Below are 57,671 nucleotides of genomic sequence, written 5' to 3'. Positions count from 1 at the left end.
TGCTATTGCTCCAGGTAAAGTTTTATGTATTGTTGAAGCAATGAAGCTATTCAACGAAATCGAATCAGAAGTTTCTGGAAAAATTGTAAAAATCTTAGTGGACGACGCTAGTCCAGTTGAGTACGATCAACCATTATTCTTAGTTGATCCAGCTTAATCAATTACATCTAAAAAATTATGTTTAAAAAGATATTAATCGCTAATAGAGGTGAAATTGCAATGCGTATTATACGTACTGCAAAAGAAATGGGAATCAAAACGGTTGCCGTTTACTCTAAAGCAGACGAGACTTCATTACACGTACGTTTCGCTGACGAAGCTGTGTGTATTGGTCCTGCTCCAAGTAAAGATTCGTACCTAAAAATGGCTAACATCATCGCGGCTGCAGAAATTACTGACGCGGATGCTATTCACCCAGGTTACGGGTTTTTATCTGAAAACTCAACTTTTTCTAAAATCTGTGCTTCTAACGGAATCAAATTCATCGGTGCTTCTGCAGAAAATATCGAGCGTATGGGAGATAAAGCCAATGCGAAAGCTACTATGAAAGAAGCTGGTGTTCCTGTAGTACCAGGTTCTGATGGTTTATTAGAAAGCTATGAGCAAGCCTTAGAAGTTGCGCGCGAAATTAAATACCCAGTTATGATGAAAGCTACTGCCGGTGGTGGTGGTAAAGGTATGCGTGCAATTTGGAAAGAAGAAGATTTATTACACGCATGGGAATCTGCTCGTACAGAAGCTGCTGCAGCTTTTGGTAACGACGGAATGTATATGGAAAAATTAATCGAAGAACCACGTCATATCGAGATTCAAGTTGCAAGTGACCAAAACGGTAAAGCTTGTCACTTATCAGAACGTGACTGTTCTATTCAACGTCGTAATCAAAAATTAGCAGAAGAAACCCCTTCTCCAATCATGACAGACGAATTACGTCAACGTATGGGAGATGCAGCAGTTAAAGCTTGTGAATATATAGGTTATGAAGGTGTTGGCACAATTGAATTCTTAGTTGACAAACACGGAGATTTCTACTTTATGGAAATGAATACTCGTATCCAAGTAGAGCATCCAATTACTGAGCAAGTAACAGGTTTCGATTTAATTCGTGAACAAATTATGTTAGCGGATGGTGAGCCAATCTCTGGTCAAAACTATTATCCAAACGGACATTCTATCGAGTGTCGTATCAATGCAGAAGATCCTTATAACGACTTCCGCCCTTCTCCAGGGAAAATTTCAAATATTAATATTCCTGGTGGTAACGGTGTTCGTGTTGATACACACGTTTATGCTGGATATACAATTCCACCAAATTACGATTCTATGATTGCAAAAATCATTGTTACTGCACAAACGCGTGAAGAAGCAATAGCAAAAATGAAACGTGCGTTAGGGGAATTTTATATCGAAGGTATCAAAACAACGATTCCTTTCCACTTACAGTTGATGGATAATCCAGATTTTATCGCGGGTAATTACACAACTAAATTTATGGAGGATTTTGTTTTTGACGAATCTTACGCAAATTACGGAGAATTATAAGAAATTAAATTTTCGAAATATTGAAAATCCAGAACGTATATTCTGGATTTTTTTATGTCATTGTGTCAGCAAAAATCAAATGGCTTAATTGTTGAAAATATCACCTCAGAAAAGTAGTAAATAATCAATTCAATCATTCCATCTAAAATCAAAATATCAAGTATTTGATAAGATTCCATCCGAATTGTTAATTTATAGTGAATGAATTGATTGTAATATTACTTTTTACTATTAAAAATCATTAATAATTTATACATTTGCACTCCAAATTTAAGGTAGATGAATATTACTAAAAATACAACAGACAAATTAAACGCAGTATTAACTGTAACTGTTGATAAGGCAGATTATCAAGAAAAAGTAGTTGATGTATTAAACCAATACAGAAAAACAGCTAACATCAAAGGTTTCCGTAAAGGACAAGTTCCAATGAGTTTTGTAAAAAAACAATACGAACAAGCTGTTATTTTTGATACAGTTAACGAAATTTTACAAAAAAGTGTATCTGAATACATCAACACAGAAAAATTATCAATCTTAGGAAATCCAGTTCCAGTAATGAAAGATGTTGATTGGGATGCTGATCAATTATCATTTGATTTCGAATTAGGATTAGCACCAGAATTTGATGTTGATTTATCTAAAGTAGAAGTTGAAAGCTACAAAGTAAAAGTTGCTGACGACGAAATCCAAAAATATGTAGATAATTTCGCTGCTCGTTTTGGATCATTAAAATCTTTAACTGAAGCTGAAGCTGAAGCTGTTTTGAAAGTAGAAGCTTCTGTAGAAGGACAAGAAACTAAACAAACATTTATCCGTTTAGAAGAATTGAAAGATGCTTCTGCATTTATCGGTAAAAAAGCTGGTGATGTTGTAGAAGTAAATTCTAACGATATTTTTGACACTGCTGAAGAAGCTGCACAACAATTGAACACAGAAGTTTCTGAAGAAGGAACTAACGTTACGTATACAATCAAAGAAATTAACAAAGCTGAAAAAGCTGAAGTTAACCAAGAATTATTTGATAAAGTTTATGGAGAAGGAGCTGTAGATTCAGAAGAAGCTTTCCGTAACAAAATCAAAGAAGAGTCAGAAAACATGTACAACAAAGAATCTGACAAACAAATTATCAATGATGTTGTAGCTAAATTATTAGATACAGTTCAATTTGATTTACCAACAGAATTTTTAACAAAATGGTTAATCACTTCTAACGAAAATGTAACTTCTGAAGAGCAAGCTAAAGAAGAGTTGGTAAAAATGGACAAAGGTTTACGTTACCAATTAATCGAAGCTAAAATTGCTGAAGTTAACAATGTAGAAGTAAATGCTGAGGAAGTAAAAGAAGCTGCTTTTGCTGCAATCAAAGATCAATTAAAAATGTACGGTCAAACTTCTATTCCAGAAGAAACATTACAACAAATTGCAATGTCTGCTTTACAGAATCAAGAAGAATACAACCGTTTATCATACCAAGTGTTTACAGACAAAATGTTAGACATCTTCAAAAACAATGTAAAATTGAACGAGAAAGAAGTAACATTTGACGAGTTTGTTGACATTATTACAGAAAAAAATAAAGAATTAGCAGAAGCTTAATCACTTCTAAAAAATTCTTTATACCTTTCATTTAAAATCTAAATTTAATAATGAAAAACGTAGGAGAAGAATTTAAAAAATATGCGCTGTTAGACAAAGGAATTAGCTCTTTACATATGGAGAGTTACATCCAAAATACAACGCCTTACATCGTTGAAGAAAGAAAATTGAACGTTGCACAAATGGACGTTTTCTCTCGTTTGATGATGGACAGAATCATCTTTTTAGGAACAGGTATCGATGATCAAATTGCCAATATTATTCAAGCGCAATTATTGTTCTTAGAAAGTGTGGATGCAACAAAAGACATTCAGATTTATGTTAACTCACCAGGTGGTGGTGTTTATGCAGGATTAGGAATTTACGACACAATGCAGTTAGTAAAACCAGACGTTGCAACAATTTGTACAGGAATGGCAGCTTCTATGGGAGCAGTTTTATTATGTGCAGGTGCAGCAGGAAAACGTTCGGCTCTTAAACATTCTCGCGTGATGATTCACCAACCTTTAGGAGGTGCTCAAGGACAAGCTACTGATATGGAAATTACATTAAAGGAAATCTTGAAATTGAAGAAAGAATTATACGATATTCTTGCAACTCATTCTGGTCAAACTTTCGAGCAAATCGAAAAAGATGGTGAACGTGATTACTGGATGACTTCACAAGAAGCAAAAGAATATGGAATGATTGACGAAGTTTTATTGCCTCGTAAATAATTTTAAATTCAATAAAAATACAAAAAAAGGATACTCAAAATTTTGAGTATCCTTTTTTTCGTTTACAAATACTTAAAATTTTGTAAAACAATAAGAATGAAATAAAAAAAAACAATAATCTAAATAAGGACAAAAATATCCACTTTTTTGATTTAATTTACATTTATAGAAATTAACAAATAATTTATTTTCTATCTAGAAGAAAATAAATACCTTTGCATCTTAATTAGTATAAAAAATTGGAAGAAAATAAGTGCTCTTTTTGCGGAAAAAGCAGAAACGAAGTAAATATTTTAGTGTCTGGAATCGACGGTAATATTTGTGATAATTGCATAGAACAAGCGCATGGTATAGTTTTAGAAGAATCGAAATTTAACGAAAATAACGATTTGATAAAACCATTAACGCTAAAATCTCCGAAAGAAATTAAAGAGTTTTTAGATGATTATGTGATAGGTCAAGATCAAGCAAAAAAAATATTATCTGTTGCAGTTTATAATCACTACAAAAGAATATTATTAGACAAAGAAAATGATGTTGAGATTGACAAATCGAACGTTATTTTAGTTGGAGAAACAGGAAGCGGAAAAACATTATTAGCAAAAACAATTGCTAAGTTATTAAATGTTCCATTTGCAATCGTTGATGCAACTGTACTTACAGAAGCTGGATATGTAGGAGAAGATGTAGAAAGTATTTTGACGCGTCTTTTACAATCTGCTGATTACAATGTAGAGCTTGCCGAAAAAGGAATCGTATTTATTGATGAAGTAGATAAAATTGCACGTAAAAGTGACAATCCATCTATTACACGTGACGTTTCTGGAGAAGGTGTACAACAAGCTTTGCTTAAAATTTTGGAAGGAACTATTGTTAACGTGCCACCAAAAGGAGGACGTAAGCATCCTGATCAAAAATTTATAGAAGTTAATACAAAAGATATTTTGTTTGTGGCTGGTGGAGCTTTTTCTGGAATAGAAAAACACATTGCAGATCGTTTGAAAAAACACGTAATTGGTTTCAAAAACGAAGATCATAAAGAAATTGAAAATCTTTTGGATGAAGTAAATGCACAAGATTTGAAAAACTTTGGTATCATTCCAGAATTAATTGGACGTTTACCAATTATTACGTATCTTAAAGCATTAGATAAAGAAGCAATGAGAGCTATTTTGACAGAACCAAAAAACTCTCTAATGAAACAATATACAAAGCTTTTCGCCTTAGACGGAAAAGAGCTTGTAGTGACGGACGAAACCCTAAATAAAATTGTAGACCGTGCCAATGAACTGGGTTTAGGAGCTCGAGGATTGCGAGCAGTTACGGAGGAAATCTTTACTGATTTGATGTATAATATTAAAGATTTACCTGAAAAAGTTATAATATAATCTATTGTATAGTAACTTTTTAATAAATATTTTTATATTTGTAATGAAATTATTTTATAATTTTAAAAAGAAACCTACCAAAATAATATAATTTATGAAAAAGAATCTACTTGCTTTATTCGCACTTGGTGCGATATATAGCGCTTCTGCGCAAACTACATACGTAAAAGATCAAGCTGTTGTTGCCGTAAAGCCTAACACACTTTTGTACATGGGTAATGGATTAGAAATTTCTTCATCTAAAGCTAATACAATTATAAACGAAGGTAATATACAGATAAAACTATCTAATTTACAACCTGGTACTGGCTCTTCTATTTTGGGACCATCGACAGATACTAAGTACTATTTTAAAAATTATGATACAGATGGCTCTACAATTAACGATGGTAGTAATTTTGTAAATACATATACCGATGCTACTCATTATGGGCAAGTTATGTTTATGGTTACCACAGGAAACTCAGATGCTCGCCATGGTACTTATGATCGTATTCAAGGTAAGTTGACAATGCAACAAAAATATGCTAACCCAGCAAATTATAATTGGTTACCTATATCTTTTCCATTCACTAATGATAAAGTAGATAATTTATATCAAAACACATTTGGATTAACTCCAATACATCATGCAGATACAGACAAATATAGATATAATGACTCTTATCTTGGTTGGGATTCAGGGGATTCATATTACAAAACTGAAACAGCTAACCCTGCTTTAATATCAGGTAACACACATGGTCATTTATACATATTAAATTTAGTTAATGATCCTATAAAAACCACATTTTCAACTAATAGTTTAGATACAAATGCTCGTATAAACTATAAAGGTATACCATGGTCAAATATTTCCATTAATGCTATTCTAAATAAATCTGGTGTTAGCGGTAACTCTACTTGGTCTACTTCAGGAGCTAAATATACTTCAACTGATCCTTGGAGTGTATGGTCTGAACGTAAAGCTCCTTCTGGTGAGCGATACAGAACATTTATTGGGGACAGTTTTGATTCGTATACAACAAATAGCACAACTTTTGGAAAATACTTGATAAATTATGGAAATCCCTTTACTCATAATTTAGATTTAAACAAAGTATTTTCTAAGTATTACTCTCAAAAAGCTGATTTACAAGCAATACAAAAAGTAGGTTCTCAAGTAAAATGGGTACATGGAACTGGTAATACCACTCCTACCCAAGGTACATTGAAAGTTGCTAAAGCAAGTGTTGATGGTTCTGGAAATATATTATGGACAGGAGATGCAGCTGCATTAATTCTAAAACCATTTGAGATTGTTACAATCAAATTGAATAAAGAAAGTGATAAATCTCATCAGTTTTACTTTACAGATAATGATACAAGTAGTAACGGGGATTACAAAACCTTTGCCATGACAGCAAATGGAGCAAGTGTTAACGGTACAGTACAATCTAGACAAAGCGTCAATGATGTATCATTTACAACTAATCAAAATGATAAATCTGATGATTTCTCTAATCCTTCGCTATATCAATTAGGTTTACAAATATCTAGTAAAGATGGTAATACAACAAATAATGTATACTTTACAGCTGTAAACGAAAATGTGACTGGTAATCGTGAACAATTTGAATTAGATTTCAATGATTTTGGTACAAACTCTGGTTTTTGGTTAAATCAAGAAGCTGCAGACGGTACTTACGATAATGGATCTTATTTGTATATTAATGGATTTAATATGAATGATTATGTTGCAAAACCATTACGTATAACATTTTATAAAAATCCAAAAGATACAAACACTACTTTTACTTTAGGTGCTAATTTAGCCGAAGGATCTACATTAAATGATGGACTTGAAAGATTAAGTAATGGTAATAAATTTTATTTTGTTGATACAAAAGAGAATAAATCTATTGAAATTACAAAAGATTTTACTTATACTTTCGAAGCAGCTGAAATGACAAGTGATCGTTTTGTAGTATACTGGAACGCTTTACCTAAAACATTAGGTACTGGAGAGGCTGAAGTAAATAAAAATAAAACTTTTATTTATAAAAATAACGATTCTTCAAACTCTATTCGTTTTTCTAAAAAGAATTTGATAGCTAATATTAGTATATATAATATGTCTGGTCAATTAGTACTATCTAAAGAAAATGTAACAACATCAGTAGATTATAGCATCAATAATTTAGAAAACGGAATGTATATTGTAAATATCCAATATTCTGATAATACAGTTGAAACGTTAAAATCTATTTTTAAGAAATAAAACCTAACCTATAAAACTTATCATTATGTTGAAAAAATATATAAGTGCTTTAATATTATTTACACTTTCAATCGCTTATGCTCAACCACCTACACCAGGAACACCAGGAGGTGGTCCATGGACATCAGGTGCTCTTGATGAACCAACTACACCAATAGATGAATACACTATTTATTTAATTGGTTTAGCAGTCTTAATCGGAGTTGCTTACTTCGCTGTTAAGAAATACAAAAAATCTTTGATTTAATTAATAATAATCATACTTTTAAACCTCAATCAAATAGATTGAGGTTTTTTTATTATATCAAACAAACTATGAAAAATAAATTTATACTACCGCTTGTTGTTTTAGGAAGCTCTGTTTTTGCACAGTTTAACGTTTCTGGGCAAATAGAAAATTATGCTAACAAACCTGTTTTGGTTAAAATTTTCGAGAATGCTGAAATGAAATTAATCAACAATGCGATTACTGACAACAATGGAAATTTCTCTGTTAAAGTTCCAAAAGCATACAATGGTTTTGTACGTATTGATTTGCCAACTGGAGAAAATCTTTCGTTATTAACTGATAACAAAAATCTAAAATTCAAAACGGTAAGTGGACAAGAAATGTCTACTAAACTTGAAATTTTAGAAGGAAATACTCAAAAAGAATACAATAAAGTTTTAGCACTTCAACCATTAAATGAAATTCAGAATCAAGTTTTTCCTTATTTAATGCAAATGTATAAGCCGACTGACGAGTTTTATACAGCAATGGTAAAAGAAGATAAGCGTATAAAAGAGTTGAAACGTAACGAAAATTTCTCACCATTAATTACCTATATTAATGAGTTGAATGATTTGAAACAAAAAGCTCAAACAAATAAAGATACTGAAACCCTAAATGAAATTGTGAATCATTTTGTAAAAGATGATGTACGATTGGAGCAATCTGGAACATTTAATGATTTAATTTTTGCATATATTAATGGAAAATTAGCTGCTGCTAACAATCAAGATGTAGAAGGAAATTTAATTGCTGCTACAGACGAAATTTTGGCTAAAACAGATATCAAAACAACAAGAGGTCAAAATGTATTGACGACTATCTTAAACTTTGTTCCTGAAAAAGAATATGCAAATTTTCATAAAAAATACGTAGATAAAGTAAAAGGTTTGACTTCTAACGTAACAGATCAATTGAAAAAGAAAGTAGGACAAAGCGCTTCTATGCAAGCAGGAAGTAAAGTTCCAAATATCACTTTTCCTCAACCTATTAACGGAAAAAAATCGTTGTATGATATCAAAGCAGATCAAAAATTAATTGTTTTCTGGGCTTCTTGGTGTCCTGCTTGTCAACAAGAGATCCCGCATATTAAAGAGTTTTACAAGAACTTTAAATCAAAAGGCGGAGAAATTGTTGCCATTTCTTTAGACTACGATCAAACAGCGTTTAATAGCGCTACAAAAGATTTACCTTGGTACAATTATACTGATCTTTTGAGATGGGATTCACCAATCGCAGCTGAGTTTGGAATAGAGTCTACTCCTACTCTAATTTTGGTTGATAAAGACAACAAATTAATTAAGAAAGTTCATCATATTTCTGAGTTAGAAGTATCGAAATAATAACGAAAAAGCTACATTGATTTTCAATGTAGCTTTTTTATTTTATTGAATTATTTTCTAAATAAATCCTTGACTGTTCTTGTAATGAATGATTAGGAAAATTCCGATCAGAATAGTGAATCCCCACAACGAACTTCCTCCATAACTAAAGAATGGTAGCGGAATACCAACTGTTGGGAAAAGCCCAATTACCATTGCAATATTGATAAAGAAATGGAAAAATAAAATAGAGGCGACTGCATATCCATAAAATCGTGCAAATCTATTTTTTTGATGTTCGGCTAAGAAAAATAATCGTCCAACAAAAATTGCGTAGACAATTACCAAAGCTGTACTTCCTATGAAACCCCACTCCTCTCCAACTGCTGTAAAAATGTAATCGGTTTGTTGTTCTGGTACAAATCTTCCTTTTTTAATAGTTCCTTGATTGTAACCTTTTCCATATAATTCGCCCGAACCAATCGCTGTTTTCGCATACAATAAATTATATCCCGAAGTATCACGATACTTTGCTTCTCCTTCGTACAAAACCATCACACGCTCTTTTTGGTGTTTGGGTAATTTCTCAAAAATGATCGGAGAAATAAAACTAACCGTGCTTGCAAATAATAACAACACAATAGACGCAATAATACTAAAATTCAGAACATTTGCAGCTAATCCAGATTGTGTTTTGAATGGCGAATCATTAATTTCTTTTTGTTCGGTTAATTTTAAAATTAAAACTGGAATAATTGATATAAAGAATCCTATCAATCCAAAGAAAGTTGTATTAAAAAATATTGGTTCTGAGAAAAATAAGGAACGCATTGGAAATAAATGTCCGAAAGATTCGCGTGTTTCCTCAGATAAATCTTCAACCAAATAACAAATTCCAATCAATAATAAAAAGAAAATTGATAAACCGATTAAAACGCCGTGCATTGCATCAACTACATTCTGATTATAATTGAAAGCTAAGATTAATAACGCAATTGTCAGAATTATAAATCCAAAAACTAATAAAACATAAAAAGGAATTTGTACAATCGAAATCAAGAAAATGATTAATAATATGATTGGCGCTAAAATTATCCACGGATTAAGTCCTTCTCTGTACAAAGCAATACTTAATGAACAGAAAATAATTACTGATCCTAAATCGGGTTGAAGAAGGATTAAAACTACTGGTATTGCGATAATCAACAATATTTTTCCTATAAAACCTAAGTCTTTTAGATTTGCATTTGAATGATTGATAAAATTAGCAATCAACAAAGCTGTACCAATCTTAGCAAATTCGGCTGGTTGCAAACTCAGAGGACCAAAACGATACCACGCTTTTGCACCATTAATTTCCTTTCCAACAATCAAAACTCCAACGAGTAAAACGAGGGAAATAATGTAAAAAACTGGACTATAAATTTCGAAGAAATTACGATTGTTTCCGCTCGTAATTATCAAAATCAATATCATCACCATTCCAAGTCCAAACCAAATTAGCTGTTTTACACCTAAATCTGGATTGACACTATACACATTCATAATCCCGAAAGTTACTATCAGAAACCCTAGGATCAGTACGGCCCAATCAATTCCTTTTAGTAATCTGCTTTGGCTCATGTTTTAGTTTTGTTGAATCTTTTTTTAATTTTAAACTATCTATTTTATTTCCGATAGAATCCTTTTTTACAGGTTCTACGTATAATCCTTTTCTTTTTAGATAATCTATCCATTGACGACGATATTCGCCTTGTAGATTACCATTTTTCATACGTTGCACTAACGCAGGACGTTTTATTGTATCTGTTACATACAATTCAGCAATCAAACTCGCCATTGGTCCAGCATAAGTTGTACCCCAAGAACCATTTTCTACAATTGCAGCAATCGCAATTTTTGGTTTATCTGCTGGAGCAAACAATACAAATAATGAGTGATCTTGTCCATGAGAGTTCTGAGAAGTTCCAGTTTTACCAAATTGTACAAAAGAACTTGTATCAAAACTACGAGCTGTACCCATTGTAAATACATTACGCATTCCGCGTTGAATGATGTCAAAATGTTTTGGATCAACCAATGTATTTTTTTTCACCATATAAGTAGAATCCGTCAATGGTTTTCCATCAATACTATGTACAATATGCGGTGTATAGAAAAATCCTTTGTTGGCAATAATTGCTGTATAATTTGCCATTTGCAGCGGAGTTGTATTGATATCTCCTTGTCCCATACCATTAAAAATAATACGATAAGGATTCCAAACACCTTCTCCAAAACGATTATCGTAAAACTCAGCTGTCGGAATAAGACCTTTGCTACCAACAGGTAAATCTGTTCCCATAAATTTTCCTAATCCGAAACTATTCAAAATGGAAGCCCATTCGTTAATTCCGACACTATAATCATTTGGGTCTTTACGAACAATATCACGATAAGCTTCAGAAAAATAATTATTACATGATTTTCCAATTGCATGTTCTAAACCTTGCGGCGTATAATACATTCCACAGTGACAACCAATATGCATACGTCCATAACGGAAACCATGTTTACAAACATATGTTGTTTTTTCTGTCATCGTTCCCATTTGTAAACCAGCCAAAGCCGTTACCATTTTGAATGTAGAACCAGGAGGATAAGTTCCTTGTAAAGCTCTATCATAAGTTGGACGAGCAATAGAATCGTTGATTAATGCACTTCTCAACTTTGTATTCAAATAATCGTTTGGATTAATTGTAGGTGCGGATGCTAAAGCCAAAATTTCACCATTATTAGGATCAAGCGCGACAATTGCCCCACGTTTATTTTGAAGCATTTGTTCTGCTAATTCTTGCAATCTATAATCAATTGTCAAATGAACTGTTTTCCCACTTTTTACAGGTCGATCATAGTCACCATTTTTATATGGACCAACAACATTCATTGTTCGATCTACAATCCAGTTTTTTACACCTTTTACTCCACGCAAATCTTTTTCATACGATTTCTCAACTCCAGCAATTCCTACTAAATCTCCAGGTTGATAATAGGTAGAATCTGTTTTGATATATGCTTGATTGGCCTCATTTATATAGCCCAATATATTCCCGGCAGAATTTACCATGTATTTACGCTCAGGACGTTTGATGATACTAAACGCTGGATACAGATACAATTGCTCTTGCATACGAGCAAAATTTTCGCGCGAAATATTCTTTAAAAAAGGATATGGAGATAATTTTTTGTAATCTTTTGCAGTAACAATTTTATCTAAAATAGAATCAAATTGTTGTGTAGAAATTCCAATCATTTTAGAGAATTTAGGCTTATCAAAACCATTCATATATTCTCCATAACTGTCAATTAATTTTCCTGGAATAACATCTAATTCGTACGAATAGGTATTACTCACCAACAATTTTCCGTTTCGATCAAGAATATCACCACGATTGGGATAAATGATTTCTTGTTTGATCGACGTATTAAATGCATTTAACGTATAACGATCTGTAAATAATTGCAAATACGCCAAACGTCCTATAAATAGAAACACTATAAACAGGATGAGTGCATAAACAACCATCAACTTTTTCATACTCCAACTTTATTTTTAAATAAAATTTTATAAATAAAGACAAACACAAAAGTTATTCCCGAATTGATTAATGCTTTCAGCATCAAAAGTCCAATTCCTGATGGTTTAAAATTCTCAAGAAGTAATAAAATAATATGATGTGCAAGAATTAGAATAATCAAATAAAATAACCATTGCGCAAAACTGAACGAATTGAAAGAGAAAAATTCCATTTCGTAATCTTGTTTTCCTGCCAAAAGTTTGATAATTGGATTTCTAAGAAATGCGATAAGTGTTAATGCGAAAGCATGAATTCCACCTGTATATTCGAAAATATCTATCATTAATCCTAACATAAATGATAAAATTAATAACGCATATTTATTTTGATAAGGCGGATAAAATAATACAAATACAATATAGATATATGGTTGATAACTTCCTAAAAAGTTGATGTGATTGAACACAAAAACTTGTAGCAAAGCTAAAACGATAATCTTGATAATATTGATTAAAAAATCTTTATTGAACATTCTTTGGACTTGTTATTGTATCTGATTTTTCTACTTGTTGAATTTCAACTTTATTAAGGTTTGTAACCACATAAGCTTGTGCCAAATTGGCGAAATCTTGTTTCAATCTTACTTGAACTTTCATTTCTCCCGTTTCATCAATTCCTTTGCTTACAACTTTACCTATAATAATTCCTTCTGGGAAAACTGGCGATTTACCATCTGTTTCGATGATATCACCTTTTTTCACTTCGATGTATTTCGGAATTTCATATAACTGGACAAAACGAGGATCTTTTCCATCCCATTTCACTGTCCCGAAATATTGATTTCCTTTGATACGTGCATTGATATTGATATCCTTGTTTAACAACGAAATTGCACGAGAATAATTTTTCCCTGCAAAAGTTACAATACCAATTACACCATTATTTGTAATGATTCCGTCACCTTTTTCTATTCCGTCATTTGTTCCTTTATCAATCGTCAAAAGGTTTTGCGTTTTGATAATCGAGTTATTAACAATCTCAGCAGGTACAAAAGAATACGTTTGATGATAACCTAAGGTATCCGATTTGTAAAACTTTTTAGTTTTCGCATCTTTAATCCCCAAATGCACCAATTGCTCACGCAAAAAGGCATTTTCGTCCATCAAATCTTTGTTGGTACTCGGTAAATTAATAAAGTTTGTCACCTTTGCAATTTTATCATCCACATAACCTGTAAACGAAGTGCTTGCAGAGGCAAGAATAGTTTCGTGATAAATATTTTTCTTAAAGACAAGAAACAACGCAATTAACTCTAAAAAGACAAAAATTAATAGCATTCCATTTCTTCTAATGGCATTCAGAATATATTGCATTGCTCTTTACTCTTCTATTTCATTAAGAAAGTGAATTTATCAATATTTTTAAGTGCAATACCTGTTCCACGAACAACAGCACGTAAAGGATCATCAGCCAAGAAAACTGGTAAACCTGTTTTTTTAGAAATACGTTGATCCAAACCTCTCAACATAGCTCCACCACCAGCCATATAGATACCAGTGTTGTAAATATCTGCAGCTAATTCTGGAGGAGTTTGAGATAACGTTTCCATTACACCATCTTCGATACGTAAAATTGATTTATCTAACGCACGTGCAATTTCGCGGTAGTTTACAGTAATTTCTTTTGGTTTTCCTGTAATCAAATCACGTCCTTGTACTGGCATATCATCTGGTGCATGCTCTAATTCTTCTACAGCAGCTCCAACTTCAATTTTAACACGCTCGGCAGTTCTTTCTCCGATATATAAATTATGATGGGTTCTTAAGTAATATGCAATATCATTTGTAAAAACATCACCTGCAATTTTCACAGATTTGTCACAAACAATACCACCTAATGCAACAACAGCAATTTCAGTTGTACCACCACCTATATCAATAATCATGTTACCCTTAGGTTGAGTGATATCAATTCCAACTCCTATCGCAGCAGCCATTGGTTCGTAAATAAGACGAACATCTTTAGCATTAACACGTGCACAAGAATCTTTTACGGCACGTTTTTCAACTTCTGTAATTCCAGAAGGAATACAAATCACCATTCGCAATGAAGGTGAAAATAATTTTCCTTGAATTCCAGGAATTTTCTTGATGAACTCTGTCAACATGAATTCTGAAGCTTCAAAATCTGCAATTACTCCGTCTTTCAAAGGACGAATTGTTTTTATATCATCATGCGTTTTACCTTGCATGTGTTTTGCTTGTTCTCCAACAGCAATAACTTTATTTGTTCTTCTATGTATAGCGACGATAGATGGACTATCTACTACAACTTTATTATTGTGGATAATTAAAGTGTTAGCAGTCCCCAAGTCAATCGCAATTTCTTGCGTGAAAAAATCAAATAATCCCATCGTTGATTATGTCTCAGTATTATTAAAAATGAATGTACAAAAGTATAATAAATTTAGATGATTATAAAAGAGAATTTAATTTTATTATCAACTAAATATTTTTACTAAAATAGTAAGATTTTAACAATAAAAAAGGGTTAAAAATATTTTAACCCTTTTTTATGATTTTTATTGAATTTGAATATCGTAAGGTAGCCTAACTTGAACACCTTTTTGCTCATTCATCATCTTTATTTCTTTGTAAATTCGGATTCCGTCCGAACCTAATTCTTTTGCAATTGCTGCCTCAGTATTTTTTCCTTGAAGATTATCCATAAATTCTTCAAAAGAATCTTTTCTTTTTGGATAATTTTCTGTCGAATATTTTTCTATTTTAGCCAATTTAGCTGCTTCTTTTATTGCTGTATCTAAACTTCCGAAATCATCTACCAAACCAATTTGTTTTGCACGAGTTCCAGACCAAACACGTCCTTCACCTATTTTATCAACTTGCTCGTATGTTAATTTTCTATTTGTAGCAACGTGATTTACGAATTTTCCATAAATCAATACAATTGATTTTTGCATCGTATTTTTTGCTGTTGGTGATAATGGTGTCGTCAAAGACTTTAACTGATCTGCATTTGCATTCGTTTTTACTTCATCAAAATCTAATCCGAAATTATTGAATAATTTTTGCGCATTTGGTATCATTCCAAAAACACCAATAGACCCAGTTATTGTATTTGGTTGCGCATAAATTTTGTCCGAAGCTTGTGCGATATAATATCCACCAGACGCCGCGACATCACCAAAAGAAACTACGATTGGCATTTTTGTTTTCAATTGCATCAATTCATATAAAATTTCTTCTGATGCATTTGCACTCCCTCCTGGAGAATTTACACGTAAAACTAAAGCTTTGATTTTATCATTTTGACTGATTTTGCGAATCGCATCCACATAAGTTTTCGATTGAATACCATCAAAACCATCTCCTTCTGTAATTGTTCCAGATGCGTATAAGACTGCAATTTTATCTTTTTCAGATTTTTCTGATAAAGTTTCGAAATAATCTTCCACTTTTATCGTATGTTTATCAAGAACTTCAAAATCAGTTTTTGATTTTTCTTCTTTCAAACCAAGTTTTGTGAATAACATTTTTTGATATTCATTTTCTTGAGCCAATACATCATAAATCTTGTTTTCTTTTCCTGTTTCTGGAATGAAAGCATACAAACTATCTGTTACTGTAGTGAATTGTTCAGGAGAAATTTTACGTGATTTTGTAATCGAAGTTGAAACATTACCCCAAACATCATTCAATAATTCCGATAATTGCAAACGATTCTCATCAGACATATTTGTTCTCATATAAGGCTCTACAGCACTCTTAAATTGTCCGTGACGAATCACCTGAAAATCTACACCATATTTATCTCCTGCATTTTTGAAGAACATAATATTAGAACTCAAACCTTGTAATAAAGTTCCACCCAAAGGATTTTGATAAATTTTATCAGATACACTACTTATATAATATGACAACTGACTTCCTGAATTAGAATATGAATACACAAATTTTCCAGATTTTTTAAAATCTTCTAACGCATTACGAATATCAGTCGCTTGCGTAGCTCCACCAGAAAATTTATCCAATTTCAGACTAATTCCTTTTATTTTATCATCATTCTTCGCTTCTTCAATTGAATGAATAATATCTTGTAAAAAAACATTTGGACTTTCTGACATATCAAAAATAGAAACGGAACGATCCATATCACTTTCCATAATTGGATCTTCCAACGAAATTTCTAAAACAGAACCATCTTTCACACTTTTTGTTGGAGCAGATAATGCTGAAACAAATATCAACACGAAAAGTAGTATGACAAATACACTAATCGTTAATAGATTTCCTATGATTGTTGAGAATACTCTCCCGAAAAAGTTTTTCATTTTTAATTTATTATTACTTTTGCTCTATATGTCGCAAAATATAGTCATTTTGTTACTTGGTACAAACTTAGGTGACAAAAAAAATAATTTAGAAATAGCTAAAAACCTTATAAACAAAGAGGTAGGTAATATAAAAAAAGAATCTAATATTCTTGAAAATAAGGCTGAAGGATTTACAACGGATCATTTATTCTTAAATCAGAAAATAGAAATTAATACAAGTTATTCTCCATTTGAGGTTTTGAAAAAAATTAAAAATATTGAACAAAAAATGGGAAGAATCTATTTTAAACCCAAAGAAAATGAGAGTTACGTTGATCGTTTAATAGATATTGATATATTATTCTATAATAAAGTTTTAGTTAATTGCAATTATTTGAAAATTCCTCATCCTCAAATTTACTCAAGAGAATTTATCAAAAGTTTATCTTTTTATTAAGATATTAACTATTAATTCATTAGTTTTGTAAAATTATATTAAGATATGCTTTATATTAGTTATAAAAATAATTCTAACCTATGAAAAAACTTTTATCTTTATTAATCTTAGGTGCTGCGGTATGTGCTAGTGCGCAGACCAAGTACGATGAAAAACCATTCAACAATAGTAAAAAAGAATTCAACGATTGGTCTGTTTCTGCTTTTGGTGGATTGAATGCATTACAAAATACTGACTTAGTCTCTTGGATGGGAAAATATTTCACTCCAGGATATGATGTTCAATTACAAGTTAATAAACAAATCTCTCATGCTTTTGGTCTTAGTTTACAATATGAATTTGGTAAAACTAGACAAAAAGGTAATATTGATGATTCTGCTTTAAGTGGATATCATGGATATGCGTATGGTAAAACTAAATACCAAGCAATTGGAGTTTTAGCTGATTTAAATGCTTCAAATTTACTAAGAAGAGTTGATAACAGAACTGAATTTAAATGGGCTATGCATTTATATGCTGGAGTAGGAATACATGGCTATAAAGCTTATAGAAATAATTATGCTCCTCAAGGAGATCCTAACTTTACATTAATAACTGATCAAGATATCTCTGATAAATCTATTTATTCTCAAGTTGGTGCTGGTTTACGTTACAAATTGAATGACAAATTTGATTTAGAGTTACGTGGAATGTACTATATGTCTGGTGATGAAGAATTTGATGGATCAGGAAAACCAATGCCTTATCACAACTCAGGTGGTATGACTGCCGCTGATACTGAAGAAGGTCGTGATGACAATATGATAACATTCTCTTTGGGATTACACTATAAAATTGGTAAACACAAAGATGCATTACAATGGGTATCTCCTTTAGCTTACAAAGCTCCTGTAGAACAAACTCCATTCGAATGTATTGACGAAGACCGTGACGGTGTTTGTGACCAATGGGATAAATGTCTTGGAACTCCAGAAGGTATTCGCGTAGACGGATCAGGATGTTCTTTAGATTCTGATGGAGATGGTATTCCAGATAGTGAAGATAAATGTCCTACAATTCCTGGACCTCCTACAAACGGTGGTTGTCCTGAGAAAGTAATCAGAATTTCTGGTGAAGATGTTGCAACAACAATTAATGCATACTTAGAGGGTATCGAATTCGATTACAACTCTGATCGTATCAGAGAGCAATCTTATGAAAAATTAAATCATGCTTCTGAGGTATTGTTAGCAAATCCAGATTTCAAATTCGTAGTAGAAGGTCATACAGATGCTGCTGGTGGTGTTGATTATAACCAAAAATTATCTGAAAGACGTGCTGCTTCTGTTGTTCGTTACTTAGCTAACAAAGGTGTTGACACAACTAAATTGTCGTCTGTAGGAAAAGGTAAATCTGATTTGAAATGGCCAGAATGTAATCCTGTTACAAACTGTCCTGCTTGGAAAAACTTAGAAAACAGACGTGTAATTTTCAAAGAAATTAAATAGTCTAAATTTAATCATACAAAAAAGCTCAGTTAAAATTAACTGAGCTTTTTTATTGTTTAATATTTTTATTCGTTCGTTGGCTAAATATTATTCGAATTAATTATTCAATAATAACAATTTGATTAGGATTAGAAGAAACTTTATATAAAAAATATTTGAGCATATTTTTTATTTCCTCTGTTTCTTGAATCGGAATTAAGATATTATGAATCTTCTCTAACGTTTTTATTTGATGATGATATTCATAATAACCATATCCTTTGAACTCTCCATTCTCAACTAAATAAAACGATTTTTCAATTCCTTTTCGTCCTTTATCAATGATTAAAAAAGTTTCTGAAGGATATTCAGTTGTTTTAATAAAATTTTGAATTCTCTCATTGTAAACTTCCTTAGATTCCTCTTTAATACAAGCTCCATTGCATTTGTTCACTTTATATTGAAAACACGAATCATCCGATTTTATTCCAACATTTACTTGTTGACAAAGGTTATAATCATTCACAATTTTCTCTAAAACCTCTTTTGCACGTTCCTTAGTTTTAAATTTCAAAACAGGTTGTACTTTTCTAACTTTCCCTATTTCTAATCTCGAATAACCACGTTTAGATTCCAAATAATATAATCCAAAAGGATAAACTTTATTCTCAATCAACTTTACATTATACATTGGTTGATTATTCAAAACCTCGTTATTCTCCTTAATTGCAGCAAGAAAACCACTTCCAGTTTCTTCAAATTTTATAGAACGTGTATAACGCTTTAGCTTATTTGCTTTTAAAGTCTTTGATGTGAAAATTTGATTAATAGATCTCGCAATATTATTGCTTCGACTAATATAAATAAGTTGTTTTCGACTATTGTATAAATAATAAACTCCTATAGAATTAGGTAAACCTTCAAGCAGTTTTTGATATTTCGAATGTGCTTTTTTAGGTTGTTTTAAACCTGTTTTCTTCGTAATTATTTTCTCCGAATCTTTATCTAACAATAATTTGAACAAAGAAATTGTCGCTCTTGCATCTCCAGAAGCTCTATGTCTATCTGTCACTACAATTCCAAGCGATTCGCATAATTTTCCCAAAGAATATGAAGGTAATCCTGGAATCAATTTTTCGCTATATTCGAACGTATCAATCCATTCTTTTTCGTAATTATAACCCAAACGATCGAATTCTTGTTTTAGCATTCTATAATCAAACATTACATTATGTCCAACTAAAATACAATCATCTGTAATCTCAACAATACGTTTTGCTATTTCATGAAATTTAGGCGCTGTCAACACCATTTTATCTGAAATATGCGTTAACCTTTGTACATATTGATCAATCTTTTTTTCGGGATTAACTAATGATATAAACTGATCGACAATTTCTTTTCCATCATATTTATACACCGCAATCTCTATGATTGACTCTTCCCCCACTTTTCCGCCAGTCGCTTCTATATCTAAAATCGCGTACACGTGCTTATTTTTTTCCTTTTAAAAAATTAGTTAACATTTTCATTCCAAAATCCATCAATTTTCGAGTTGCAGTACGACTTACATCACGCACAACAGGATTATCTGTCCAATTTTTTTCTTTAGGAATACTTCTTGTTGAAGTTGCTTTTGGAACAGGTTTCTCTATATTTTTTTGTTGTTCTAATTTTTGTGATAAAATTTCATTTGCAGATTCACGATCAATATCTGTCGCATATTTTGTCACTAAATCTGAGTTTGAGGTAATCGTATCGATTTCATTTGAAGTCAAGATATCCATTCTCGAATTTGGCGCTCGCATATATGTATAAGCCAAAGGAGTTGGAATACCTTTTTCGTCTAAAGCAGTCACAAAAGCCTCTCCAATCCCTAATTGAGTGATTACTTCACTTGCTTTATAATAGGTAGTTGTCGGATAATTCTCAATTGCTTTTGTTATTTCTTTTCGATCTTTCGCAGTAAAACCTCTTAACGCATGTTGAACTTTAAGACCTAATTGACTCAAAACTGCATCAGGAACATCTCCAGGAACTTGCGTTACAAAATATAATCCCACACCTTTTGATCGAATTAATTTTACCATTGTTTCAATTTGATTCAACAAAGCTTTCGTAGCTTCCTTAAAAATCAAATGTGCTTCATCAATAAAAATCACCAATTTCGGTTTATCAGAATCTCCAGATTCAGGGAATTGAGAATAAATTTTATTCAATAAACTCAACATAAAAGTTGAAAATAAATTAGGTTGATTTTGAATATCAATCAAACGAATAATATTTACAATTCCTTTTCCGTCTTTCGTTTTCAATAAATCCTGAACATCAAAACTTGGTTCTCCAAAAAACTTTGTTGCACCTTGCTGTTCTAATGCAACAATTTTGCGCAAAATAGCTCCCAAAGAAGCTGGCGCAATTGTTCCATAATTCGAATTTAATTCAGATTTTCCTTCATCAGAATCTGTCACATATTGCAAAACACGTCGAATATCCTCCAAATCAATCAAAGGTAAATTACGATCTTGACAATATTTGAATATAATTGAAATAATACTTTCTTGTGTTTCATTCAGTTCCAAAATTTTACTGAATAAAATTGGACCAAAATCACTTACAGTTGCACGAAGTTTTGCACCTGGTTCATCAGAAATAGACAAAAACTCGACAGGAGAAGCTTGCGGATCAAAAGGTAAATTAAGCGCCTCCATTCTTTCTTGCGCATTTTTATCTTCCGAATTTGCAGCAGCTCCAATTCCAGATAAGTCTCCTTTGATATCCATCAACAAAGTTGGAACACCTTTCAGAGAAAGTTGCTCGGCGATAATCTGCAAAGATTTTGTTTTCCCTGTTCCAGTTGCTCCACCAATCAATCCGTGACGATTCATTGTTTTTAATGCTACTGAAATTTCAACTTCTTCTACAATTTCGCCATCTAATTTGGCTTTGCCTAAAATTATTTTATCGTTTTTAAAAGAATAACGACTTTGTATCTCTTGAATAAAGCTTTCTTTCTGGTTCATTTTGATTGATTATTGAATAAATATAGAAAAAATTTATTCTGAAATTTTATATTTTACAGCTACTGGATAATGATCCGAGAATTTTTTTCGAATAACATGTGCCTCAATAGGTTTAAATAATTTAGAATGAAATAAATAATCAATTCTAATTGGAAATTTAAATCCATGAAAAGTTGTCGCATTTCCTTTTCCAACTTCTATATAAGAATCGTGAAGATATTTTTTTAACTTCTCATATTCGTACGAAACTGGAGTCGAATTAAGATCCGTTCCCAAAATAACTGGATAACGTGAAGATGTGATATATGGAATAATCGCTTCTAACTGTTTTTGATGTTTTTGCATTCCTTGCACCAATTTTAACTCAACTTTTCGACTCGAAATTTCGGCAGTTCTCGAATCATCGGATTGAATAATTTCTTTTACCATCGCTTTATCAATGTACATTGGTTCAAGATAAACATTAATTACACGAATCGTATCATTCCCTAAATCGATATCTGCATATGCGGCAAGACCATTCAATTCATCATTATCATCAGGCGTTATTTTTTTGGTTTGAATAATAGGATATTTACTATAAATTGTCAATAAACCATAAAATTCTGAATAGTAATTTTTGAATTCTTTATTTTTTAGACTTTTCTGTTGACCTTCATACGCTTCTTGAAGCAGCATAATATCTGCCTTATTCTTAATCAAAAGTTCTTTTGTTCCTTCTTCTTTAAAACCATGTACATTATATGTCAATACAGATAAATCAGCTTTTTTATCTTTAACTTTATTGAATTGTACAATTGGATATGAAAGATAAATTGGGTAAAATAATCCGGCTGAAAGAACTAAAATTAACAAAAAGTGTCGCCAGCTAAACAGTAACCAATACAGTAAAAACATTGCTCCAAATGCAAATAATATTGGAAAACCAATCGAAATAAAGTTAAAATATGGAATTTCTGTAGGCGTAAAAATTTTATTTAAATAGACACAATAAGCCACTAACAAAAAAACGATATTAATTGTTAGTACTAAACGATTGAAATAATTTAGTTTAAACTTACTGATTATACTCATTTTACCTACCTTCTCTAAACAGAAAGTCTTTTTCTTCTTTGGACAAACTCTCGTAACCTGAACGAGAAATCTTATCTAAAATTACATCAATTTTCTTTTGTTTTTCAACTTTTTGATGATTAAAATCGTAATCATCTTTCGGAACATTTGATCGCGAAGAAGTTGAAGAAATATTTTTATATGTTTTGAAAGTTGATTTCTCTTTTTTCTTAAATAACTCCTCTATTTTGAAAATAAAATTGCCTAAAAAATCATTTCCTCTCTCAAATTGTTTCATATAAAGATAACCAAAAATAGCACCTCCCAAATGTGAAATACTACCACCCGCGTTTTGATTAGCTATAATATTATACACATCAAAAGCGATAAATACATAACCAACATACAATAATGGAAATGAAGTAGGAATCAACAACAAACGAACAGGCATTTTCGGATTATACGAAATCATAGCAAAAAAAACTGCGTAAACCGCTGCCGAAGCACCAACTAATAAATGTGAATAATTGAAAACGTTCTGAAACAATAAAAAGAAAATTCCGCCAGCGATCCCTCCAAAAATATAGAATGTAACTAAATTTCGGTTTTGAAATTGTTGCAAAAACATTTGTCCAACAAAATACAACAAAACCATATTCATTATCAAATGAAAAAGATTGCCATGTAACCAAGAATATGTTAGGATTTGCCAAGGTCTCACAATTAAATCATTGAAAGATGACAACGCAAACAAACCAGTTGTTGTAATCGTAGAATTTGCTACCGTTCGAAGAACAAAATCAACAATTAACAATGTAAAAAACACCACAACGTTAACGTAAATTAATTTTGTTGCGCTATTTCCTGATGAATATTTTAATTTTAAATCGTCTAAGATATTATTTGCCATTTCTTAATTCCATCTATATAAATTCTTTTTCCAATGTCTTGTTAACAAGAAGCCAATCAATCCACCTCCTAAATGTGCAAAGTGAGCTACATTTCCAATGTTTTGATATCCCATATAAAACTCAATTAATACCATAATTGGAATAAAATATTTTGCTTTTACAGGAACTGGGAAAAAGATTAACATTAATTTTTCGTCTGGATATAAAACCGCGAAAGCCAATAACAAACCATAAATAGCACCAGAAGCACCAACCATTGGTGTTACATAATTTGTCAAAAGTTCTGACGCAGCTTGGTTATTTTGAATAATTGAATTCGTATGATATCCACCTTGCATATTTAATTTTGCAGCTTCATAAATTTGACTAAAACCTATTCCTTGCGTTTGAACAGCATCTTTTAACTGCTCTATTTGAAAGTAATTAACTGCATTAAACAATATAAAACCTCCTAAACCAGCTAACAAATAAAGCGTCAAGAATTTTTTTGGTCCAAAAGTTTGTTCAACCACAGAACCAAACATCCACAATGCAAACATGTTAAACAAAATATGTGAAAAATCGGCATGCATAAACATATGCGTCAAAATTTGCCAAAATTTGAAGTTGGGAGATTCTGGATAAAAAGCACCTAAAATCACTCTCAAATCGATTCCTTTTGTGCTAAAAACAAAAGTCGCTAGAAAGAACAAACCGTTTATAATAAGTAAATTCTTTGTAATCGGTGGTATAGATTGTCTCATTCGTTTATTGTAATGTTTTTTTGATATCAGCCGTATTCATCTGCACAAAAATTGAACGTCCATACGGCGTATAATTTGGATTTGGTAACCTTAGCAATTCTTCTACCAAAGTTTGCATTTGCTCAGATTTTAACGAAATTCCTTTCTTAACAGCTGCATTTTTTGCTAAAATTTTTGCAAACGTATTTTCTAATTCAATTGATTCTTGATATTCTAATTCTTCTATAAAATCCATAAAGATAGAGACAACATCTTCTTGTTGTACATCTACAGGAATTGCATTTATCTGAATTATTTCTTCATCTAACGAAATATCAAAACCAAAACTTAGCAATTGATGCTCTACGTTAATTAATTTTTGACGATCATTCGGAGAAAGTTCTAATTCTATTGGGAAAAGCATTTGTTGCACCAAAGCACTTCCATTATTTGAATGTATAAATTTTTCGAATAATATTTTTTGATGCGCGCGATGCTGATCAATAATTAACAATTCGCCACGATACTCAACTACCAAATATTGATTCATCCATTGAATAACTTCAAAACTATCTTGAACTTCAGATTCAAATAATTGATGTGCATGATTATTTTCAATTTCTAACTCAACAGCATCTTTATAAAAATCCATATTCGCACGAATATCAGACGGTTTCGGCGCTCTTGTTTGTTGATGCTCAAAAGGATTGAAACTTGAATCTACCGTAATTTCCGGCATTTTAATTTCTGTATCTTCTGTCGCTGACGGAATAAAAGCCCAGTTTGGATCTTGTTCAAAATCTAACGAAGGAATTACATTAAATTGTCCCAAAGCGTGTTTTACAGCCGCTCTAAGAATCGTGAAAATCAACGCTTCATCCTCAAATTTGATTTCTGTTTTGGTTGGATGAATGTTTATATCAATTTTTGAAGGATCAATTTCTAGATACAAAAAGTAAGAAGGACTATATCCTGTTGGCAACAAACTCTCGAAAGCGTCTACGATTGCATTATGCAAATATCCACTACGAATAAAGCGATTATTCACAAAGAAAAATTGTTCGCCACGAGATTTTTTTGCTGCATCTGGTTTTCCAACAAAACCTTTTACTTTTACAATTTCTGTATCTTCTTCAACCGAAATAATTTGCGAACTTAATTTCTTTCCAAAAATTTGAGCAATTCGTTGCTTCAAATTTCCAGCTTTCAGATGATAAACCTCTGCATCATTATGATGTAAAAAGAAACTAATATTTTCGTGCGCCATCGAAACACGTTGAAACTCATCTTGAATATGACGAAATTCAACTTGATTTGATTTTAAGAAATTACGACGAGCAGGCACATTATAGAAAAGATTTTTTACCGAAATAGACGTTCCGACTGGACAAACAACAGGATCTTGGTTGCGAACTTCTCCGCCTTCTATCACCAATTGAGAACCAACCTCATCATCTTCTCGACGCGTTTTCGTTTCTACTTGCGCAACCGCAGCAATCGATGCCAAAGCCTCTCCACGAAAACCTTTTGTATGAATATTATAAATATCCTCTGTCTTTCTGATTTTTGAAGTCGCGTGACGTTCAAAAGCCATTCGGACATCTGTAACACTCATTCCCGAACCATTATCAATCACTTGAATCAAGCTTCTTCCAGCATCTTTTACAATCACCTGAATAGAAGTTGCGCCAGAATCCACCGCATTTTCAATCAATTCTTTTATCACAGAAGCTGGTCGTTGTACAACTTCTCCTGCGGCAATTTGATTGGCTACATGATCTGGCAGTAATTGAATAATATCGTTCATCTTTTCGTATAAATTGATTTAATTTTGACTAATTTTTTAATCAAACTTTACAAATATACAAACAAATCTCTCTTTTGACCTTATTCTCTACAAGTGAAACTTATCAACAATTGTTGATGTTTTAAGTTTTAACTTTTGAATAATAAATTGATAATTTTCAGCAATAAAAAAGGTAGACATTTGTCTACCTTTTTTATTTATATTTTATTGATATTGTTCTAATTCATCTTTTAAATCTTTAGCGAATTCTTCTAAACTGACGACAAAACCTGTTTTATCTGTAGGAAAAACATTTAGCAATAAATTATTTTCATCAATATAATCGAAAAGAGTTTCTTCAAAATCATCAAAAGTTAATTCAATAATATTACAACTTTCCCAACCATCTGTTTTAGATAATTCAGCAAATTCTTTCGCAGACCAAATTGGAAATAGTTTTTTATCATCAATTTTAGAAATAGCGTAATTTCCATCAGGAAAAATCAATGTATAAGCAATTTCCCAGTCAGCAATTTTTCGAATAAAATATTGATAACGATCAAAAGGATTTAGCTTTAATATATTTTCTATTTCTTTTGGATGCATTAATTTTCTTTCAAAACAGCTTTCATTTCCTCAAATTCTTTATCAATCTCTTGATTCGGTTTTTGAGTTAATAATGAAACCACATAAATTGCAATAACTGAAGAAATAAACCCTGGAATCATTTCGTACCAATCTTTGTAATCATGATTGGTATAAACCCAAGTTAACACCACAATTCCACCTGTCAACATTCCTGCTAATGCACCTTGCCAAGAAGTTTTTTTCCAAAAAAGTGAAAAAACAATCACTGGTCCAAATGCTGATCCAAATCCTGCCCAAGCGTTTCCAACTAAATTTAGAATAGAATCTTTTGGTGTTAAGGATAATAAAACTGCGATAACTGCTACAATTAAAACCGATAAACGGCTTGCTGTTAATAACTGTTTCGATGTTGCTTTTTTGTTCAAAAATGCTTTATAAATATCTTCTGTTAACGAACTTGATGTTACTAATAATTGTGAAGAAATTGTACTCATTACAGCTGCTAAAATTGCTGATAATAAGAATCCTCCAACTAATGGATGAAATAAAACACGCGAAAAATAAATAAAAATTGTTTCTGCTTCTGTTTTAGAACCATCAAATTTCAACATTGTTGTTTGATCAAATTTCATCATATATGCAATTCCAACCAATCCAACTAAAAGTGCTCCACCAACTGTAAAAATCATCCAAGTAATCCCAATATTTCTTGCTTTCGCTAAATCTTTCGGATTTCCAATTGCCATAAAACGAACCAAAATATGCGGTTGTCCACAATATCCCAATCCCCAAGCCATCAAGGATAAAATACTAATAGTTGTTGTACCTTTAAATAAATCCAAATATTTATCGCCTTTATCATTAATCAACGAAAATGTTTCTCCTACTCCACCAATTTCAGAAATCGCCACAATAGGAACAATAACCAAAGCCAAAACCATAATCGTTCCTTGCACGAAATCTGTTAAACTAACTGCCAAAAAACCTCCTAAGAAAGTATACAATACAACCACAAAACTTGTCATCCAAAGTCCAGTCATATAATCTAATCCAAAAGCAGATTCAAATAATTTCCCTCCAGAAACCATTCCAGCAGAAGTGTATAATGTAAAAAATACTAAGATTAATATCGATGAAACAATTCTTAATAATCGAGATTTATCTTTGAAACGATTTTCAAAAAATACTGGTAAAGTAATCGAATTTTGAGCAATTTCTGTATAAATTCGTAATCGCGGTGCGACAAAAATATAGTTCAAAAAACATCCTGTTGTCAATCCAATTGCAATCCAAGCACTCGACAAACCTGTAAAATACATTGCTCCAGGAACACCCATTAACAACCAACCACTCATATCAGCAGCACCAGCAGAAAGCGCCGTTACAGCCGCTCCCATCTTCCTTCCTCCAATCAAAAAATCTTCGGAATTACTTGTTGATTTTCGGTAGGAATAAATCCCGATTCCAATCATCAGAGCCATGTATGCGCCAATAGAAATGTATTCGTAAATGTTCATGTGTTTTAATTTTTGTCGAAAATATAATTTTTCATCCACAAAAATTGTACGAACTTTAAATTTCTAAACAAGAATCATGAATTTTCAACAAAATAATCTAAAATCAGCGACAAGTCCATATTTGAAACAACACGAAAACAATCCTGTTTGGTGGCAAAGTTGGAGTGACGAAGTTTTGAATCATGCAAAAAAAGTCAACAAACCTTTGCTTATTTCAATTGGATATTCTGCTTGTCACTGGTGTCATGTGATGGAACATCAATCTTTTGAAGACGATGAAGTCGCAAAAGTGATGAATGAGAATTTTGTTTGCATTAAAATTGATCGCGAAGAACGTCCTGATTTAGATGCTTTGTATATGAATGTCTCACAATTAATTCATCAATCTGGCGGTTGGCCACTCAATGTTTTTGCTTTGCCTGATGGTCGCCCTTTTTATGGCGGAACTTATTTTCCGAAAGTTCAATGGATTGAATTGTTAGAAAACATTAATCATTTATATCATCACAATCAAGCTAAAACAATGGAATATGTCAACTCTATTGCAGATGGTTTAAATAAAATGGAAACAATTGAACTGAAATCTTCTTCAACTTTTTCAACAGATAAAATAGATGAAACTTTCGAATTTTGGCAACAACAATTTGATGATGAATGGGGAGGTTTTAATCGTGCACCAAAATTTATGTTACCAAATGCTTGGGAAACTATTTTGCGATATGGAATTCAAACTAACAACGAACATTGTTTGATTCAGACCAAAATTACATTGGACAGAATGGCTTTTGGCGGAATTTGCGATCAACTAAAAGGCGGTTTTTCACGCTATTCTGTTGATCCGTATTGGAAAGTTCCTCATTTCGAAAAAATGCTATATGATAATGGGCAATTACTTTCGCTTTACTCAAATGCATGTAAAGTTTTTGGAGAAGAAGAATATAAAACAGTTGTCGAAGAAACGATTAATTGGTTGAAAGATGAAATGCTTTCGCCTGAAAATGTTTTTTATTCTGCTATTGATGCCGATTCTGAAGGTGAAGAAGGAAAATATTATGTTTGGAAATCGGATGAATTGAAAACAATTTTGAAAGATGATTTTGACTTATTTCAAAAATATTATAATGTTGATGAATTTGGTGAATGGGAACATGGTAATAATATTTTAATGCGATTAACAGACGACGAAGATTTTGCATCGAAAAATAATATTTCAACAACAGAACTTCAAACCAAAGTTAATGAATGGAAAAAAATCCTTAATCCAATTCGTGAAAAGCGCATAAAACCTCATCGTGACGAAAAAATTTTAACTTCTTGGAATGCGCTAAGCATAAAAGGTTTGTGTGACGCATACATCACTTTTGAAAATGATGAATATCTTGATTTAGCAAAAAATGCAATCAATTTTATTTTAGAAAATCAATGGAATGGTGAAATTTTGTTCCGAAATTATAAAGATAATCAAACAACAATTCCAGGTTTTTTGGATGATTATGCGTTAATAATTGAAGCATTAATTAAGCTTTATGAAGTCACTTCGGAAATGCATTATTTAGAAACTGCTCAAACCTTAACAGAAGAAGTTTTTAATCAATTTTATAATCACAAAAATAAAATGTTTGCGTACAAATCGCATTACGACACGCCTTTGGTTAATGAAACATTTGAAATTTATGACAATGTTATTTCATCTTCAAATTCGGTAATGGCAAATAATTTATTTAAATTAGGAAAAATTCTCAATCACGAAAAATACATTGAACAAGCGAAACAAATGTTAAACAATATCGAAGAAAAAATTCACGATTATCCAACTGGTTTTGCAAATTGGATTCAGTTGTATCTAAATTTCGCTTATCCGTTCAAAGAAATTGTAATTGTTGGTGAAAATGCATTAGAATTCTCGAAGCAAATTCAACAATGTTATGTTCCGAATGCAATTTTTGTTGCTTCAAAAACAGAGAATTTAGAAATCACTCAAAATCGATTCATCGAAAATAAAACTTCCATTCATATTTGCGAAAATTATACGTGTCAATTACCCGTTTATTCGGTTGAAGAGGCTTATAAAAATATTTAGAATTTACAATAAAAAACCATGAAAAAAACACGTTGCGCTTGGGTAAACAAAGACCAAGATTATATCGATTATCACGATAATGAATGGGGAAAACCTGTAAAAGATGATAAAATTTTATTCGAATTTTTGATTCTCGAATCTTTTCAAGCTGGATTAAGTTGGTTTACAATTCTTAAAAAGCGAGAAAATTTCAGAAACGCTTTTGCTGATTTTGATGTAGAGAAAGTAGCCAAATTTGATGAAGCTAAAATTGATGAATTGGTCCAAAATGAAGGAATTATTCGTCATCGAGGAAAAATTTCGTCAGCAATTAATAATGCAAAATTATTTATAGAAATTCAGAAAGAATTTGGTTCTTTTTCAGATTTTATCTGGAAATACGTTGATGGAAAACCAATTATCAACAATTGGAATTCGATAAAAGAAGTTCCTGCAACAACAGAAATTTCAGATCAAATTGCAAAAGATTTGAAAAAACGTGGCTTCAAATTCTTTGGTTCAACCACTATTTATGCGCATATGCAGGCGGTCGGAATGGTAAATGACCATACAACAGATTGTTTTTGTAAATAACAGCTCAATAAAATCATCTGAAATGTGCATCTTTGCGCAAACTTAGAAAATGAAAATCGAACTAAAACATTGGATCATCCTTGGCGTTTTGGCGCTAACTTGGGGAAGCTCGTTTATTCTCATCAAGCAAGGATTGGTCGCGTACACGCCATATCAAGTTGGAGCATTAAGACTAACAATTGCAGGAGGAATTTTGGCAATTTGGGGAATTCCAAGTCTATTTAAAATTCCGAAAAATAAATTAAAATATGTCGCATTGGCTGGTTTCTGCGGAAATTTCATTCCAATGTTTTTATTTCCAATGGCGCAAACACACGTTTCGAGTTCAATGGCTGGAATTTTAGATTCTTTAGTTCCATTATTTATTTTACTTTTTGGTGCTTTATTTTTCAATATCAAAGGAACTAAAAATCAAGTTTTGGGAGCAATAATCGGATTTATTGGAGCTGTTTTATTAATTGGTGGCGATGGTTTTTCTGGCGAAAATAGTCTTTTACATTGTTTATTAATTGTATTAGCAACCGCGCTTTATGGAATGAATAGTTTAATCTTAACACGCTATTTAAACGACGTTCCATCATTTCAATTATCCTCGGCTCTATTCACAATTTGGTTATTACCTTCAATTTTCATTTTAATTATTTCAGGATTTTTTGATGTATTCGAAGGAACAGAACAACAATTAAAAAGTTTAGGTTTTGTTGCTATTTTAGGACTTTTAGGAACTGCTTTAGCGATGATACTATTCTACCGATTGATACAATCTACAGGTTCGATGTTTGCCTCAATGGTGACTTATTTAATGCCTGTAGTTTCTGTTTTTTGGGGATTTTTAGTTGGAGAAAAAATCTCATGGATCCATTTATTTGGATTCGGAATGATTTTATCAGGCGTTTATTTAACACAGAAAAAAGAAAAAGAAGTTGAAGTAATTTAGATAATATATTTCATAATAAAAATGCCTTACAAAGCTAGCTTTGTAAGGCATTTTTATTAATTTAAGACTTCTTTTGGAACTATTTTCCCTAAAATTGATTTCAAATTAGGATCAATTACAAGAAATTTCCATGTCATTTTATTATCTATAGAGCTTCCAATAACTTCTGAATTATCTGTTACTTTAAAAAATTGAGTTTCTTTATCAAAAACAACATTTCCATCACCATATTCTTCTTCTAACGCAGTTAAAACATATTTAACAGTCTCTTCATCTGCATTATCAAAATCTATTTCAGCTATCTTCATTTCATAAAAAGAAACTACATTCATTTTTACATAATCAATCTTATCTATATTTTTAATCTCACCAATTTTAAACGAATTTGGTAAAGTCAGCTTCAACTCTAAACCTTCTGTTGCAAAAATAGCTTCCATTGCAGATTTAAACTGTTCCCTTGAATAAAATTCAAAAATTCTTGGATCTGTATATTCCAGAGCTTGATCAAACTTTTTTTCTATAACAAATTGAGTATAGGCTATATAATCACGTTTTATATTTTGTTGAAAAGATTGCGCATTCATCGTTACGAATGTCAATAAAAGAAAAGAAAAGGATAGTATTTTTTTCATTATTAAAGTTCGTTTTATTTTATATATTTTTTCAAATCTTTTGCTAATTCTTTTGTAAAAGCATCCGCACCTTCGTAATTCATGTGCGTTGTGTTGTAGAAATATTTTTGATCAAAACTAATCGAATCAGTCGAATAATCTAATAACGGAAGATGATGCTTTTGTAATGTTGTTTGATAACGATTAATCACTTCTTCCCTATTCAACATATAATCTTGACCTTTATAAAATTCGGGTGCAATTGTAAAAATTAACTGAATATTTTCTTGTTCACATTTTGCAATTAATTCTTCTAACAAAGCATAATCTGAAAAGTCAAAATCAGAGTTTTTCTTTTTCATTTTCCCCCAATCAACATTCCATTTTCGGTTATATGATTTGAAACCATCATCACGAAAAAGTCCGTCTTTATGCAGTTTTTCTTTCTTCGCCCTTGCAATTTGATCTTTCCAATACGTTTGATCTCTGTAACGATAAAGCGGCACAATAAAATCAACCAACTTTGTATCTTTATATTCTTTTAACGCCTCATACAATTTAAAATTCCACAACATAAATGGCGCATATTGATTTGGTTGAAAAACTTCATCAATGTGTGAAAACGAAAAAGTATCTAAATTCCAAACAACTATTTTCGGTTTTGGATTATGATTCAAATACAAATTGAAACGATACAATTGCATTTTAAATTTACTTCCGTTTAATCCAAAATTATGCGTTGTCAGTTTTAAATCTTGTTCTAAAATATTCGGATTAATTTGAATAAACGCTCTCGAAGAACCAAAAATAGCCAATTCAACATTCGTTTTTCCTTCTCTTATTTGATTCCATTCTTGCACTTCTCCGCTAAACAAAGCCATCTTTTTGAGTTGATTCGAATAATAAACATCAACCAAAACCAATGCAATGAAAGCTGAGAATAAGGTAAGAAAGAAGTATTTTAAGAATTTCATTTTCTCAACATTTCGATATGCGGGATATCGTCTTCTAAATATTCTTCCGAAACTTGCTCAAAACCAAACGATGAATAAAACTCTTTCAAATAAGATTGGGCAGAAATTCGGATTGAAGACGTTTTAAATTGATTTTCGATGATTTGAACCGAATTTCTCATCAATTGTTTCCCTAATCCATAACGACGAAACTTTTGATTCGAAATTACACGACCAATAGACGGTTCGTTTTCGTATGAAGTTCCTTTCGGAACAATTCGAGAATATGCAGCAACCTCATCACCAATCGTTGCCCAAAGATGTCCACAAACCAAATCCTTATCATCACAATCTTGATAAATACAATCCTGCTCTATTACAAAAACTTCGTTGCGTAATTGCACTATTTTATATAGCTCTTTCGATGTTAAATCATCAAAAGATTTGTAATGCCAAATAATTTCTTCCATGGATTAATCTAATTTTGAGTATTTTGCAATAATATTTTCGAACATTTTTTGAGGTAAAATATTTTTCAAGGTTACAGAAAATTTTTGCATTGATTTTCCAATATAATAATGTGGTTTCAAATTCTTCTGAGCCAAAATATTTTCGATAATCGGAATCAAATCTTCTGTTGGTGTACCATCTTGCACTTCGTTATCGATATCGGCAACCATTGCATCGTATCTTTTTTGATAAAATTTTGACACAAAAGTTTTCACACGACCTTCTGCAATATTGGTTTTGATATCTCCAAAATTCAATGTTGCAATCTCTACTCCTGTATGGCGATTTTCTAAACGAGCCGATTCAACCAAACGATCAATCATCGCTTTCGAAGCTGAATAATAACCTCTAAACGGTAAACCATTGTTACTCGCAATCGACGAAACATTTAGGATATAACCGTTTTTTTGCGCACGCATTGTAGGCAAAACCTCTTGCATTGTATAAATTGGTCCGTATACATTAACGTCCAATAATTTCTCGATATCAGCTTTCGAAGCATCTTCCACAGCTCCTAACATTCCAATACCTGCATTGTTAATCAACACATCTATTTGATTGTTAGTTTCCGAAAAAATCTGCTGAAAACTACGTTTTACATTTTCTTTATCCGAAACATCTGTCGCAATATGTTTAAATTTTTCTTGACCTTTAGCCGTTCTTGATAAACCATAAACTTGATGTCCTTTATCGTGAAAATAATTTGCCAAAGTCAATCCTACACCCGAAGAAGAGCCTGTAATTACAATAACTTTTGATTGCATGATTCGATTAATTTAATCGCAAAACTACATAATATCAGACAAATATTGGTAGATAAATAATTTTTTGAATGGTTATTAGAAGATTCTCTAAATTTGTGCGTTAATTATCAAAAGATTTCAATTGAATCCAAAAACTAAAAAATATATTATAACAGGAATTAAATTAACGATTAGTATTGCGTTAATCTATTATATCTTCTTTGTTAAACTACATATTTTTGATATTTTCAGTCATTACAAAAACGCGAATTGGGCGTATATTTTTATTGCTGTTATCCTTTATGTTCTTTCGCAAGCCTTGTCTGTTTTCCGATTAGATTATTATTTCAGAGATATTAACCTCGATTTATCATACAAATCAAATGCACGTTTGTATTTTTTAGGAATGTTTTACAACACCTTTGTTCCAGGCGGAATTGGCGGTGATGCATACAAAGTTTATGTGTTGAATAAAAACTATAAAATCAGTCTGAAAGAAATTTCGCAGGCGGTTTTTCTTGACAAAATTATTGGACTTGGTGCCATGTTGTTAATCATCATTTTTCTAATATTTTTCTCAAATCTTACTGATTATCCTTGGGTACAATATGGTTCATTAATCTTTTCTTTGGTTGGTTTTATAGCTGTTCCATTTATTTTAGGAATGATTTTCCCTATTCATAAACGCACATTTTATAACTCGATGATTTATTCGATTGTATTACAATTGATACAAGTCGGTATGTTATATTTTGTTTTGGAAGGATTAAATATTCATCCAGAGAATTTCAGGATTTATTTATTGATCTTTTTAGTTTCAGGAATCTTATCGATTATCTCTTTTAGTGGATTTGGGATTAGAGAAGCTGTATTTATGTACGCTGCACATCGATTCAATTTTGATGAAACTTTAGCAACAAGCGCGGCATTTATTTTCTCTATCATCACCATTTCGATCTCATTTATTGGGATTATTTACCTGTTTAAGGGGGTTAAAATTGAAGAGAAAAAGAAAAAGACGAATATTTCTTTTTAAAATCTAAAAAATTATTTCTTTGAAATGAAAAGAGTTAAGTCCTAACATTAAATTTTATTTAATTTTTTTCATTTTAACTATTTGGATTATTCAAAAACAGCCCTATATTTGCAATCCAATTACGAAGGTCTCTTAGCTCAGTTGGTTCAGAGCACCTGCCTTACAAGCAGGGGGTCACTGGTTCGAATCCAGTAGGGACCACAAAAAGACAATAGAAAGTCTTTTAAATAAAATTCTAAATAAGGTCTCTTAGCTCAGTTGGTTCAGAGCACCTGCCTTACAAGCAGGGGGTCACTGGTTCGAATCCAGTAGGGACCACATAAAGACAATAGAAAGTCTTTTAAATAAAATTCTAAATAAGGTCTCTTAGCTCAGTTGGTTCAGAGCACCTGCCTTACAAGCAGGGGGTCACTGGTTCGAATCCAGTAGGGACCACATAAAGACATTAGAAAGTCTTTTAAATAAAATTCTAAATAAGGTCTCTTAGCTCAGTTGGTTCAGAGCACCTGCCTTACAAGCAGGGGGTCACTGGTTCGAATCCAGTAGGGACCACAACAGAACTTCTTTCAAGAAATTGAAAGGAGTTTTTTATTTATTATTTTTTGTAATTTTATATAAATCAATTCTTATGAAAATTACAAAACTAGTATTACCATTATTTCTTTTACTTTCATGTTTCACTTTCGCCCAACAAAAAAAGAAAACAACTTTACCACCACCTAAAATAAAGAAAGTTCCACCTTTACCAGCTCCTCCAAAAGCTAAATTATACGAGCCAACTTTTAACAACGAATACTTTATTTGGAAACTAGAAAAAGACACGTTATTACCTGCTGAATCTCCTTATGAAATAGTTTTACAAGTCAATGATTACTCAGCTTTTATGAGAATAAATAGTTACCCAGAAGAAACTGAATATAGATCAAAAGTAGTATCCATTAAAAATGGTGATATTATCTCTAGAACAATATTAATGCAGGCTAATAATTATGACGTTGAAATAAAAAATAATATTCTAGAACTGAAAAATCGGAAAACGAATGAAGTTGCAAAGTTTAAAATTATAAAAAAGAGTGGAAAAATTATACAGTTACAAGATCTTAACTCTAAATTAATCTTTACAAAAGATGATAAATACGAATATTACGCTCCACCTTCTTTGTAACTATAAAAAACTCCGATAACAAACTTCCTTCATTTAACTTGTTCTGAATTGATTAATAGTTGATTTTTCATTTCTTCATTAATATTAAAGATTGTTTTGTAGACATAGGAATTCTCGAATAGTTCAAAAGGATTATATATTACGATTAAATCATTCGTATTATTTTGCTTTATTGCTACGAATACTTCTAAAATATCATTTTGAATATCAATAGAATCTTTATTAATGATTGAAATTATATCGTCTAAAGAAATACTTTTATCTATAAAACTCTCGTCATAAGAACAGCTTTTGACATGATAGATTGCAACATATTTAGCTAAATCATTCATGTCACAATTTTCAGTCAAAAGATTAAACCAACTATTCATAAAAATCAATACTTATACAAATAAATATAATAAAAAATCCCTCAGCGCTTGAACTGAGGGATTATCTTTTTAAAATCTTAATCTTACACCATTTTCGGTTGTAAAGGCTTTTTTACGGAAAAGGAACAAAGTAAGTCCTCCAATAAAAATAGCCGAATCTGCGATATTAAATACAGGCTGAAAGAACTTATAATGTTGCCCGCCTATAATTGGAATCCAAGAAGGCCAATCGAACTCCACAATTGGGAAATAAAGCATATCTACGACACAGCCTGTAAACCAACCAGAATAACCAGCAAAGTTTGCTTGTGCGACACCTTGATATCCTACCCAATCCTGAAACATTTCATTGTAAGTAGTTCCTTTATCGAAAATAACGCCATAAAAAATTCCGTCAAGTACATTCCCTATTGCGCCTGCCAAAACAAGCGCAATCGGAATGATAAAGAAATTATTATTTAGTTTTTTCGACCATGCATTAATATAGTAGATAATCATTCCGATTAAAGCAATTCGTAGAAGTGATAAAATTATTTTTCCTGTTTCTCCTCCGAAATGCATACCGTATGCCATTCCAGGGTTTTCTACAAATGCTATTTTAAACCAACCCAAAACATCTACGTCTTCACCTAAAAAAAAGTGTGTTTTTACGTAAAATTTTGAAATTTGGTCAATGATTAAAACCAAAATGGTAATGAGTACTACTTTTTTCAAAATACTTGATTAACGTTGCATATTTTTAGCTTCGATGCTTAATGTTGCATGCGGAACTAATTTCAAACGATCTTTATTAATTAATTTTCCTGTTACACGGCAAATACCGTATGTTTTGTTCGAAATACGTAACAATGCATTTTTCAAATCACGGATAAATTTATCTTGTCGTGCTGCTAATTGTGCATTTTGTTCTTTCGACATGGTTTCAGAACCTTCTTCAAACGCCTTGAACGTTGGAGACGTATCGTCAGTACCATTGTTACTATCGTTCGTGTAAGCTTCTTTCAATAATTCGTAATCTTTTATCGCTTGATCTAATTTGTCTTGAATTATTGCTCTAAATTCTTCCAACTCTGCATCAGAGTACCTTACTTTTTCATCTGTTGTTGCCATACGCTTACAGTTTTGTAATCGCAATTTGCGTCATCAATCCATTAATTTCAACCTCTGCCCCATTTGCAACTTGATCCTGTAAAACAAGATCTTCGGCTAATGTCTCAGAACAAATGTAATCTTTGTTTTGCTCGACTGCATTTACGATTGATTCATCATTTTTTAAGTTAAGTATAATTTTGTCGGTTACTTCTAGTCCGGTTTCTTTACGTAGATTCTGAATTCTATTTACCAATTCACGTGCAACACCTTCATTAATTAACTCTTCAGTCAATTGTAAATCAAGTGCTACTGTCAATGTAGAATTAGAAGCTACAGTCCATCCTGGGATGTCTTTTGTAGCGATTTCAAAATCTTCTAAATCTAAAGTTAATGTTTTGTTGTCAATTAACAAATCTATTTTACCTGATTGCTCTAATTTAACAATTTCTTCATTCGTCAATTCTGCTGTAGCAGCCGAAATAGCCTTCATTTCTTTTCCATATTTCGGACCTAAAGTCTTGAAATTAGGTTTAATAGATTTCACTAAAAGACTTGATGCTTCTTCGTTTGTTAAAAGTTGAATTTCTTTAACGTTAACTTCTTGTTTCAATAATTCTGATACAGCTTCCAAATTAGCTTTCATCGTATCATTCAATACAGGAATCATTACTTTTTGTAATGGTTGACGTACTTTGTTATCACTCAATTTACGAAGTGATAAAATCATACTTGTCGCCGTTTGTGCTAAATGCGTTTGTTCTTCTAATTCTGCTTTAATTAAAGATTCCTCTACAACTGGGAAATCAGCTAAATGAACAGATTCTGCTGTATTTTTACCTGTAGCTGCGTTCAAATCTTTGTACAAACGATCCATGAAGAATGGTGCGATTGGCGAACCTAAAATTGAAACCGTTTCTAAAACTTTGTACAATGTTTGGTAAGCTGCAATTTTATCTTTCGAATAATCACCTCTCCAGAAACGTCTTCTTGATAGACGAACGTGCCAGTTTGATAAATTATCTATCACAAATTCTTGAATTGCACGAGCTGCTTTTGTTGGTTCATAATCTGTTAAAAATGCATCAACTTTTTTCGTTAATGTATTCAATTCAGAAATAATCCATTGATCTAATTCAGCTCTTTCATTTACAGGAATTTCTTCTTCTTCAAATGTAAATCCGTCTACATTCGCGTATAATGCGAAGAATGAATAGGTATTATATAATGTTCCGAAGAATTTACGACGAACTTCGTCAACTCCAGCAATATCAAATTTTAAGTTTTCCCAAGGTTGCGCATTTGCAATCATGTACCAACGTGTTGCATCAGGACCATAAGTTGCCAATGTATCGAATGGATCGACAGCATTCCCCAAACGTTTTGACATTTTTTGACCATTTTTGTCTAATACCAATCCGTTTGACATTACATTTTTATATGCTTTCGAATCAAAAACTAATGTTCCGATTGCATGCAATGTATAGAACCAACCACGTGTTTGATCGACTCCTTCTGCAATAAAATCAGCTGGATACATTGTTCCATTATCAATCAATTCTTTATTTTCGAATGGATAGTGAACTTGCGCATAAGGCATTGCTCCAGAATCAAACCAAACGTCAATCAAATCCGCTTCGCGTTTCATTGGTTTTCCTGATTCAGAAACTAATGTAATTTCATCTACTACATTTTTGTGTAAGTCGATTAAATCATAGTTTTCTTCTGTCATATTTCCAACTTCGAAATTTTGGAAATGATTAGAAGTCATTACGCCTGCCGCAATTGATTTTTCAATTTCAGCAACTAATTCTTCAACAGAACCAATTACAGTTACTTCGTCACCTTCTTCTGTTCTCCAAATTGGCAATGGAATTCCCCAATAACGAGAACGAGATAAGTTCCAGTCGTTCGCATTTTCTAACCAATTTCCGAAACGTCCTTCACCAGTCGCTTTTGGTTTCCAATTGATTTCTTTGTTCAATTCAACCATACGGTCTTTTACATCCGTCACTTTGATGAACCAAGAATCTAATGGATAGTATAAAATCGGTTTGTCTGTTCTCCAACAATGTGGATAACTGTGTTTATATTTCTCTACTTTGAAGGCTTTGTTTTGCTCTTTCAATAAAATCGCGATTTCGACATCAACCGATTTTTCAGGAGCAGTTCCATCATCGTAATATTCATTTTTCACATATTTACCTCCGTAACCTTCTGGTAAATCAGTCACAAAACGACCTTGTAAATCGACCAAAGGAACAGCATTTCCATGCGTATCTAATACCAACATTGGAGGAACGCCAGCATCTTTTGCAACACGCGCATCATCCGCACCAAAAGTAGGCGCAGTATGTACGATACCTGTACCATCTTCTGTTGTTACGAAATCTCCAGGAATTACTTGGAAAGCATTCTCTGCATTTTCGTAAGGCAACGCCCAAGGTAATAATTGTTCATAACGAGTTCCAACTAAATCAGCACCTTTGTATTCTCCTACAATTCTGTATGGAATTGTCTTATTTCCTGCCGCATAAACTTTGAAATCTTCTTCTGTTTCTGCTAAGAAATATGGTTTACCGAATTGTTTAGAAACCAATGGTTTTCCTAAAATTACGCGAATTGGTTCGAATGTATATTGATTGAATGTTTCAACTACAACATAATCGATATTTGGACCAACTGTTAACGCTGTATTTGATGGCAACGTCCAAGGTGTTGTTGTCCAAGCTAAGAAATACACATCTCCATCAAAATTATTGAATAAATCTGTAGAATCTTTCTTTACTTTAAATTGAGCAACAATCGTTGTATCCGTAACATCTTGATAAGTTCCTGGTTGATTTAACTCGTGCGAAGATAAACCTGTACCAGCTTTCGGAGAATATGGTTGAATTGTATAACCTTTGTACAATAAATCTTTGTTATAAATTTGTTTCAACAACCACCAAACAGACTCCATATATTTTGGTTTATACGTGATATATGGATCTTCCATATCTACCCAATAACCCATTTTTTCAGTCAAATCATTCCACAAATCAGTGTAACGCATTACTGTACGTTTACAAGCTTCGTTATATTCTTCAATTGAAATTTCAGTTCCAATATCTTCTTTGGTAATTCCTAATTCTTTCTCAGTTCCCAACTCTACTGGTAAACCGTGCGTATCCCAACCCGCTTTACGGAAAACTTGTTTTCCTTTCAAAGTTTGGTAACGACAAAATATATCTTTGATAGAACGTGCTAAAACGTGGTGAATCCCTGGCTTTCCGTTTGCAGAAGGAGGACCTTCATAGAACACAAAAGATGGATTTCCATCACGCGTAGAAATACTTTTTTCGAAAACATTATTTTGTTTCCATTCTTCTAACGTTTCTTTTGAGACTTGTACCAAGTCTAAGTGCTTATATTCTCTAAACTTTTTTGCCATCGAATTCTTTCTTATTTCTTCTAAATCAAGGAGTGCGAATATAAGAAATTTTTACATATTTTTATTGTTATAGAAACGAAAATCATATTAATAATTGCTTAAATTTATACCAATATTATAGATTTAACAATTCTTGAATAAAAATCAGATGATTTCAGATTTAATTCAGGATTAAACAAATAATTAACAACAATTTTTAAAGATATTTTTTCGATGAAAAAAGGCTTCAAATATTACTCAATTCTATTTCTAATTTTGCTTTTTGCAAGTTGTTCCAAAAACGAAGATTATACGGTTTTGATTCCTACAGATGTAGATTTTGTTGCGTTGATAAATCCAAAATCAATTGCAGAAAAAGGTAATTTTCAGAAATTAGAACAATATAAAATTTATCAATTAGCCGAAGGCGAACTTAAAAATCAAGATCCAACTTTTGATCAATTATTAAATGATATCAAAAACAATCCGACTTCAGCAGGCATAGATATTATCAGCCCTATTTACATTTTTGGACAAAAAATTAATGAAAAAAATATGGTTGCGTTGATTACAAATATGCGTGACAAAGATCAATTTGAAAAACATTTATCAACCATTTACAAAGGTTTATACAAAAAAGATATTTCGTTTGAAAAGAAAGATGGTTTTACAACAATTTCTGGATTCAATAAACCGTTTATAGCTTGGAACAAATCTCAATTTTTATTGATTGTTTCTGAATTTGGAGTTGGAGAAAAAGCGATTCAAGATTATTTCGCGAAAATTATCAACGACAAACATTCGCTTGCGAAAGAAAATAACAGCTTTGGAGATTTTGTTAAAAACTCGCAGGATATCAACATTTGGTACACTGGAAATTTCTTGAAAAACTTCTCGAAACATGAAAGTTCTGAAAAGAAAAACCTTGATTTCACAAAAAGTTCTTGGGTCAATTTTATTTCATTTACTTCGGACGGAATTAGTTTTACACAGAAATTTCATCCAGATGCGATTACAAAAGTTAAATTACAAAAACATCCGATGTGGAAATCAAAAATCAATACTGATTTTTTCAAGTATTTTCCTGCGCAAAGTTACATGAACATTGGACTTGGAATTTATCCTGCCAACACGCGTTATGTGTTCGAAAATCAGAATTTCTTGACTACTTTTTTAGAACAATATGAAATTGATTTGAACAAATTAGAACAAAGTTTTGAAGGCGAAGCTTTGTTTAGTGTATATGATTTTGAGATCGGAAAAGCATTTAATCCAAATGACTTTTTTGGGAAGAAAGAAGCTTTTATCAAGCAAGTTGTTTATCCTCAATTTGTTTTGGGAGGAAAAATGAAAAACGATCTTTTCTTCAACGAATTTATTAAATCTCATCAAGAAAATATTCAGAAAATTGGACCTTATTACATGTTACCAATTTCGACAAATATGAAGATTTATATGACATACAAAAACAATTTGATGTACATCACAAATAATCAATCGATTATGAATCAATATTTGAACAAAATGGTAAGTTCTTCAAATTTTGTCACAACAGGATACGCTACAAACGCTTCAAATCCAATGTTTGGTTACGTGAATCTAAATTTTGATCAATATCCAAAAGAAGTTCAAAATTATATTTATCAACAAATTCCGTTCGGAAACACGAAAGAAATGCAAACGGTTTTATCTTATTTTGATCACATCGATTACCGCGTTTCGAATGAATACACAAAAACAGGAAAAATACATATGAAAAAGACGGATAAAAATAGTTTGGAAGTGATTTTCTTACTTTTGGACCAAGCTTATTCACTATTTTTCAATCAAGCTGCACAACAAAATGGAAATTAAAATCAGTCAACTTGTTCCGCATCCTTTGAAAGAATTTGGGTTCGAACAATCTGAAATTTGGAAAAATACATACACTTTTTCAAGCGGAAATATTTATCAAATCGTTGCACATTCTGGTGTTGGAAAATCGACGTTGATTAATATTTTGTACGGTGATAGAAAAGATTATGACGGAGAAGTTTTGTTTGATGGACAAAATATTAAGAATTATTCTTTGAATGATTGGACAAAAATTAGACGCGAAAAAATTGCGTATGTTTTTCAAGGTTTGCATTTGTTTGAAGAATTAACTTTGATGGAAAATATCCAATTAAAAAATGTATTAACACAACATCAATCCGAAAATCAAATTATTGAATGGATTGAAAAAGTTGGTTTAAAAAGTCATTTACATCAAAAAGCGATTCATCTTTCTTATGGTCAACGTCAACGAATTGCTGTGATTCGCGCACTTTGTCAACCATTTGATTTTCTACTTTTGGACGAACCTTTTAGTCATTTAGATGAAATAAATCAACAACTTCTGATTGATTTAGTTACCAAAGAAGCTGCAAAAAATAACGCTGGAATCATCTTTACAAGCTTACACGAAATTCACGATAAACGCCTTGCAAATGTCATTCAACTCTAAAAATTTAATTGAAAAATTGGTTCGTAAAAACCTAAGTTTCTTGCGAATTACAACCTTTTGTTTTTTCTCTATTATCGGATTTTTCATCTTGATTTTGGCTGGAACAATTTATTTGGATTATGCCAAAAATTTTGGAGAAGATAGTTCAGTTTGGAAAGCAAATTATGTGGTCTTAAACAAAAAAATATCGTCTTTACAAACGTTGACTGGTGAAAAACCAAGTTTTAGTGAAGATGAAATTAATGATTTGAAATCACAGAATTTTGTTGCAAAAGTCGGAACATTTAAAAGCAGTCAATTCCCTGTAAAATTACAAGTTGGTGGAGTTGCTGGAATTCGTGGTTTTTCAACTGATTTATTTTTCGAATCTGTTCCAGAAGATTTCATTGATGTAAAAGAGTCAGATTGGAAATGGCAAGAAGGACAAGATTTTATTCCGATTATTATTCCGAAAAGTTATTTGAATTTGTACAATTTCGGTTTTGCAACAAGTCAAGGTTTACCACAAGTTTCGGAAGGATTATTTACTAAAATTCCTTTTCAATTGATTTTAGGAAAAGGAGAAAATCAGAAAGTATATCAAGCAAGAATTGTCGATTTTACCACAAAAATTAATACGATTTTAGTTCCCGAAAACTTTTTGGAATGGGCAAATCATACGTATGCACCTCAAAAAAATACAGAACCTTCGCGAATTGTTGTTGAAACGAAATCTCAAGGAGATGAAAATGCTTCAACTTATTTTGAGCAACAAAATTATGATATCAACAAAGATGAATTGAAAAATAATGAATTGACGTATTATTTAAAATTAGCTTTTTCCTTGGTTTTATTTATTGGTTTAATCATTGTTTTTGCAGCGATTTGGTTGATGATTATCAATTTTCAATTGATGATTGAAAAGAATAAACACAAAATGAAAGATTTATTTTTGATTGGATATAACATCAATCAATTGGCTCGTCCGTATCTTAAATTTTCGATTATTTTTATGTTAATCAGTTATCTTATTTCGATTCCGTTGGTTTATTTTGTTTTGAATATCATCAAAGAAAAAGTCGGAAAATTTATGGCAACAGAAACTTCTCACATTTGGGAAGTGTTCAGTTTTGGATTAATCATCGTGATCATTTTATTCATCATTAATAAAATAATTTTGACACAATCCATCAAAAAAATTGCGTTGAAAGATTAATACTAAATTTTATAAAAACACAAAAAAGGATTCTGAAAATTTTCAGAATCCTTTTGTTTATGCTTAATATTCTCGATTAGAACGAATATCCAACTCCTATAGAAAACGAATGATTTTTTACATCTCCAACTTCTACATTGTTATTGTTTTTATTATCTCCTATTTTAGTTAATCCCATATAATATCTCGCTCCAACATTGATATTGTCTGTTACATTATATCCCAAACCGAAGTTAACACCAAAGTCAAAGTTTTTTACATCATCTTTTACATCAAACTTTTGTTCTGTTGTGTAAACGGTATTATTCGCATATGTACTTGTAGATTGTTTGTTGCTCGCATACAGATTAAATCCAAATTGTGGACCAGCCTCTATATTAAAACGAGATGCAGCAGGATAGTATTTGAACATGATTGGAACTTGAATATAATCTAAAGTCGTTTTGTTTTTACTTTTTACAGTTGTATTTCCTACTTCCATTACTTCATCTTTGTACTTTCCTCCCATTCTTGTAAAATTTACCTCTGGTTGAACAGCAAATTGATCAGTAATTGGAAAATGTCCATAAACACCTGCACTAAAACCAACTTTATAATCATTGTCCTTTACATCATCTCCATTAAAAGAAGACATATTAACACTCGATTTTATACCAAATTGTGCAGATGTTGTTTTTTCTTGTGCGCTCAAACTAACAACTCCTAACATTGCAGCAGCAATAAAAAATAATTTTTTCATCTTTTTAAATTTTATAGTTCTAATTATGATGCATTCATAATTTCAAGTGCTGTGCCAAATAATGTTAAAACCATACTTTAACAATCTTAAAACAATGATTAACAATGGTTTTAATTCAAATATTTAACATTTAAAGAATTGAATTAAAATGAAAAAGCTACATCTTTCGATGTAGCTTGTATCAAGTATAAGTTGTTCTTGTTATTAGAATTTATAAGCAAAACCTAAAGAAACTGCATCTGCATTAAACTTTTTATCAAATCCATAGTTATTACTTGTAGCAATTCCTTTATATCCAGCATATACATCAAAGTTAGCTCCTGAATAACCAAATTTTGGTTGCCAGAATAAACCTCCGTCCATACCACTTTTCGTAGCAATTGCGTAACCTAAATCTCCACCAATAAATAAATTGTTACTGAATTCGTATTTTGCAGTTGCTGCTAATGGAATAAACCCAAAATCTTCTCCTCCTAAATCTTTAAAATCACTTTTAGCAATAAAATGGTCATACCCGACTTTCGCTCCTAATTTGAAATTATTTGCAATAGGATGTAAGTAAGCTAAGTCTACTCCAAGGTTAAAAGAAGAAACATCTGATGCATTACCTACTGGAATACCCACGTGTACTGTACCTTCTACTCCTGACGTTTGCGCTGAAACTCCTACCATACCTGCTACTGCTAAAGCAGCTGTTAATAATACTTTTTTCATTTTTATAATGTTTTAAAATATTTACAATTTTGTTAAACTTATTTGTATAATTTCAATTTTTGTGCCAAACTCTAAAAATCAATAATGATAAAACATATTAAAATTAACAATAGCTTAATATTCAGAACTTTATTTTACAAAAAAAGCTCCAAAATAATTTTTGGAGCTTTTCTGTTTTTATTGATTTGACTTATTGTCCGACCATTTTGTATAAAATATTCTGTTGTTGTTTCGCATAATTTGTATCAATTTCTGCTGCTACACCAATCATTTCGTCTAAATAATTAAACTGATTCATGATTTTTGCTTGATCAGCTGCATCAACTTTTCCATCCGCAATAACTTCTTTATATAAGGTTTCGAATTTCTTTAAAACAGGATTATAAGCAGATTCGAAAACTTTCAATGCTTTTTCTTTGTCACCTCTTTCACCTAAAGCGGAAGCTTCATTGTAGATTGACATCATCAAATCATTTTTAGCCGCGGCTAAATCTGAACCAATTGAATATCCTTTTCCTGAAGGTAACGACTCGAAGAAAGCAATTTTTGCATTCGCTTCTTTACGAACATGTGCAAACAATTCTTGTGCTTTTTTATCCTCACCAGCTTTCAAATAAATTCCAGCAATTCTACTCACTCCATAACCAATATCGTATTTCGCTAAAGCAGGAATTTCTAACATCACTTTGTCTAAAACTGCAATCGCTTCTTTTTTGCGTCCAGCATTCAATAAATCATCTGCCAAACGAACCGCAGTATTTCTATAAGAAGATGTGTAGTTACGTTCTGTCAAACTAAATGAAGCATCAGGATTATTATATCCAGACCATTTATATGAATTAAATGTTCTTAATAACATATCATTATCAGAAGCTCCAATAATTCCTCCTTTACCAAAAGGTGTATAAATTGGAACTAATTTATAACTCATTCCAGCATTCAATAAATAATCATTCATATAGAATGTATTTTCTGGATCAGAAATTCCTCCTCCACTAAAGTAAATAGGACGATCCCAATTGTATTTCGCCATCATTGACAACAATAGTAAATTGTTTTTGAACAAACTTGACGCTTTGATATTAATTGTGATTGAATCAACCATTTTATCCGCATCTTTTGCACTTACAATTCCGTATTTTAGCGCATTTGCTTTATTTACTGGAACTACAATTTTAGAAACAGGTAAATAATTTGCTTGTCCAATTGAATAACCAAAATAATCTGCTAAAGCTTGTTTTTCTGGAGATTTATTATTTAAAATAAAATCCATCGCTTCTTTAGCGGTCATACTGTCTGTCGTTAAATATTTTTGTAAAGGTTTTAAACTTTTATAAACTGACATCACTTGGTTTGGATCAATTTCAGGATCAGATAAATATTGACCAACTTGCTCGATTGGCATTTGACTTAACGTTTCTAATGTTTGATTAGATCCTGGTTTGATGAAACCATTTATTTGATCAAAAATATTTTTAATAGAACCTCCAACAACAAAAATTTGATCGTTAGTTCCAGATTGATAATCTTTCGGTTTCAAATCACTTGGAAGTGGAGCTGCATTGTACGTTCTGCGTAATAATTGCTCTAAATTCCATGGAGAAGCAGCCAACGTTAAATTCGCAATTTTTACATCATCACGGAAATTTTCGGTTTCTTGTAACCCCCAAAGTGGATAAGTATCATTGTCACCATACACGAAAAGAATGGCGTTTTTATCAAGCGGATTCAGATAATTATAAGCTAAAGAATAAGCTACAGAACGCTCTGAACGATCGTGATCATCCCAGTTTTGAGCTCCCATTAAAATTGGAATACCAGCTAAAATAACTGTCGTTCCAATTGCTAAAGATGGTTTCAATTCTTGCTTCATCAATTTCTGAAGTAATAAATAAACTCCTTGTACACCCAATCCTGCCCAAATCGCAAATGCATAGAAACAACTTACTAATGCATAATCACGTTCACGAGGCTCGAAAGGTTTTACAGATGTGTAAAAGATGATTCCGACACTTGTTAAAATAAACAATGACAACAATGACCACCAGTTAACAAAATTTCTGTTTAATTGTGTAAATAACCCGATTAAACCTAAGAATAATGGTAACATGAAATATACATTTGTTCCATCATTTCTATATTCATCTGGTAATTTTGATTGATCTCCTAAACGTGGATTATCAATAAATGGAATTCCTGAAATCCAATTACCTTTTGTAATCTCGAAATTACCTTCTAAATCGTTTTGACGACCAGAGAAATTCCACATAAAGTAACGAATAAACATATAGTTGATTTGGTAATCAATAAAGTAATTAAATTGTTCACCAAATGTAGGTGGTTCGATATCTAAAATCTCACCATATTTCTTAAGTTCTGCAACTTTTAATTGTCTATTTTGACGCTTTTCTACCAATTGAGCGTACATTTGTTGCGCTTCTTTATCACCAGCATATTGTGCATTCAAAGAGAATTTTGGAAAAGCATAAACTGCCGCATAATTCTCCATTACACCTGGATCTGGACTAAACATTTTAGGGAAAAACTTTACATATTTATCTTCGTATGTATAATCTAAACGATCCGAAACTTTCAAATATTTTCCTGTACGTTGATCCTTGATATATTCAGAACTACGAACTGTACTTTCTGGCGCTCCGTTAGTATCACGTTTGATTCCATCACTTGCAATATGAGCCGTAAAAACTGGTCCGTACATCACAGGCCAAGAACCATATTGTTCGCGATTAAAATAATCTAAAACACCCAAAGCTGTATCAGGATCATTCAAATTCATATGAGGATTTGCATTGGCACGAATCGGAATAACTAACCAACATGAGAAACCAATCAACATAAAAATCACACACCACGAAATTGTATTCAATAAAGCTGAACCATATTTCTGAGTTAATTTAATCGCAAAATAGAAAACTGCGATTAAAATAATAGCGGCGATAATTGTCCCAGAATTAAAAGGCATTCCCAAATTATTGACTACATAAATTTCTGTTCTACCAAAGAATGTCATTACAACTGGGAAAATTATTTTGAATACAAAAGCTAAAATAATCAATGTAATAACATTTGCGATTAAGAAACTTTTGATTGTAAATCTATATTTTCGAGCATAATATACAAAACAAACTGCTGGAATTGCTAACATTGCCATTAAGTGAACACCAACCGATAAACCAATCACCAACGAAATAATTACCAACCATTTGTTTCCTCTAGGTGTATCAGCGACTTGATCCCATCTTGTAATCAGCCAAAATAATAACGCTGTGAAGAAAGATGCCATTGCATAAACTTCCCCTTCTACCGCAGAAAACCAGAATGTGTCGCTAAACATAAAAATTGCAGCTCCAACTAATCCACTTCCTAATGTTATAATTTTTTGAGAAGCATTTAGTTCAATCGCATCAACATTCATTGGATCTTGCGTTTTTGCAAACATTTTTCGAGCAAAATATGTAATTGTCCAAAACAAAAACATAATTGTTCCTGCGCTATATAAGGCAGATGTACTGTTGATTAATATGGCATATTTGCTTCCGTCGCCAAAAGCTAAACCAGACCAAACTGCTCCCATTATTTGGAACAAAGCTGCTCCTGGCGCATGCGTAACTCCCAATTTTGCTGATGATACAATGTACTCACCACAATCCCACAAACTCAGGTAACGTTCCATCGACGCCAAATACAATATTGTCGCTATCAAGAACATCGCAACACCCAAGATGTTGTTCCACTTTTTGAAATTTATATCCATTTTGTTTTAATAAACTATCTTGCGAAAATAAGATAAAAAATTGATATAGCTTAGGATTGAAATGATTAAATTCTGATTAGAATATCATCTAAACAATATGGATTTATCGAATATTTTTAAATTAATTTTAAATTTTCTAATCGATTCATTTACATATTAACAAAACATCAAATCCTTCAAAATAAAGATACATTTTCTCAAATAGTTTTGATTCTAAACTTTTTTCATCTAAATTTGCAATGCAAAAAGCAATGCCTTTAACAGACAAAATTCTACAAACGGGCTTCACTTTTGACGATGTGTTATTAGTGCCTGCCTACTCAGAGATATTACCGAACCAAGTATCTCTACAAACAAGATTCACAGACAATATCACCCTTAACATTCCGATAGTTTCTGCAGCAATGGATACTGTATCCGAAGCAAGATTAGCTATTGCATTAGCGCGTGAAGGAGGTTTATCTTTCGTTCACAAAAATATGTCGATCGAAGAACAAGCGAATGAAATTGATATGGTAAAACGTTCGGAAAACGGAATGATTTCTGATCCAATTACTTTATCTCGTCATCACAAGTTACAAGACGCAGTAAACTTAATGGAGAAATATAAAATCTCTGGTTTACCTGTTGTTGAAGAGGATAGAACATTGGTTGGAATTATTACAAATCGTGATATTCGTTACCAAGAAAACTTCGATCAATTGGTAGAAGATGTGATGACAAAAGAAAATATCATCACTTCTGATATTGATACTGACCTTAAGAAAGCAAAAGAAATTCTTTCTCGTTACCGTATCGAAAAATTACCAATCGTTGACGAAAACAATAAATTAATTGGATTAATCACGATTAAAGACATTGACAACTTAACAGAATTCCCTAACGCATGTAAAGACACAAAAGGTCGCTTACGTGTTGGAGCAGGTGTAGGAGTTGGTGCTGATACATTAGAACGTGTTCAAGCTTTAGTAAACAAAGGTGTTGATATCGTAGCGTTAGATTCTGCTCACGGACATTCAGCTGGAGTTATTAGTAAAGTTGCTGAAGTTAGAAATGCTTTCCCAGAATTAGATATTGTTGGAGGAAATATTGTAACTGCAGAAGCTGCAAAAGCTTTGATTGATGCTGGAGCAAATGCTTTAAAAGTTGGTGTTGGACCAGGATCTATCTGTACAACTCGTGTTGTAGCTGGTGTTGGTGTACCTCAGCTTTCTGCTATTCATGATGTACATTCTTATGCTAAAACAAGAAACGTTTCGATTATTGGAGATGGTGGAATCAAATTATCAGGTGATATTGTAAAAGCAGTTGCTGCTGGTGCAAACTTGGTGATGTTAGGAAGTTTATTTGCTGGAACAGATGAAGCGCCAGGAGAAGAAATTATTTTCCAAGGTCGTAAATTCAAAGCATATCAAGGAATGGGTTCTTTAGCTGCAATGAAACGCGGTTCTAAAGATCGTTATTTCCAAGCTGATGCGAAAAAATTAGTTCCAGAAGGAATCGAAGGTCGTGTTCCTCACAAAGGTTCTATTGCAGAAGTTGTTTACCAATTATGTGGTGGATTACGTGCTGGAATGGGATATTGCGGAACTCCAACAATTCAAGATTTAATTGAAAACGGAAAATTTGTACGTATCACAGGTGCTGGTTTACACGAATCTCACCCACATGATGTTGTCATTACAAAAGAGGCTCCTAATTATTCGAATTAAGAATTATCAATATATTAAACAAAATAGCAAGCCAATTGGCTTGCTATTTTGTTTAATATTCATCTTAAAGCTTGTTCATAAAATCAACAAGTTTAATTTTATCTTTCTCTAAACTTAGATTCAAATTATTCTTATTTACAAAATCTACTAATTCAGGACTATTTTGAATTTTATTTAATTGTTTTTCATTTGTAGGAAACTCATAAAACTTATCTTCTTTATATCTAATCAAATATAAATCACTATCATTTACTAATGAAAATTTTGTATTTGCTTTATTGGCATTATTTTTAAATTCTCCATGAGTTATTATCTTTTTATTTCTTTTATACAAAGAAAATTTATCTTTATCATATACCAAAACTTCTAAATAACCTTCAATTTTACCATTTTTAGTAGGATATTTAAGAAATTGATATTGAGTTAACGGAAAATAAATCATCAACTCAGGAACTTTGGTTAAATTAAAAATTTTACCTTCTTTTTCAAATTCCATCTCATCTGAATAAGCATTATATCTCAATTTAGAAAAGTCAAGATTAAACCCTTTAATCTCTATGTCTTCAAAATTTGGATTAAAATATTGGCTTCCTTCGTATTGTTCTATGACTTCACCTTTATTTCTTAAAGCAATTTCATTTTGAATATTACTTATTTGATGGGATATTCTTTCATTTAAAGTTCTATCAACCCCATCTGTTAATAAATTTTGTTGAGCATTGACACCTAAACAAAAAGAAGCAAAAAAACAAAATATTTTAATTTTTAACATACTCATAATATTTATTATCCAATATACAATTTATTTCATTAAAAATCAATAAAATAAAAAAAGCAGCAAAAATAATTTTGCTGCTTTTATAAAGAAAATGGATATTATATTATTTAGTCATCCACCATAATTTTCCATTAATTGGATCCTTTCCGCCATAAGCTGAAACTGCTTCATTCCAATTTGTAGTATTAAGAGTTTGTTCACCTAATGGATATGAAATTCTATACGGAATATCAGTCATACCTGCTACTAATGGAGTGAATACGTATGGAGTACCATCTATTTCATATCCAGTTTGACCAGGTAATAATAAAATACTACCATTAGGATATCCTGTACGTCTATATTCTACCCAAGCAGTTTGAGGCTGCATATACAAAGCAATATACTTTTGAGTAATTACATTTTCTTTATTTGCAGCTGGTAATGCAGCTACATAAGCATCAATTTTAGCTTGATCTACTCCCCATTTTTGCATAGATGCTATCACACCATTCACATAATTAGTTTGGTTCCAACCATTAGCTTCTGATAACAAGAATTCTACTTCAGAGTATTCCATTAAAACCTCAGCATAATCTGCAGAGAAAATAGTTTTTGAAAATGGAGATACTTTAGATACCTGATTATTTGAGGCTAAACGAGTAGATGGTAATCCATAAGGAATTCCTTGATATTTTGTAATATCATCCGTTTCTACATAGTTACCTGAACCAGCGTTAGCTTTTGATGTTCCTAAAGGTGCAGCATATTTTTGTAAACGTGGATCAACTCCATAATTACCAGATTGTCCTTTTAATAATCTTATTAATTGATTATTCACATAGAAGTCATTTCTATTTCCTACAAAAAATTCACTCCAAAATGGAGAACCTTCCACAGCCGATGTTCCATAATGTTGCAAAGCATTGTCTTCATTTGAGGTAAAAATTCCTTTTGCAATAGCATCTTGCATTTCAGCTTTCGCTTCAGGATATACATCTTTAATTTGGTTAGCAATTCTTAAACGTAACGAGTTTGCAAATTTTTTCCATTTAGATGCATCTCCAAAATAAATTTGGTCACCAATTTTATTCTCAGGACTTGTAAATACATTCTTTTCAGTAATATCCAATTGCGCTTCAGCTTCTTTTAGCTCTTGTAACAAATTTTTAAAGATAACTTCTTGCTTAACATATTTAGGTTGAGCATACGTATCAATTTGTAAAGCTTGAAAATCTGGATTCTTTGCACCACTTAATGACCAATAAGGTACATCACCGAAATAATTTGTCAAATCCAAGAATTCGTAAGCCATCATAATACGTGCTACAGCAATCTGTGTATCAACATCTCCGTAAGCAGCTTGTTGTGGTCCTAAAACAGGATCTGTACAAATACTTATTACCTTTTTTAAGTTAGATAAAGATCGATAACTTGCGTTCCATGCTTGATCTCCTGTTGTCGTACGATAAGCGTATTTATCCTCTTCTGTATAGTTTCTCTGTGCTGAATATTGTACCCAAGGCAATAACATACGTCCAGACACCCATCCATCTCTCATATCATCAACAAATATTTTAGTTGCAATTGGAAAGATTGTATATGTAGGCGCATTTTCGGGTGCATTAGGACTAATATTCATTTCTTCAAATCCATTATCGCAAGAAGATAATAAAGCACTTCCTAGTAATGCTGATAATATAATTGTTTTATTGATTCTCATAATAATTTAATTTTTAGAATTGTAACTTAAGATTCATACCATAAGTTCTTGTAGATGGTAAAGACCCTCCTTCAATACCTTGTATATTTCCAGAACCATAAGAAGCCATTTCAGGATCAAATCCTTTTTTATCTAATCCCCATGTAGCTAAGTTTCTACCAAATGCAGATACAGTAACGTTAGCAAAAGGCCCTGCCCATTTTTTAGGGAAAGTATACGATAAAGTTACTTCACGTAATTTGATGTAGTCTGCATCAAAAACATTTTGGCTATCTACACCATTATAATATGCTTTATAATAATCGTAAGCAGAAACTTCAGTTGTGTTTTTAACATATGATTTTGTTCCTTCATCCCACATTACACCATCTGCAACAACTCCATTCTCACGAACTCCATTAGCCGCGGTTTCTTCTAACATTCCAGAGTACATACCCCACATATGAGAAGTAGAGAAGAAATTACCTCCTTTTTGAATGTCAATTAAAGCTGATAAAGCAACACCTTTGTATGTAAATGTGTTTCTAATACCCATGTTATAATCAGGAATAATTGATCCTAAATTCTTAACTTCAGATTTTTCATAGAATCCATTTGCATCTACTACTTTATTACCTTGATCATCATAAACAAAGTCTGTACCTCTTAACTGTCCATACTGTTGACCAGATAAAGCCCAAAGTTGAACACTAAATGGAGCATTAGTTAAATTGTATGAATCCATTTCATCAGAAACTTTACCTACTTTATTGTTGTTTTTAGCAAAATTCCACGTTACTTTCCATTCAAAATCTTGATTTCTTAATGGAACAATATTTACTAATGCTTCAACACCTTCGTTACTCATCTCTCCTGCATTCAACCACTTATATCCATTTCCTGTAGACCAAGAGTGCTGAACTGGCACTAATAAATCTGTACGTTTCTCATTATAATAAGTCACATCAAAACCGAAACGATTATTAAACATAGATGCTTCTAAACCAACTTCCCATGTATCTTTAATCTCAGGTTTTAATAACGGATTCATCTTAGTATTTGACTGAATAAATGTAGGCGTTCCATTAAAGTTTATACTTGAACCTAATACATCCCCTGTTTGATATGGAGTTAAATCAGATGAAACTTGCGAAACACCTGCTCTTAATTTACCAAAATTTAACCAACTTGGTTTAAATACTTCAGAGAATACAAAACTCCCTGTGACAGATGGATAAAAATAACTATTATTTATTATAGGTAATGAAGAAAACCAGTCATTACGGCCCGTTGCCTCTAAGAATAACATATTCTTATATCCCAAAGAGATCATACCATATATAGAGTTCACTTCTGAAGTTTCTCTAAAACTCGATGTTGTTGGATTATCTAAACTATTTCCAATAAAATAATAATTAGGAACAACTAATCCACCATTTGTAGAAGATGATAATCTACTTTGTGTTTTGTGTCTTCTGTTCACCCCTGCAAAAGCATTTAAGGAGAAGTCTCCCCATTTTTTATCAAAATGTATACGTCCTTCATAGTTCATCTCAGTAAACTTATAGTACGCTTCAGAATACTTTGACATTGCCTGAGAGCCTACCGCTACACGCTCAGATATTTGCATATCATAAGTATCCCCCATTACATTTGCAATTGCATATAATCCTGGAGCTATATCATATTTAAATTCCACATTTCCGTAGAAACGATCTCTTTTATCTTTTGATGTATTTTCATTCACTACCCAGTATGGATTATCAGAATAAGCTGGTGTACCATCATCCCAAGAAGTTCTATTCCAAGAACGTTGGTTACCATTCGCTAATTTATAATTTTTAAGTTGATTATAATCCAATTGTCTTTGCCCCCATTGGAACATTTTTTGAGCTACTGAGTTATCTCCATATCCAACCTCTGGTCTATTGAAACCGTCAGTTCTAGTATAAGTTAAATTAGTTGTTACAGTAAATACATCACTAAATTTATTTGATAAGTTAATACTTGCTGTCGTTTTCTTTAAACTAGAATTTGGAACGATACCTGTTTGGTTAACATTAGATAACGAAACTCTTAAATTAGTAGCCTCATAAGATTTTGTAAACGATACACTATTCGTATATGCGACTCCTGTATTAAAAAATGACTTTACATCATTTTTTGAAGCTCTCCAAGGCGTTGTTTTCATGTAATCGCTAGCAAATTCAGGATCAAAAGCATACCATTGTAAAACTTCTTGATTGTTAAATCTTGGTCCCCAAGATTCATCTGTAGCATAATCTACAATTTGATAATCTTTACCTCCAATATTTACAGTTTCAAAGGTATCAGAAGCTCCACCCCCATATAAACTTTGTAATTTTGGAATTTGGTTAATAGACTCAAAAGCAACACCAGTATTAACAACGATATCTTCTCTACCTTTTTTTCCAGTTTTTGTCTTGATCATAATTACTCCATTCACAGCACGAGAACCGTATAAAGCAGATGCAGGTCCTCCTTTTAAAACGTTGATAGACTCTACATCATCTGGGTTAATATCAAACGCTCCATCACCATAATCACGACCTCCGCCACCACGCTGAGTATTTGTATCATTAC

General features: G+C 31.8%; 47 protein-coding genes and 4 tRNA genes (1 of these 51 running past the window's edge). 23 read left to right on the top strand and 28 right to left on the bottom strand.

Going from position 1 to position 57,671, the window contains the following annotated elements:
* The 8 genes from accB to N5E64_RS04700 form a co-directional block, all read left to right on the top strand.
* Nucleotides 1-157, top strand: partial view of an acetyl-CoA carboxylase biotin carboxyl carrier protein gene (accB, locus tag N5E64_RS04735; protein ID WP_125348723.1) — the 3' portion only. The gene continues 326 nt to the left of window position 1, outside the view; only the last 157 of its 483 coding nucleotides appear in the window; the start codon falls outside the window, past its left edge; it ends in the stop codon at nt 155-157.
* A gap of 20 nt (nt 158-177) precedes the next feature.
* A complete protein-coding gene (accC, locus tag N5E64_RS04730; RefSeq protein ID WP_038332000.1) occupies nt 178-1,542 on the top strand; it encodes an acetyl-CoA carboxylase biotin carboxylase subunit in 1,365 nt (454 codons plus the stop codon).
* A 279-nt stretch (nt 1,543-1,821) separates the two neighbouring features.
* Nucleotides 1,822-3,141 (top strand): trigger factor, encoded by a 1,320-nt coding sequence (locus N5E64_RS04725; RefSeq protein ID WP_280036016.1) that lies wholly within the window; start codon nt 1,822-1,824, stop codon nt 3,139-3,141.
* A 50-nt stretch (nt 3,142-3,191) separates the two neighbouring features.
* Complete coding sequence (gene clpP, locus N5E64_RS04720) at nt 3,192-3,857, top strand: ATP-dependent Clp endopeptidase proteolytic subunit ClpP (protein WP_038331995.1); 666 nt, start codon at nt 3,192-3,194, stop codon at nt 3,855-3,857.
* Nucleotides 3,858-4,096: 239 nt separating this feature from the next.
* A complete protein-coding gene (gene clpX / locus N5E64_RS04715) occupies nt 4,097-5,245 on the top strand; it encodes an ATP-dependent Clp protease ATP-binding subunit ClpX (protein WP_115001489.1) in 1,149 nt (382 codons plus the stop codon).
* Nucleotides 5,246-5,339: 94 nt separating this feature from the next.
* Entirely contained in the window at nt 5,340-7,505 is a 2,166-nt protein-coding gene (locus tag N5E64_RS04710; RefSeq protein WP_280036014.1) for a T9SS type A sorting domain-containing protein, read from the top strand.
* Nucleotides 7,506-7,530: 25 nt separating this feature from the next.
* A complete protein-coding gene (locus tag N5E64_RS04705; protein WP_280036012.1) occupies nt 7,531-7,752 on the top strand; it encodes a hypothetical protein in 222 nt (73 codons plus the stop codon).
* Nucleotides 7,753-7,820: 68 nt separating this feature from the next.
* On the top strand, nt 7,821-9,116 hold the full coding sequence (locus N5E64_RS04700) for a TlpA disulfide reductase family protein (RefSeq protein ID WP_280036011.1): 1,296 nt from the start codon (nt 7,821-7,823) through the stop codon (nt 9,114-9,116).
* A gap of 57 nt (nt 9,117-9,173) precedes the next feature.
* On the opposite strand, the gene rodA is transcribed toward N5E64_RS04700, so the two are convergent.
* From rodA to sppA, 6 genes are all read right to left on the bottom strand, one after another.
* The gene (gene rodA, locus N5E64_RS04695; RefSeq protein ID WP_280036009.1) at nt 9,174-10,718 is read right to left on the bottom strand and encodes a rod shape-determining protein RodA; all 1,545 of its coding nucleotides are present in this window, start codon (nt 10,716-10,718) and stop codon (nt 9,174-9,176) included.
* Nucleotides 10,687-12,672: a penicillin-binding protein 2 gene (locus tag N5E64_RS04690; RefSeq protein WP_280036008.1), complete on the bottom strand. Its 1,986-nt coding sequence runs from the start codon at nt 12,670-12,672 to the stop codon at nt 10,687-10,689. Before N5E64_RS04690 ends, rodA begins: the two co-directional genes overlap by 32 nt.
* Complete coding sequence (gene mreD, locus N5E64_RS04685; RefSeq protein WP_038331978.1) at nt 12,669-13,184, bottom strand: rod shape-determining protein MreD; 516 nt, start codon at nt 13,182-13,184, stop codon at nt 12,669-12,671. The genes N5E64_RS04690 and mreD overlap by 4 nt, the downstream gene beginning before the upstream one ends.
* Nucleotides 13,174-14,025, bottom strand: a complete 852-nt coding sequence (gene mreC / locus N5E64_RS04680; protein ID WP_038331976.1) for a rod shape-determining protein MreC — start codon at nt 14,023-14,025, stop codon at nt 13,174-13,176. The genes mreD and mreC overlap by 11 nt, the downstream gene beginning before the upstream one ends.
* Nucleotides 14,026-14,039: 14 nt before the next feature.
* Entirely contained in the window at nt 14,040-15,065 is a 1,026-nt protein-coding gene (locus N5E64_RS04675; RefSeq protein WP_038331974.1) for a rod shape-determining protein, read from the bottom strand.
* A 168-nt stretch (nt 15,066-15,233) separates the two neighbouring features.
* Nucleotides 15,234-17,003, bottom strand: a complete 1,770-nt coding sequence (gene sppA / locus N5E64_RS04670) for a signal peptide peptidase SppA (protein ID WP_280036005.1) — start codon at nt 17,001-17,003, stop codon at nt 15,234-15,236.
* Between the two features lie 28 nt (nt 17,004-17,031).
* Between sppA and folK the strand changes: the two genes are divergently transcribed.
* The gene (gene folK, locus N5E64_RS04665; RefSeq protein ID WP_185144072.1) at nt 17,032-17,442 is read left to right on the top strand and encodes a 2-amino-4-hydroxy-6-hydroxymethyldihydropteridine diphosphokinase; all 411 of its coding nucleotides are present in this window, start codon (nt 17,032-17,034) and stop codon (nt 17,440-17,442) included.
* An 80-nt stretch (nt 17,443-17,522) separates the two neighbouring features.
* Complete coding sequence (locus N5E64_RS04660; RefSeq protein ID WP_280036003.1) at nt 17,523-18,929, top strand: OmpA family protein; 1,407 nt, start codon at nt 17,523-17,525, stop codon at nt 18,927-18,929.
* A 100-nt stretch (nt 18,930-19,029) separates the two neighbouring features.
* Here N5E64_RS04660 and N5E64_RS04655 read toward each other — a convergent pair whose 3' ends face one another.
* The 8 genes from N5E64_RS04655 to putP form a co-directional block, all read right to left on the bottom strand.
* The gene (locus tag N5E64_RS04655) at nt 19,030-20,397 is read right to left on the bottom strand and encodes an exonuclease domain-containing protein (protein WP_125348702.1); all 1,368 of its coding nucleotides are present in this window, start codon (nt 20,395-20,397) and stop codon (nt 19,030-19,032) included.
* 4 nt (nt 20,398-20,401) lie between these two features.
* Nucleotides 20,402-21,931, bottom strand: a complete 1,530-nt coding sequence (locus N5E64_RS04650; RefSeq protein ID WP_125348700.1) for a helicase HerA-like domain-containing protein — start codon at nt 21,929-21,931, stop codon at nt 20,402-20,404.
* A 33-nt stretch (nt 21,932-21,964) separates the two neighbouring features.
* Nucleotides 21,965-23,005 carry an endonuclease/exonuclease/phosphatase family protein gene (locus N5E64_RS04645; RefSeq protein ID WP_052217546.1) on the bottom strand — a complete coding sequence of 347 codons (1,041 nt, stop codon included), beginning with the start codon at nt 23,003-23,005 and terminating at the stop codon, nt 21,965-21,967.
* A gap of 1 nt (nt 23,006) precedes the next feature.
* Nucleotides 23,007-23,894, bottom strand: a complete 888-nt coding sequence (locus tag N5E64_RS04640) for a rhomboid family intramembrane serine protease (protein WP_280036002.1) — start codon at nt 23,892-23,894, stop codon at nt 23,007-23,009.
* Between the two features lie 3 nt (nt 23,895-23,897).
* Nucleotides 23,898-24,638, bottom strand: a complete 741-nt coding sequence (locus tag N5E64_RS04635) for a rhomboid family intramembrane serine protease (protein ID WP_125348696.1) — start codon at nt 24,636-24,638, stop codon at nt 23,898-23,900.
* Nucleotides 24,639-24,642: 4 nt separating this feature from the next.
* On the bottom strand, nt 24,643-26,424 hold the full coding sequence (gene mutL / locus N5E64_RS04630; protein ID WP_280036001.1) for a DNA mismatch repair endonuclease MutL: 1,782 nt from the start codon (nt 26,422-26,424) through the stop codon (nt 24,643-24,645).
* Nucleotides 26,425-26,628: 204 nt separating this feature from the next.
* Entirely contained in the window at nt 26,629-27,009 is a 381-nt protein-coding gene (locus N5E64_RS04625) for a DUF2750 domain-containing protein (RefSeq protein WP_125348692.1), read from the bottom strand.
* Nucleotides 27,009-28,508 carry a sodium/proline symporter PutP gene (gene putP / locus N5E64_RS04620; RefSeq protein ID WP_125348690.1) on the bottom strand — a complete coding sequence of 500 codons (1,500 nt, stop codon included), beginning with the start codon at nt 28,506-28,508 and terminating at the stop codon, nt 27,009-27,011. Before putP ends, N5E64_RS04625 begins: the two co-directional genes overlap by 1 nt.
* Before the next feature lie 76 nt (nt 28,509-28,584).
* Here putP and N5E64_RS04615 point away from each other — a divergent pair, with 76 nt between their 5' ends.
* From N5E64_RS04615 to N5E64_RS04605, 3 genes are read left to right on the top strand one after another with little or no spacing between them, the layout of a single operon-like run.
* Nucleotides 28,585-30,588 (top strand): thioredoxin domain-containing protein, encoded by a 2,004-nt coding sequence (locus tag N5E64_RS04615; protein WP_280036000.1) that lies wholly within the window; start codon nt 28,585-28,587, stop codon nt 30,586-30,588.
* A gap of 18 nt (nt 30,589-30,606) precedes the next feature.
* Nucleotides 30,607-31,161 carry a DNA-3-methyladenine glycosylase I gene (locus tag N5E64_RS04610; protein ID WP_280035999.1) on the top strand — a complete coding sequence of 185 codons (555 nt, stop codon included), beginning with the start codon at nt 30,607-30,609 and terminating at the stop codon, nt 31,159-31,161.
* Between the two features lie 49 nt (nt 31,162-31,210).
* On the top strand, nt 31,211-32,098 hold the full coding sequence (locus N5E64_RS04605) for a DMT family transporter (RefSeq protein WP_280035998.1): 888 nt from the start codon (nt 31,211-31,213) through the stop codon (nt 32,096-32,098).
* A gap of 56 nt (nt 32,099-32,154) precedes the next feature.
* Here N5E64_RS04605 and N5E64_RS04600 read toward each other — a convergent pair whose 3' ends face one another.
* From N5E64_RS04600 to N5E64_RS04585, 4 genes are read right to left on the bottom strand one after another with little or no spacing between them, the layout of a single operon-like run.
* Entirely contained in the window at nt 32,155-32,730 is a 576-nt protein-coding gene (locus N5E64_RS04600; protein ID WP_125348682.1) for a hypothetical protein, read from the bottom strand.
* 14 nt (nt 32,731-32,744) lie between these two features.
* Nucleotides 32,745-33,683 (bottom strand): hypothetical protein, encoded by a 939-nt coding sequence (locus N5E64_RS04595; protein ID WP_280035997.1) that lies wholly within the window; start codon nt 33,681-33,683, stop codon nt 32,745-32,747.
* Nucleotides 33,680-34,132, bottom strand: coding sequence for a GNAT family N-acetyltransferase (locus N5E64_RS04590; RefSeq protein WP_280035996.1), 453 nt, complete (start codon nt 34,130-34,132; stop codon nt 33,680-33,682). The genes N5E64_RS04595 and N5E64_RS04590 overlap by 4 nt, the downstream gene beginning before the upstream one ends.
* A gap of 3 nt (nt 34,133-34,135) precedes the next feature.
* The gene (locus N5E64_RS04585; protein ID WP_280035995.1) at nt 34,136-34,936 is read right to left on the bottom strand and encodes an SDR family NAD(P)-dependent oxidoreductase; all 801 of its coding nucleotides are present in this window, start codon (nt 34,934-34,936) and stop codon (nt 34,136-34,138) included.
* Nucleotides 34,937-35,057: 121 nt separating this feature from the next.
* Between N5E64_RS04585 and N5E64_RS04580 the strand changes: the two genes are divergently transcribed.
* The 6 genes from N5E64_RS04580 (at nt 35,058) to N5E64_RS04555 (ending at nt 37,116) form a co-directional block, all read left to right on the top strand.
* Nucleotides 35,058-35,951, top strand: a complete 894-nt coding sequence (locus tag N5E64_RS04580) for a lysylphosphatidylglycerol synthase transmembrane domain-containing protein (RefSeq protein WP_185144070.1) — start codon at nt 35,058-35,060, stop codon at nt 35,949-35,951.
* Nucleotides 35,952-36,077: 126 nt separating this feature from the next.
* Nucleotides 36,078-36,152: transfer RNA gene (locus N5E64_RS04575), tRNA-Val, on the top strand.
* A 42-nt stretch (nt 36,153-36,194) separates the two neighbouring features.
* Nucleotides 36,195-36,269 (top strand) — tRNA-Val (locus N5E64_RS04570).
* Between the two features lie 42 nt (nt 36,270-36,311).
* Nucleotides 36,312-36,386: transfer RNA gene (locus tag N5E64_RS04565), tRNA-Val, on the top strand.
* A 42-nt stretch (nt 36,387-36,428) separates the two neighbouring features.
* Nucleotides 36,429-36,503: transfer RNA gene (locus N5E64_RS04560), tRNA-Val, on the top strand.
* Between the two features lie 76 nt (nt 36,504-36,579).
* Entirely contained in the window at nt 36,580-37,116 is a 537-nt protein-coding gene (locus N5E64_RS04555) for a hypothetical protein (RefSeq protein WP_280035993.1), read from the top strand.
* 29 nt (nt 37,117-37,145) lie between these two features.
* On the opposite strand, the gene N5E64_RS04550 is transcribed toward N5E64_RS04555, so the two are convergent.
* The 4 genes from N5E64_RS04550 to ileS form a co-directional block, all read right to left on the bottom strand.
* Complete coding sequence (locus N5E64_RS04550; RefSeq protein ID WP_280035991.1) at nt 37,146-37,487, bottom strand: hypothetical protein; 342 nt, start codon at nt 37,485-37,487, stop codon at nt 37,146-37,148.
* 69 nt (nt 37,488-37,556) lie between these two features.
* Nucleotides 37,557-38,201 carry a lipoprotein signal peptidase gene (locus N5E64_RS04545; protein ID WP_280035989.1) on the bottom strand — a complete coding sequence of 215 codons (645 nt, stop codon included), beginning with the start codon at nt 38,199-38,201 and terminating at the stop codon, nt 37,557-37,559.
* Nucleotides 38,202-38,210: 9 nt separating this feature from the next.
* Entirely contained in the window at nt 38,211-38,597 is a 387-nt protein-coding gene (locus tag N5E64_RS04540) for a TraR/DksA C4-type zinc finger protein (protein ID WP_038331914.1), read from the bottom strand.
* A 4-nt stretch (nt 38,598-38,601) separates the two neighbouring features.
* Nucleotides 38,602-42,009 (bottom strand): isoleucine--tRNA ligase, encoded by a 3,408-nt coding sequence (ileS, locus tag N5E64_RS04535; RefSeq protein WP_280035988.1) that lies wholly within the window; start codon nt 42,007-42,009, stop codon nt 38,602-38,604.
* A gap of 213 nt (nt 42,010-42,222) precedes the next feature.
* Between ileS and N5E64_RS04530 the strand changes: the two genes are divergently transcribed.
* Genes N5E64_RS04530 through N5E64_RS04520 form a run of 3 tightly spaced genes read left to right on the top strand, consistent with a single transcriptional unit; the run spans nt 42,223 to nt 45,668 of the window.
* Nucleotides 42,223-43,842 (top strand): DUF4836 family protein, encoded by a 1,620-nt coding sequence (locus tag N5E64_RS04530; protein ID WP_280035987.1) that lies wholly within the window; start codon nt 42,223-42,225, stop codon nt 43,840-43,842.
* Nucleotides 43,832-44,473 carry an ATP-binding cassette domain-containing protein gene (locus tag N5E64_RS04525; protein ID WP_125348666.1) on the top strand — a complete coding sequence of 214 codons (642 nt, stop codon included), beginning with the start codon at nt 43,832-43,834 and terminating at the stop codon, nt 44,471-44,473. The genes N5E64_RS04530 and N5E64_RS04525 overlap by 11 nt, the downstream gene beginning before the upstream one ends.
* Nucleotides 44,457-45,668 carry an FtsX-like permease family protein gene (locus tag N5E64_RS04520; RefSeq protein ID WP_280035985.1) on the top strand — a complete coding sequence of 404 codons (1,212 nt, stop codon included), beginning with the start codon at nt 44,457-44,459 and terminating at the stop codon, nt 45,666-45,668. Before N5E64_RS04525 ends, N5E64_RS04520 begins: the two co-directional genes overlap by 17 nt.
* 76 nt (nt 45,669-45,744) lie before the next feature.
* Here the strand turns inward: N5E64_RS04520 and N5E64_RS04515 are convergent, their stop codons facing one another.
* The 3 genes from N5E64_RS04515 to N5E64_RS04505 form a co-directional block, all read right to left on the bottom strand.
* Entirely contained in the window at nt 45,745-46,407 is a 663-nt protein-coding gene (locus tag N5E64_RS04515; protein ID WP_280035983.1) for a porin family protein, read from the bottom strand.
* A gap of 204 nt (nt 46,408-46,611) precedes the next feature.
* A complete protein-coding gene (locus tag N5E64_RS04510) occupies nt 46,612-47,121 on the bottom strand; it encodes a hypothetical protein (protein WP_280035980.1) in 510 nt (169 codons plus the stop codon).
* A gap of 190 nt (nt 47,122-47,311) precedes the next feature.
* A complete protein-coding gene (locus tag N5E64_RS04505; RefSeq protein ID WP_280035978.1) occupies nt 47,312-50,896 on the bottom strand; it encodes a DUF2723 domain-containing protein in 3,585 nt (1,194 codons plus the stop codon).
* A gap of 251 nt (nt 50,897-51,147) precedes the next feature.
* Between N5E64_RS04505 and guaB the strand changes: the two genes are divergently transcribed.
* Entirely contained in the window at nt 51,148-52,608 is a 1,461-nt protein-coding gene (gene guaB, locus N5E64_RS04500; protein ID WP_125348658.1) for an IMP dehydrogenase, read from the top strand.
* A 64-nt stretch (nt 52,609-52,672) separates the two neighbouring features.
* Here guaB and N5E64_RS04495 read toward each other — a convergent pair whose 3' ends face one another.
* The 3 genes from N5E64_RS04495 to N5E64_RS04485 form a co-directional block, all read right to left on the bottom strand.
* The gene (locus N5E64_RS04495) at nt 52,673-53,380 is read right to left on the bottom strand and encodes a hypothetical protein (RefSeq protein ID WP_280035975.1); all 708 of its coding nucleotides are present in this window, start codon (nt 53,378-53,380) and stop codon (nt 52,673-52,675) included.
* A gap of 109 nt (nt 53,381-53,489) precedes the next feature.
* Nucleotides 53,490-55,088 (bottom strand): SusD/RagB family nutrient-binding outer membrane lipoprotein, encoded by a 1,599-nt coding sequence (locus tag N5E64_RS04490; RefSeq protein WP_280035974.1) that lies wholly within the window; start codon nt 55,086-55,088, stop codon nt 53,490-53,492.
* Between the two features lie 13 nt (nt 55,089-55,101).
* Nucleotides 55,102-57,671, bottom strand: a 2,570-nt coding sequence (locus tag N5E64_RS04485; RefSeq protein WP_280035972.1) for a SusC/RagA family TonB-linked outer membrane protein, incomplete at its 5' end; no start/stop codon positions are given.

The sequence above is a fragment of the Empedobacter sp. GD03739 genome, from assembly GCF_029843245.1.
Classification (GTDB): domain Bacteria; phylum Bacteroidota; class Bacteroidia; order Flavobacteriales; family Weeksellaceae; genus Empedobacter; species Empedobacter falsenii_B.
This window is presented reverse-complemented; position numbering and strand designations above follow the sequence as displayed.

What these genes read in the sequence shown, in the direction of transcription:
- N5E64_RS04505 (WP_280035978.1), bottom strand. Translation starts at nt 50,896, where the DNA reads ATGGATATAAATTTCAAAAAGTGGAACAACATCTTGGGTGTTGCGATG.
- N5E64_RS04540 (WP_038331914.1), bottom strand. Translation starts at nt 38,597, where the DNA reads ATGGCAACAACAGATGAAAAAGTAAGGTACTCTGATGCAGAGTTGGAA.
- sppA (WP_280036005.1), bottom strand. Translation starts at nt 17,003, where the DNA reads ATGAAAAACTTTTTCGGGAGAGTATTCTCAACAATCATAGGAAATCTA.
- N5E64_RS04510 (WP_280035980.1), bottom strand. Translation starts at nt 47,121, where the DNA reads ATGAAAAAAGTATTATTAACAGCTGCTTTAGCAGTAGCAGGTATGGTA.
- N5E64_RS04525 (WP_125348666.1), top strand. Translation starts at nt 43,832, where the DNA reads ATGGAAATTAAAATCAGTCAACTTGTTCCGCATCCTTTGAAAGAATTT.
- mreD (WP_038331978.1), bottom strand. Translation starts at nt 13,184, where the DNA reads ATGTTCAATAAAGATTTTTTAATCAATATTATCAAGATTATCGTTTTA.
- N5E64_RS04515 (WP_280035983.1), bottom strand. Translation starts at nt 46,407, where the DNA reads ATGAAAAAATTATTTTTTATTGCTGCTGCAATGTTAGGAGTTGTTAGT.
- N5E64_RS04700 (WP_280036011.1), top strand. Translation starts at nt 7,821, where the DNA reads ATGAAAAATAAATTTATACTACCGCTTGTTGTTTTAGGAAGCTCTGTT.
- guaB (WP_125348658.1), top strand. Translation starts at nt 51,148, where the DNA reads ATGCCTTTAACAGACAAAATTCTACAAACGGGCTTCACTTTTGACGAT.
- N5E64_RS04635 (WP_125348696.1), bottom strand. Translation starts at nt 24,638, where the DNA reads ATGAGACAATCTATACCACCGATTACAAAGAATTTACTTATTATAAAC.
- N5E64_RS04650 (WP_125348700.1), bottom strand. Translation starts at nt 21,931, where the DNA reads ATGAACCAGAAAGAAAGCTTTATTCAAGAGATACAAAGTCGTTATTCT.
- N5E64_RS04550 (WP_280035991.1), bottom strand. Translation starts at nt 37,487, where the DNA reads ATGAATAGTTGGTTTAATCTTTTGACTGAAAATTGTGACATGAATGAT.
- N5E64_RS04625 (WP_125348692.1), bottom strand. Translation starts at nt 27,009, where the DNA reads ATGCATCCAAAAGAAATAGAAAATATATTAAAGCTAAATCCTTTTGAT.
- N5E64_RS04605 (WP_280035998.1), top strand. Translation starts at nt 31,211, where the DNA reads ATGAAAATCGAACTAAAACATTGGATCATCCTTGGCGTTTTGGCGCTA.
- mutL (WP_280036001.1), bottom strand. Translation starts at nt 26,424, where the DNA reads ATGAACGATATTATTCAATTACTGCCAGATCATGTAGCCAATCAAATT.
- N5E64_RS04590 (WP_280035996.1), bottom strand. Translation starts at nt 34,132, where the DNA reads ATGGAAGAAATTATTTGGCATTACAAATCTTTTGATGATTTAACATCG.
- N5E64_RS04555 (WP_280035993.1), top strand. Translation starts at nt 36,580, where the DNA reads ATGAAAATTACAAAACTAGTATTACCATTATTTCTTTTACTTTCATGT.
- N5E64_RS04660 (WP_280036003.1), top strand. Translation starts at nt 17,523, where the DNA reads ATGAAAAAACTTTTATCTTTATTAATCTTAGGTGCTGCGGTATGTGCT.
- putP (WP_125348690.1), bottom strand. Translation starts at nt 28,508, where the DNA reads ATGAACATTTACGAATACATTTCTATTGGCGCATACATGGCTCTGATG.
- N5E64_RS04690 (WP_280036008.1), bottom strand. Translation starts at nt 12,672, where the DNA reads ATGAAAAAGTTGATGGTTGTTTATGCACTCATCCTGTTTATAGTGTTT.
- N5E64_RS04645 (WP_052217546.1), bottom strand. Translation starts at nt 23,005, where the DNA reads ATGAGTATAATCAGTAAGTTTAAACTAAATTATTTCAATCGTTTAGTA.
- accC (WP_038332000.1), top strand. Translation starts at nt 178, where the DNA reads ATGTTTAAAAAGATATTAATCGCTAATAGAGGTGAAATTGCAATGCGT.
- ileS (WP_280035988.1), bottom strand. Translation starts at nt 42,009, where the DNA reads ATGGCAAAAAAGTTTAGAGAATATAAGCACTTAGACTTGGTACAAGTC.
- N5E64_RS04490 (WP_280035974.1), bottom strand. Translation starts at nt 55,088, where the DNA reads ATGAGAATCAATAAAACAATTATATTATCAGCATTACTAGGAAGTGCT.
- N5E64_RS04705 (WP_280036012.1), top strand. Translation starts at nt 7,531, where the DNA reads ATGTTGAAAAAATATATAAGTGCTTTAATATTATTTACACTTTCAATC.
- mreC (WP_038331976.1), bottom strand. Translation starts at nt 14,025, where the DNA reads ATGCAATATATTCTGAATGCCATTAGAAGAAATGGAATGCTATTAATT.
- N5E64_RS04615 (WP_280036000.1), top strand. Translation starts at nt 28,585, where the DNA reads ATGAATTTTCAACAAAATAATCTAAAATCAGCGACAAGTCCATATTTG.
- N5E64_RS04520 (WP_280035985.1), top strand. Translation starts at nt 44,457, where the DNA reads ATGTCATTCAACTCTAAAAATTTAATTGAAAAATTGGTTCGTAAAAAC.
- rodA (WP_280036009.1), bottom strand. Translation starts at nt 10,718, where the DNA reads ATGAGCCAAAGCAGATTACTAAAAGGAATTGATTGGGCCGTACTGATC.
- N5E64_RS04725 (WP_280036016.1), top strand. Translation starts at nt 1,822, where the DNA reads ATGAATATTACTAAAAATACAACAGACAAATTAAACGCAGTATTAACT.
- N5E64_RS04640 (WP_280036002.1), bottom strand. Translation starts at nt 23,894, where the DNA reads ATGGCAAATAATATCTTAGACGATTTAAAATTAAAATATTCATCAGGA.
- N5E64_RS04495 (WP_280035975.1), bottom strand. Translation starts at nt 53,380, where the DNA reads ATGTTAAAAATTAAAATATTTTGTTTTTTTGCTTCTTTTTGTTTAGGT.
- N5E64_RS04600 (WP_125348682.1), bottom strand. Translation starts at nt 32,730, where the DNA reads ATGAAAAAAATACTATCCTTTTCTTTTCTTTTATTGACATTCGTAACG.
- folK (WP_185144072.1), top strand. Translation starts at nt 17,032, where the DNA reads ATGTCGCAAAATATAGTCATTTTGTTACTTGGTACAAACTTAGGTGAC.
- clpP (WP_038331995.1), top strand. Translation starts at nt 3,192, where the DNA reads ATGAAAAACGTAGGAGAAGAATTTAAAAAATATGCGCTGTTAGACAAA.
- N5E64_RS04710 (WP_280036014.1), top strand. Translation starts at nt 5,340, where the DNA reads ATGAAAAAGAATCTACTTGCTTTATTCGCACTTGGTGCGATATATAGC.
- N5E64_RS04675 (WP_038331974.1), bottom strand. Translation starts at nt 15,065, where the DNA reads ATGGGATTATTTGATTTTTTCACGCAAGAAATTGCGATTGACTTGGGG.
- N5E64_RS04585 (WP_280035995.1), bottom strand. Translation starts at nt 34,936, where the DNA reads ATGCAATCAAAAGTTATTGTAATTACAGGCTCTTCTTCGGGTGTAGGA.
- N5E64_RS04610 (WP_280035999.1), top strand. Translation starts at nt 30,607, where the DNA reads ATGAAAAAAACACGTTGCGCTTGGGTAAACAAAGACCAAGATTATATC.
- N5E64_RS04530 (WP_280035987.1), top strand. Translation starts at nt 42,223, where the DNA reads ATGAAAAAAGGCTTCAAATATTACTCAATTCTATTTCTAATTTTGCTT.
- N5E64_RS04595 (WP_280035997.1), bottom strand. Translation starts at nt 33,683, where the DNA reads ATGAAATTCTTAAAATACTTCTTTCTTACCTTATTCTCAGCTTTCATT.